Genomic DNA, 57,333 nt, shown 5'->3' on the forward strand with positions numbered 1-57,333 from the left:
TGACCTGCCCCCACGATTAGATACAACACTCAGTTAGTAACGTCGGAATCTTCATTCTCAGAATGACCCTTTCTCCAGCCCGCTGCAAATTCAGACGGTGTCTGATAATTCAGCGTGGAGTGCGGGCGGCATTCGTTATAATCCTGCCGCCAGTCATTAATAATTTTCCTGGCATGAACGATATCGCTGAACCAGTGCTCATTCAAACATTCATCGCGAAATCGTCCGTTAAAGCTCTCAATAAATCCGTTCTGCGTTGGCTTGCCCGGCTGGATTAAGCGCAACTCAACACCATGCTCAAAGGCCCATTGATCCAGTGCACGGCAAGTGAACTCCGGCCCCTGGTCAGTTCTTATCGTCGCCGGATAGCCTCGAAACAGTGCAATGCTGTCCAGAATACGCGTGACCTGAACGCCTGAAATCCCAAAGGCAACAGTGACCGTCAGGCATTCCTTTGTGAAATCATCGACGCAGGTAAGACACTTGATCCTGCGACCGGTGGAAAGTGCGTCCATGACGAAATCCATCGACCAGGTCAGATTGGGCGCCGCCGGACGGAGCAGCGGCAGACGTTCTGTTGCCAGCCCTTTACGACGTCTTCTGCGTTTTACGCCCAGGCCACTGAGGTGATAAAGCCGGTACACGCGCTTATGATTAACATGAAGCCCTTCACGGCGCAGCAACTGCCAAATACGACGGTAGCCAAAACGCCTGCGCTCCAGTGCCAGCTCAGTGATGCGCCCTGATAAATGCGCATCAGCAGCCGGACGGTGAGCCTCATAGCGGCAGGTCGACAGGGATAAACCTGTAAGCCTGCAGGCACGACGTTGCGACAGACCGGTCGCATCACACATCAACATCACGGCTTCCCGCTTCTGGTCTGTCGTCAGTACTTTCGCCCAAGAGCCACCTGAAGCGCCTCTTTATCCAGCATGGCTTCGGCAAGCAGCTTCTTGAGTCTGGTGTTCTCTTCCTCAAGCGACTTCAGGCGCTTAACTTCAGGCACCTCCATACCGCCATACTTCTTACGCCAGGTGTAAAACGTGGCATCGGAAATGGCATGCTTGCGGCAGAGTTCACGGGCGGGTACCCCAGCTTCGGCTTCGGCTTCGCGGAGAATACTGATGATCTGTTCGTCGGAAAAACGCTTCTTCATGGGGATGTCCTCATGTGGCTTATGAAGACATTACTAACATCGGGGTGTACTAATCAACGGGGAGCAGGTCAGAAGGTTACGCCGACTAAAGGCCTCCTAGGATTTTGATAACCCCTTGTAAGCTACAATGTAAACATTAAGTATCTCTTTGCAGAATTGAAGCATTGCCCGATCTTTTCCGAGTAATGCTTTTTATTAAGTCTTGCAACGTTGTGAGGACTGATTTTGACTCATTTTGTAAGTCCTAACGTTTCCCTGAAAACCATGCAGAAACGTTTTAATTACCTTCAATCCAGCTAAATCAATGTCTGCTCCTCGCTGTGAGTTCAACCGATGGATGCAACACATTGATTGAACCGTTCTGCGGGTGATTCATAGTCTAGCGTTTTTCTCGGCCTTTCGTTGAGCTGTCTGGCAACACTGTTAAGTCTTTGCTGGCTGTGAACCGATAAGTCAGTTCCTTTTGGAAAATATTGTCTGAGCAATCTGTTCGTATTTTCATTTGAGCCACGTTGCCAGGGAGATTGAGGATCACAAAAATAAATCTGAATGTCTGTCGCTATAGTAAATCGTGTGTGGCTGGTCATTTCAGCGCCACGATCCCAAGTTAATGTTTTATAAAGCTCAGCAGGTAATTCCCGGGCTTGTCTGATGAGTGCAGATATAACCGTTATGGTCTTGTTGTCTCTGATCTTCGCCAGCATAACAAAACGAGAATGACGTTCTACGAGGGTGATGATATAGGAGTTTTTCGAGCCCTGAATCAAGTCACCTTCCCAGTGACCTGGGATGGCTCTGTCAGCCGCCTCTGGTGGCCTTTCGCTGATAGGTATCGTGTTCGGGATTGACCCTAATCCTTTCCCTTTAAGCGATGACGTTCTGGATCTACGCACTGCTCTTCCGCTTCTGAGGCATTGCTGCAGCTCTTTTTTTAATGCTCCCCGGGTTTGTATAAAAAGCGTTTTATAAATCGTTTCGTGTGACACATGCATTTCCTGATTATCCGGATAACAGCGTTTCAGCCAACCGGCGATCTGTTCCGGCGACCAGTCCTGATGCATCTTCTCTGCAATGATTTTACACAATGCGGGGCTTCCAATTAGCTTGCAAGGTTTTGGTCTCAGTGCATTTTCCCACGCAGTAGCATCGGCTTTTGCTGCACGGTATTGTTTTGCACCACCGTGCCTCCTGACCTCGCGGCTAATCGTTGAGGGCGCTCTTGATAATTTGGCGGCGATATCCCTGATACTGAGTTTTGCTACCAGCCCTCTGGATATCTCCTCTCTTTCATCAAGCGAAAGCGCTAATCGGTGCCGTTTTCGCACGGGAGGACGATAGCCGCCTGTCTGGTGGATAGTGGGCATAATGGAAGAATGATATCTGTCGAACATTCTGGCGATATCATGTAGAGAATCACCTTGCTTATATCTGTCCCAGATAATTGCCTTCTGCTCTGGCGTGTAGTTAATCCGAGTTCTTCGTTTCATGACAACGTCCCCCTTGATTAAGGATAGCGTTGCATCGACCCGTTGAACTCACAGCTCAAAGCAGACGTTTTCCCCTGTCGCATCGTACATTAACGCATAGTTTGGATTAACTCTGGTCCTTGATTCTTAACATTCCCGACGGCACGCGTCACGGCGTGCCACAAAAATTTATCAGCGGACACGGAACCGTCAGCTACAATCTCCTCCGCTTCTTTCCCTCCAACATTCTGCCTCATCCATTCGCGAGCAGCATCTGGTGACAGTACCAGTGGCCGCCTGTCGTGAATATCTACCAGTCCTTTATCGGCAGCAACTGTTACTATCAGGAATCCTTCAGCTTCATCTCCACGTTCGAATGGTGTGCTGCCGATCGCCGCCATGAAAATCGGCTGGCCATCGGCTCGATGAATAAAGTAGGGCTGCTTTATGTCACCTTCTTTTTTCCATTCGTACCAGCCATCAGCAAAGCAAATTGCGCGACCATGTTGCCAGAGTGGTTTAAACATTCTGCTGGTGGCCGCAGTTTCAGAGCGTGCGTTAATTAGCGGGGGTTTATCCCACCATCCGGGGGCGTATCCCCAGATAACTGGATCAAGATGGAGTTTCTCGTCACGTTCGCTTAGAAGCAGAACTTTGGTGCCTGGCGCGACGTTAAAACGTCCTATTGGTTCGGGATCATATGGAATGTCTCGTTCGACTTCGCCAGCGAGAAGGGCGAGATAGTCTTCACGCGTCATCGACTGTGAAAAACGTCCACACATAGAAACCTCCAGCCATATGTCAGACTGAAAGTATAGGGCAGGAAGAAAAAGTGGTGCGCACCGGTAATGATTTAAAAAGAAGCTTGTAAGGTAAGTCGGAATGATGGTTTTGTGAATTGATGAATTCTTAAAAATGGGTAGATGCTGGAACAATGCGATCCCGAACCTTTCCCGACGACGCCACGAAACCAATAGCAACTGATTGATCTTGAATGGGTGCAATAGTAAGTATCAGGAGGTGTTTTTTAGTGGCTTTTTGGTGTTAAGTTATTGAGGTTTATAGATTATTACGTTTTGATTTGTAAACAGGAATCGTATTCGGTCTCTTTTTATGTGGCGAATGCGATGCCATCCAGGGCAAAACACGACTTATCGCATGCTGCATTCTCCATAAACCATACCATACTCCTGCCCACGATCGTCCAGGCTTTTTTACCATCATTGCTAAAATTATAACCAGGTACCCTTGTACTCTGGAGGCGACATGGGACGACCTGACAATATCTATCAACGAATCGACGGTACGCAGTGGCGTCACGTCTGGGTGGTTGGGGATATCCACGGCTGCTTCTCGATACTGATGGCTAAACTGCGGCAGTACCGTTTTGATCCCTGGCAGGATCTGCTGGTTTCAGTGGGGGATGTTATTGACCGTGGACCAGACAGTTTGCGTTGCCTGAAATTATTGCGTAAACGCTGGATTGTCGCGGTCAGGGGGAATCATGAACAGATGGCGCTGGACGCGCTGGCGACGGGGGATAAATTCATGTGGTTAATGAATGGTGGCTCGTGGTATGCGCAGGCGGAGCAACCGGCAGCGAAATTCGCTCTTGAAGAGTGTTGGCAATTACCCTGGATTCTGGAGCTGCACTGTCAAAACGGCATACACGTTATTGCTCATGCCGATTACCCGGATGATGATTATCAGTGGCTAAAAAAGATCGATTTACAGCGTGTGCTGTGGGATCGTTCGAGGCTAATGAACAACGGTTGTGGGATTCGCGGCGCGGATCACTTTTGGTTTGGCCACACGCCGTTGCGCCATCGGCTGGATCGCGAGAATCTGCATTATATTGATACCGGTGCTGTATTTGGCGGCGAGTTAACGCTGGTACAACTGCAATAATCAAAAATCGCTGTATTCCTGGGCCGGGTGCCAGAAACTATCAATGTAGTCATCCGCGGGTAAACACCCTCCGTTACGAATACGTTGATCGTCCATCGATATCAGGCACTGCTGCTCAGTTTTGTAGACATCAACCACGATATCTTCACAACCGCCATCCAGGTAGCACACAAAAAGAACCAGCGTGAACATTCCATCCTCAAATGGTAAAGCCATAGCTGTAGTGTAGAAGATGTTGATAGATGAGGGAAATTAACCAAGAAATAACCCGTCTGGCGACGGGTTCTTTTTGAATCAGGCAAGGCGCATGATCCAGGCATCTGACTTACGATCGTAGTGTTCGCGAAATAGTACTGAATGTTCTCCGTTCAACAGGGCCGGGACGCTGGTATCGGCATCCCAGGCATCCAGTTGCATACATAAATCCGGGTCGGATTTACACGGAATGGTTAACGTTCGGTCCCCCGGCGATTCGCCATGTAACTCGGCGTCGTCGATTTCAAAAGCGCCAATGCGCACACTGGTTTTCATCATCGTGCTCTCCGTTAATTTGCTAATTGTGGTACGACCAGTTAGATCGTCCATTTTTCAGCGTAGTCAACGTTAGCAAAAGCGCCAGTAAAAACGTGCGTTATCCCGTAAAGAGTTTGCCATCCCGGACAAGATCGCGTGGGTAGCTATTCTTCAGTCGCGATCCAATACGTTTTGCCAGACCGATAGGCTGATGCTGGAATGTAACCAGTACGTCGTCACTCGTCGGTGTGGCTTGTGGGTAGACATCCCGGCCGCGGTACCACTCTTCAGCTTCGGCAAGCGTCAGTTCAAACGCATGGCTGTGATTTGGGTTGGCGAGCGCGATGACGGCTTCATGCTGCCAGCGGTAGCCTTTATTGTGCGTTTCCGCTAATTTGACGCCGAGTCGGGAAAAGCGGACTTTGCCGATCAGTGGCTCAATTTCTGTTGGGAATAGCCAAATCTCTTTATCGCGCTGCCACAGGCGTAAATTATCTTCCCACTGCAGTCCACAAGCGCTCGCGGCTTGCGCGACAAGCGCAGACTCGCGTCCTTTCAGCGGGCTAAACGGGAAGTTACCGACTTTATATGTCGGCGCAGGTAGTGGAGGGATGGCGGCTGTTTTGCGCAAACGCGCAACGAAGAAACCTTCGCAATCGTAAATTTGCGGAAACACATGCAGGAATCCTTCCGGCGTCAGGGCGCGTTCGGCCTGTGGAAATAAATCGCCGAGTGGTAAAAACTCGACGGCGTCCGGGTAGGTTTCAATCAACCACTGCATGACGTTTTCATTTTCGTCACGGTTAAGTGTACAGGTGGAGTAAACCAACGTGCCGCCGGGGCGCAGAGCGTGAAAGGCGCTGTCGAGCAGTTCGCGCTGAGTTGCGGCAATTTCCAGATTACTTTCTGGCGACCAGTTTTTTAGCGCATCGGGGTCTTTACGCACTACGCCTTCCCCGGAACACGGGGCGTCCAGCAATATGGCATCAAATGATTCCGGCAACGCAGCGCCAAATACTCGTCCGTCAAAATGGGTCAGGGCGACGTTGGCTATCCCGCAACGGCTGATATTGGCATGCAGGACTTTGACGCGACTGGCAGAAAATTCATTCGCCAGAATGGCGCCTCGATTATTCATCTTTGCGGCAATTTGCGTGGTTTTGGAACCGGGGGCTGCCGCGACATCCATTACGCGTTCAGGGGTATTACCTTCGGCAAACAGCGCAGCGACTGGCAGCATTGAGCTGGCTTCCTGAATATAAAACAGGCCGCTTAAATGTTCTGCTGTGCTACCGAGCGGCACTGACTCTTCTTCATCGCGTTCGATCCAGAAACCTTCAGCACACCAGGGAACCGGAGTGAGAGACCAGTTGTAAGATGCTGTCAGTGTGAGGAAATCGGCAACGGAGATTTTCAGCGTATTGACGCGAATGCTGCGGCGCAACGGGCGCTGACAGGCAGCGAGAAAATCATCTAATGAGAGCGTGGAAGGCATTGCTTCACGCATTTTAGTCAGAAAGGCGTCGGGAAAATAAGCCACTTGGTACCACCGGCAAAAAAACAGGTGCGTAGTGTAGCATAAGTGCTCCGGCGCGAGTACGCCGGAGCAAGTGGAGAGATTATCGTGGCAGGGCGGTTCCCCATTCACGCCACTCTTTCGGTTCGCTTTCGAGCAACAGGAAGTGTTTACCTGCCTGCGCTTTAGGAGCCAGCGGTGTACCTGGTGGAGTCGCGAAGGCGATGCCGCCGCGGATGAACTGATTGAAGGTACCGGTCTTCACGACACCGCCAGTCAGGCCGAAGTCAAGATTGTAGCCGGATGCCAGCCAGAACACGGAGTTGTTGCGCACCAGATGCTGATAGCGCTGGCTAATGCGCATGGCAACCATCACACGATCGGAAAGCGAGCCCAGCGTCAGCCCGGTGACGGTCCCCACTTCAATACCTCTGAACAAAACTGGGGTTCCGATATTCAGTGAACCTGCTTCCGGTGCTTCCACCACAATACTCAGACCATCGAGGTAACGAGAGTCGGTAATGGTGGCTTCCTGCAGCTCAAAATCACGGCGCGGATTACCGCGTCCGGGTTCAACGTTGATGTACGGCTGCAGGATTGTATCCAGATGCTCCACGCCAGCTGCCGAAATTTGCGGGGTGATCACGGAGAAACGGGTACCGCTTCGCGCGAAGGTCTGCACGTATTCCGGGTACAGAACCGCTTTTGCCTGCACTTCGTTACGGGCGGTGATCAGCTCAAGCGTCTGAATCTGGCCGATATCGATTCCCAGGTAGCGAATCGGCATGCCAGCAGCGAGTTTACCGGCATCGAACGCATGCAGCGTTATCTGGCCGCCTACCGCACGCGCGGCGGTTTCCGAAGCATACAGAATGCGCTTGTCGCCTTTGCGTTGGCTGGCGCTGGCACCGCTTAAATTATCGAAGCTAATTGCCCCTTTGAGCGCGCGTGAAAGGGGAGATGCCTGTACGGTTAATCCGCTGCCGTTAAGCTGAACTTTTGCTCCGCCTTCGGCCCAGAACACGCTGTTGCTGGTCAACAGGTTGCGATATTCCGGTTTAATATGCAGATCGATATCAAACGCATCGGCGCGAGGACGAACGCTGATCACTTCACCGACCTCGAATTTGCGGTATAGAACCACCGAGCCGGCCTGCACATCAGGCAGCGTTTCGGCGCTCAGGCTGACCGTGGTGGTTGGCAGATCGCTCAGGCTGTTTTCAATCGCTTTTTCCAGGTTGGCATACAGCGGGTAGCTTTTTTTCATTTCCCCCTTGGTACCGGGCAAAATACGAATGCCGCCGCTGAGCCACTCGCTGGCGCTGGCGCCAAGGAACTCCACGCCATCAAGTCCGACTTTGACGTCCACGCGGCTGTTGACCACGAACTTACTGTCACCTTGCACCAGGTCACGATGCTGCGGTTCGATGGCAACGGTAAATGAAACGCCTTTGCTGGAAAGCGTGCGCTCAATCACCTGACCGACCTGAACGCCGTGGAGAATCAGCGGCTGGCCAGCATCAATACCGTAACTCTCCGGTGCGGTGAGCGTAAATGTCATGACCCCTGGATCGTGTAACAACGACTTCTCTGCGGGGATAACAACAAACTGGCTACGCGGCTCGCCTTCGCCGGGGACCAGTTCAAACGTTTTACCCGTCAGCAGTGAGCTGAGATCGGCATCGTTTAACGATAATTTAGGGCTGTGTAATTCAATCCGCGTGTTGTCGCGCAGCAGCGTTACGACGCTGGGGTCGACCGTCATTTCTCCAGTCACTTTACCGCCTGGATTTAAATCCAGTTTGGTGAGTTGGCCGACTTGTAATCCTTGATACATCAGCGATGTTGAGCCAGCTTTGAGTCCGTCCCCGCTGGGTAAGTCAAGCTTGACGATCACCCCGCGCTGGCTGTGCGCGAGATCCTGATATAAACCAAACGTGTCGTCGGCTGCGGCGGGTTTTGAGTCTTCAGGCGAATCAAAAGCAATGGCGCCATTGACCAGCGCGGCCAGACTCTCCAGTTTGATCTTCGCGCCGCTGAGGCTGACATCCGCATTCACACCGGAGACGTTCCAGAAGCGGCTGCCTTTTTTCACCAGATTGGTAAACCGACGTTCAATCAGCACGTCGATAGTTACGCCCTGATTGTTGGGGTTGATAGTGTAGTCATACACCCGGCCCACCGGAATCTTACGGAAATAAACCAGCGAACCGCTATTGAGCGAACCGAGGTCAGGCGCCCGCAGATGCAGCATCAAATCGCCATTATCCAGACGGTATTTGGGCTGCGTGTCGAGGGCAACAAAATGATCTTCTTCCTCGCCGGTTCCGGGCATCATGCCGATATAGTTACCACCAACCAACGCATCCAGACCTGAAACTCCGGCCAGCGACGCTTTCGGCGTGACCAGCCAGAACTGGGTATCTTTGCGCAGTGCATCTTTCATGCTCGATTTGATGCTGACGCGGACTTCAATTTTACGCAGATCTTTGCTGAGGTTGATATCCTGCACCGTGCCCACTTCAACGCCCTGATAACGAACGGGCGTGCGTCCTGGTACAATGCCGTCCGCGGACATGAAGTCAATGGTTACGGTATTGCCGCGATCTTCATAGCTTCCCCAGATAAGCCATCCTGCGATCATCAGCGCAATGAACGGCAGCAGCCAGAACGGAGAGATACGGCGTTTTGTTTTAATCTGCGCTTCAGTCTGCGAAGCGGGCGTTTCCTGACTCATGTGCATCCCAAAGTAAGCGGCTGTCCAGCCATTCCACAGCAAGAATAGTCAATATTACCGCCGCGCCGAAATAAAACGCAGCCGGTCCCATAGTAAAAGCAAGTATCTGATCGCGATTAATCAGCGACATGGTTAAAGCGATAACAAAGAGATCCAGCATCGACCAGCGGCCAATCCAGGTCACCATACGCAGCAGTTTTATGCGGGTACGCAATCCTTGCTCGCAGTTAAAATGGATGCTGATGAGCAACGTAAACATCACAATCACTTTGGTGAATGGCACCAAAATACTGGCGATAAAAACGATCGCCGCCACGCCGACGTTGCTGTTTGCCAAAGACATTATGCCTGACAGGATAGTGTCTTCCTGCCTATCACCGTTGACATAAATTACCGAGATGGGCAGCAGATTAGCAGGCAAAAGCAGGACAATCGAGGCCAGTAGCGCCGCCCAACACTTTTGGATACTTTGATTCCTGCGCCAGCGCAGCGGGATATGGCAACGAGGGCAGCGACCCCGAGCGTCCGGATAACCTGTAAAGTGACAGCCGAGGCAGACGCGGAGCTTTTCATCAGGGCGACGGGCTGGTCTTTGCGGGTAAAATCGGTCCCAAAGCTGCTCTACGTTGAGGTGCGACAGCGTCAAAATACTGAGGATCACCAGCGCAATAAAAGCAAACAGCCCCACACCGGGTTGCAAAAAAGCATAGTCCTGAACTTTGATCGACGCGACGCCAATGCCCACAAGATAGATATCGAGCATCACCCACTCTTTGAGCCTTTCCAGCATCAGCAGCACCGGGCGCAGGTTCATCCCAAGAATATTGCCAAACCACAGATAAGCAATTGAGGTCACGAGAATTAGCGGCGCGCCAGCGACGCAAAAAAGCACGAAAGAAGCAGTGAGGGGGTCACCTTGTCGGGTCATTTGCCAGATGCCTTGCATAACATTGGCATCAATGCGCACGCCTAATAAATATATGTGCAGGAGTGGCTCTCCCCAGGCAAAGGGCATCAGCAGCAACATGGTGAAAGCCATTGCCGCAAGTCGCGTTAATGACCAGTCGCGTCCGTCACGAATTTTTGCCTGGCAGCGTGGGCAAAAGGCACTTTGGTGCGAACGCATTTTAGGCAAGCTAAATATCAGGTCACATTCAGGGCAGCGATGATAATGTGCACGAGGTAGTGCCTCACCGATGGACCTGATGGCTATTTTTTTAGTTGGCGTGATGCGTGGTGTCGTTAAGGCCATGTATCGCGAATCAAATTGTTGAAGTAATGTTATCTTAACTCATGACGGGAATGATCTTGAGCATTAACGCATTTAATGTTTATTTTAGTAGGCTGCAGTTTTAAGTAAGACAACTAAGTGATTACATAATGAACAAAATAGAGCTATACACGGATCTGAACCGTGATTTTCAGGCATTGATGGCAGGTGAAACCAGTTTTCTGGCAACGCTGGCGAATACCAGCGCATTGTTGTACGAGCGTCTTGCAGAAGTGAACTGGGCCGGTTTTTACCTGCTTGAGGACGATACGCTGGTGCTTGGTCCCTTCCAGGGCAAAATTGCCTGCGTGCGGATCCCGGTAGGGCGTGGTGTGTGCGGTACAGCAGTGGCGCAGAACCAGGTTCAGCGTATTGAGGACGTACATGCTTTTGATGGGCACATTGCTTGTGATGCCGCCAGCAACGCTGAAATCGTCCTGCCTATCACCGTCGAAAATCAGATAATCGGCGTGCTGGATATCGATAGCACGGCGTTTGGCCGCTTTACTGAGGAAGATGAACAAGGTCTGCGTACACTGGTGGCACAGCTTGAAACCGTGCTTGCAACGACGGATTACAAAAAATTCTTTGCGCACGTCGCAGGATAATCAACGGATAACGTAGCAATTACTGATGACGTCATTATAATGTCGCCTGTTCATGCCTGCGCTTGTTGGCTACGTCCGTTGTAATCAGGAAATTTCATGGAAAATCAACCTAAGTTGAATAGCAGTAAAGAAGTCATCGCGTTTCTGGCCGAACGCTTCCCGCAGTGTTTTAGTGCGGAAGGCGAAGCGCGCCCACTGAAAATTGGCATTTTTCAGGATCTGGTAGAGCGTGTTGAGGGCGAAATGAACCTCAGCAAGACTCAGCTCCGTTCTGCCTTACGTCTCTATACTTCAAGCTGGCGCTATCTGTACGGCGTTAAATTGGGCGCAACGCGTGTTGATCTCGACGGCAACCCTTGTGGTGAGCTGGATGAACAACATGTTGAACATGCGCGCAAACAGCTGGAAGAAGCTAAAGCCCGTGTTCAGGCGCAACGCGCAGAGCAACAGGCGAAAAAACGCGAAGCGGCTGCTGCTGCCGGTGAAAAAGAAGGCGCACCGCGTCGTGAGCGTAAGCCGCGTCCTGCACCGCGTCGTAAAGAAGGTGCAGAGCGTAAACCTCGCGCTGAAAAACCAGCAGCAAAAGCACCGCGTGCTCCTCGCGAAGAACAGCATACCCCGGTATCTGATATTTCAGTACTGACGGTAGGGCAGTCTCTGAAGGTGAAAGCAGGAAATAATGCGATGGATGCCACCGTATTAGAAATCACCAAAGATGGCGTCCGTGTACAGCTGAATTCGGGTATGTCTTTGATTGTACGCGCAGAACACCTGGTGTTCTGAAACGGAGGCCAGGCCTGGCATGAACACTTTTTTTAGGCTTACTGCGTTAGCTGGTCTGCTTGCATTAGCAGGCCAGGCACTTGCTGTGGAAGACATCACGCGTGCCGATCAAATCCCCGTTTTAAAGGAAGAAACCCAGCATGCGACGGTAAGCGAACGTGTGACGTCGCGTTTTACGCGATCACACTATCGCCAGTTCGATCTGGATCAGGCGTTTTCGGCAAAAATTTTTGACCGCTATTTGAATTTGCTCGACTACAGCCACAATGTGCTGTTGGCGAGCGATATCGAACAGTATGCAAAAAAGAAAACGGTCCTCGGCGATGAACTGCGCACTGGCAAGCTGGATGTCTTTTACGATCTCTATAATCTGGCGCAAAAACGCCGATTTGAACGTTATCAGTACGCATTAAGCGTACTGGCACGTCCAATGGATTTTACCGGTAACGACACGTTTAACCTCGACCGAAGCAAAGCGCCGTGGCCGAAGAGCGAAGCAGAGCTTAATGCGCTGTGGGACGGTAAGGTTAAATTTGACGAACTCAGCCTGAAGCTGACCGGTAAAACCGATGCGGAAATTCGCGAAACGCTGACGCGCCGCTACAAATTTGCGATTCGCCGTCTGGCGCAGACCAACAGCGAAGATGTGTTCTCACTGGCGATGACAGCGTTCGCCCGTGAAATCGACCCGCATACTAACTATCTCTCTCCGCGCAATACCGAGCAGTTCAATACTGAAATGAGCTTGTCTTTGGAAGGTATTGGCGCGGTTCTGCAAATGGATGATGACTACACCGTCATTAACTCCATGGTGGCAGGTGGTCCGGCAGCCAAGAGCAAGTCGATCAGCGTTGGCGATCGTATTGTCGGCGTCGGGCAGACGGGCAAGGGCATGGTCGATGTGATTGGCTGGCGTCTGGATGACGTCGTGGCACTGATCAAAGGACCTAAAGGCAGCAAGGTACGCCTTGAAATTCTGCCTGCCGGTAAAGGTACCAAGACGCGCACCGTGACGCTAACGCGTGAACGTATTCGTCTCGAAGACCGCGCCGTAAAAATGTCCGTGAAAACCGTTGGCAAAGAAAAAGTTGGCGTACTGGATATTCCTGGCTTCTATGTAGGCCTGACTGATGATGTCAAAGTCCAACTGCAGAAACTGGAAAAACAAAATGTCAGCAGTATTATCATCGATCTGCGTACTAACGGTGGTGGAGCACTGACTGAAGCGGTTTCGCTTTCCGGTCTGTTCATTCCTTCCGGCCCGGTGGTTCAGGTTCGTGATAATAACGGTAAAGTGCGTGAAGACAGCGATACCGACGGCGTTGTGTACTACAAAGGCCCGCTGGTGGTATTGGTCGATCGCTTCAGCGCCTCAGCATCAGAGATTTTCGCTGCGGCAATGCAGGATTATGGCCGAGCGTTGATCGTTGGTGAACCAACCTTTGGGAAAGGCACCGTCCAGCAGTATCGCTCCCTGAACCGTATTTACGATCAGATGCTGCGTCCGGAATGGCCAGCGCTGGGTTCTGTTCAGTACACGATCCAGAAATTCTACCGTGTAAACGGTGGCAGCACGCAGCGTAAGGGCGTTACGCCGGATATCATCATGCCGACAGGTAATGAAGAAACTGAAACCGGCGAGAAGTTTGAAGATAACGCACTGCCGTGGGACAGCATTGATGCTGCGACCTACACTAAGTCAGATAATCTGACGCCGTTCGGACCTGAATTGCTGAAAGAGCACAATGCACGTATTGCGAACGATCCTGAGTTCCAGTACATCATGAAGGACATTGCGCGTTTCAATGCGATGAAGGATAAACGCAACATCGCTTCTCTGAATTACGCTCAGCGTGAAAAAGAGAATAACGAAGATGACGCAATGCGTCTGGCGCGTATCAACGATCGGTTTAAACGTGAAGGCAAACCGCCATTGAAGAAACTGGACGATCTGCCGAAGGATTACCAGGAGCCGGATCCGTACCTGGATGAAACGGTAAAAATCGCGCTCGACCTGGCGCATCTTGAGAAAGAGAAGCCAGCGGAACAGCCCGCAACCAGTCAATAACCTCGAACAGGCACAAGAAATTGTGCCTGTTTTTTTAACAAGTGCATGAAGACGTCAGCCTGATACGATAAAATGTAAAGTTGTGTCTTTCTGGTGACTTAGCACCTATGGATGCTTGAAAATAGTCATAAGACCCATACGATATGGGTAATCGCATAGTGCGCTTTGTTAAATTGAGGTTAAAAGAAAATTATGATGCGAATCGCGCTCTTCCTGCTGACGAACCTGGCTGTGATGGTCGTTTTCGGGCTGGTATTGAGCCTGACAGGGATCCAGTCAAGCAGCGTTCAAGGCTTGTTGATCATGGCACTGCTGTTTGGTTTTGGTGGTTCCTTCATTTCGCTGCTGATGTCCAAATGGATGGCGTTAAAGTCCGTTGGCGGGGAAGTGATCGAACAGCCTCGCAATGAAAGAGAACGCTGGCTGATGAATACAGTTGCGAATCAGGCCCGCCAGGCCGGGATCGCTATGCCACAGGTTGCAATCTACCACGCGCCAGATATTAACGCGTTTGCGACCGGTGCCCGCCGGGATGCCTCGCTGGTGGCTGTAAGTACTGGCCTGTTGCAAAACATGAGCCCGGATGAAGCCGAAGCGGTTATCGCGCATGAGATCAGCCACATTGCCAATGGCGATATGGTGACCATGACGCTCATTCAGGGGGTAGTAAACACCTTCGTTATCTTTATCTCACGTATTCTGGCGCAAATTGCCGCTGGCTTTATGGGCGGAAACCGTGATGAGGGTGAGGGTAGCAACGGTAACCCGTTGATCTACTTCGCGGTGGCGACGGTGCTGGAACTGGTGTTTGGTATTCTGGCGAGCATCATTACCATGTGGTTCTCACGTCATCGTGAATTCCATGCGGATGCCGGTTCTGCAAAACTGGTGGGGCGTGAAAAAATGATCGCCGCGCTGCAGCGCCTGAAAACCAGCTATGAGCCGCAGGAAGCGACCAGTATGATGGCGTTCTGCATCAACGGTAAATCCAAATCGCTGAGTGAGCTGTTTATGACTCACCCCCCGTTGGACAAACGTATTGAAGCGCTGCGCAGCGGTGAGTACCTGAAATAATCTGCAGCAGACAACAACAAAAAGCGCGTCGACAGACGCGCTTTTTTTATGACTGAACTCGCGGTTGTGTAATACGTAAGCCACTTACGATTGCGGCCAGCGAAGCCAGAATACCCGCTGTTATCAGCGAGACGTGCGTTCCACTGTCACCAAACTGATTTAGCATCAGCGCAACCAGTGCGGCCCCGGTACTCTGACCCAGTAAGCGCGCCGTTCCGAGCATACCGCTCGCGCCTCCGCTACGATCGCGCGGCGCGGAGGTGATGATGGTGTGATTATTCGGTGACTGGAACAAGCCAAAACCCGCACCACACAAAATCATTGGCCAGATGATATTAAAATCGGAAGGTGATGCGGGCAGTAACACCAGAGAAAACAGCCCACACGCCATTACTGCCATTCCCAGCGCGCCAAGCAGACCTGCATGAACACGTTCAATCAAATATCCCGCCAGTGGGGCCATCACCATGGTTGCCAGCGGCCACGGCGTCAGCAGCAGGCCCGTTTCAACTTCGCTGCGTCCGAGAACCGTTTGCATAAAAAAGGGCAGGGAAACCATCGCCAGCATTTGTGCGCTGAATGAACAGATTGAGGTGCAAATAGAGAGTGAAAACAGCGGAATACGTAGCAGATCAACCGGTAATAACGGTACTGGCAATGCGAGTTGGCGGCGGATAAAGAAAAACCCTACTACGAGAAGCCCCACAAGTTCAGCACCAATCAGTTTTAGCGACTGTCCCTGTGCAAATCCGCTGAGTGCCGTGATCAACAAACCGAATGTTAAGGCGTTCATTATTGCGCTGGGCAGATCAAAGCGCGGTTTATTGCTACGTGATGAATTGGGTGGCAAAAAACGCATAGCCAGCAGCAGGGCGATGATCCCCAATGGAACGTTAATTAGAAATAGCCATTTCCACGAGGCAATAGAAAGAATTGCCGCCGCAATAGTCGGACCCGCTGCCGAGGATACAGCCACGATAAAGGAGTTAATACCCATCCCGCGGCCAAGCTGGCGCTGAGGATAAATGAGTCGGATCAATGCCGTATTAACGCTCATCAGCGCCGCGCCGCCAAACCCCTGAGCCACGCGCGCTAACGTCAGCATATGCAGCGAATCTGACAAGGCACAAAACAGCGATGCCAACAGAAATACGGCCAGACCACACTTATAAATGCGTCGGTAGCCAAACATATCACCTAAAAAAGAGAGCGATAACAGCGAAACAACGATCGCAATTTGGTAGGCGTTCACAATCCAGATTGAGCTGGCGGGTGAGGCCTGAAGATCGGTGGCGATAGTGGGGAGGGCAACATTCGCTATTGCGCCGTCGAGTACTGCCATAGAGATGCCAATAACAATGGTTAAAATTGCGCCATATCGCTGGGGCAACGGCAGACCATCGGTCTGAGTTTTTTCCATAGGAAGTCAATACTGTTGGAATTTATGATGAGAATAATAATTTTAGCATTGATATTCAGGCGTTAGGTCGCAGATTTGTAACTAAGTAAGCAAAGAGCGATTGCGAGGGCTGATACGTGAAATTATAATAAAAACCGGTTCTGATTTTTATAAAACACTCGAAAGGGGTGATAAATGGCAATCGCAGATCTGGATAAACAACCCGATTCTGTATCTTCCGTGCTGAAGGTTTTTGGCATTCTGCAGGCGCTGGGTGAAGAGCGCGAAATTGGTATTACCGAGTTGTCGCAACGCGTCATGATGTCAAAAAGCACCGTTTATCGCTTTTTGCAGACCATGAAAACGCTGGGTTATGTGGCACAAGAAGGGGAGTCTGAGAAATACTCACTGACCCTGAAACTATTCGAGCTGGGTGCTCGCGCGTTACAAAACGTCGATCTTATCCGTAGCGCTGATATTCAGATGCGCGAACTTTCGCGCCTGACCAAAGAGACAGTGCACCTTGGTGCACTGGATGAAGACAGCATCGTCTACATCCATAAAATCGACTCTATGTACAATCTGCGCATGTATTCTCGCGTAGGTCGCCGTAATCCGCTGTACAGCACGGCTATCGGTAAAGTTCTGCTGGCATGGCGTGACCGCGATGAAGTGAAGCAGATTCTGGATGGTATTGAGTACAAGCGCAGCACCGACCGTACTATTACCAATACTGATGAGCTGCTGGTATTGCTGGATAAAGTACGCGAGCAGGGCTACGGTGAAGATAACGAAGAACAGGAAGAAGGTCTGCGCTGCATCGGTGTACCGGTGTTTGACCGTTTCGGTGTAGTGATTGCAGGCTTGAGTATTTCATTCCCGACGCTACGTTTCTCAGAAGAACGTTTGCACGAGTATGTGGCGATGCTGCATACGGCTGCGCGTAAAATTTCAGAACAAATGGGTTATAACGACTATCCGTTCTAATCTGATGTAATAGCGTCAAGGTAAAAACCCCAGGTATTTTTGTATCTGGGGTTTTTTATGAACAGTCATAACGTTAGTTGGTGCAAATAACGTAGCGGATGTATTGCTGCTATATTAACCGTTATCAATAATGACTGTGCTTTTTCTTAACAAGGGACAATCCGACAGGCCAATGATACCGCTGTTTGTGTGGACGTATTGCGCGGTGCTGGTTCCGCGGGCGGTCAGATACTGGCATTGCAAGCCCAGGCCTGCTGCATTCTCCTTACTTCCAATCAAAATTCCGTAGCCGCTCAGTAATAAACCGATCCAAACCAGAGCTAACAACACAATAGCGCGGATTATCAGACGCATTACAACCTCTTATCTTTTCTCGTTATTATTAGATTAGCCTGTACATGGGATGAAACAAGTGAATCATTCCTAAAAAGATTGAATGCCGATACAGTTAACGCTGGGTTTAGGTAACGCATGATAATTTATAGGCATAAGATGTTGATTCGAAGAGTGGAGCTGGAGTGAAAAAAATTCGCTGGGTAGTGCTGATAGTTGTCGTGCTGGTATGCATACTGATGTGGGCGCAAGTGTTCAACATCATGTGCGATCAGGATGTACAATTTTTCAGCGGTATTTGTGCCATTAATAAATTTATTCCCTGGTAAGCGCATTTTTGCCACAGTTGATTACCTTCTTGTGCGGCAGTGGTAAACTACGCTGTCTACATTGAGGTGGTGAAATGAACGAAGTTTTGAATTCTGGCGCGTTGAGTTTGGCGTCTTTGGCTGTATCGGTGGTGATTCTGGTTGTCGGGCTTGTACTGTGGTTTTTCGTCAATAGGGCAAGTTCGCGTACTAATGAGCAGATTGAGTTGCTTGAAGCATTGTTAGATCAGCAAAAAAGACAGAACGCATTGCTCCGTCGCCTTTGCGAAGCTAACGAACCTGAAAAATCGGCAGAGCCTGCTGTGGTCACAGCGAAGGACGAAGATGATGACATCATCCGCCTGGTAGCTGAGCGGTAAAAACGGTATGACAGGGTGAGGATCTGTTGCTTACGTTCTCAGATGTTTCATCCTGTCGCCAACATGCCAGATTATTTTCTTCTGCATATGTCGTGTAATTAGCACTCTGATTCTCGTGTTAACTCAGTATTTTCAGATGCTCCAGCCAATTAATATCTTATCCCCGGTCTGATATAAATATAATTTCCCATACGATAAAAATATGATTATGTCATTTTTGTGATAGCGATCGTCTTATTAACAGCGAAACGTTTCTCTTACTTTTTTTGTGCATTGTCATCATTCTTTCATTATTTTGGTGCAAAAGCAGAAGGCAGATCTCGTTTTTACGCTTGTGACATTTTATGCATTACTAAGCATAAAAAATGATATTCGGCACACCCTGTAACAGCTAATCTGGAACAACCGAAGCTATTGAGCTATGGTAGAAATGTCCCGGCTATGGTGCAAGCCTGGCGGGGGATGGGGCGAGCGGCGGGAATATAACACTACTCAGTGTGGCGCATAACTGTGCAGTTGCTGTTTGATGAACGACAGGATTTGTGCGACCGATCGAGACACGTTTAAAAATGGCTTGCCATTATTAACGTTGTATGTGATAACACGTTTTGGGTTAAACGAGGTACAGTTCTGTTTATGTGTGGCATTTTCAGTAAAGAAGTCCTGAGTAAACACGTTGACGTTGAATACCGCTTCTCTGCCGAACCTTATATTAGTGCCTCAAGCAGTAATGTCTCAGTTTTATCTATGTTATGCCTGCGGGCGAAGAAAATACTCTAAGGAATTTTGCAAATGGCAAAGATTAAAGGTCAAGTTAAGTGGTTCAACGAGTCTAAAGGTTTTGGTTTCATTACTCCGGCTGATGGCAGCAAAGACGTGTTCGTACACTTCTCCGCTATCCAGGGTAACGGCTTCAAAACTCTGGCTGAAGGCCAGAACGTTGAGTTCGAAATTCAGGACGGCCAGAAAGGTCCGGCTGCTGTTAACGTAACAGCTATCTGATCGACACCACTGATTTGAAGCGCATATGCGCAACCATCTCAGATATAAAGCCTCGCCTATGCGGGGCTTTTTAATTCAAAATACGTCTAAATATTTCTAAATGCCCTCCCATTAGCGCTTTGTTGCAAAGGCGTGATGTTCGTAGCATAGTTTTCCCCGCTTTCTTACGACATTTCTCGTTAAATCAGACACCTGAAAAACTATCTTGCTGGAGTTCAGGTGAAAAAGAAAAACGACGGCGACGCGCGCAATTTTACTCCCGTACGTTTTGCCCTGCTTTGTGTGGCAATATTATTGAGTCTGGGATTGCTGCTGGGTCGGGTTGCATGGCTGCAAATTGTCACGCCGACAAGTCTGGTGAAACAGGAAGACATGCGTTCATTACGTGAGGTAACTATTGCCTCGCCGCGCGGGATGATTACCGACAGAGAAGGGCGACCGCTGGCGGTAAGTGTTCCGGTTAACGCCGTATGGGCCGATCCTAAGACCATCATTAGCAAGGGAGGCGTGGGTTATAACGAACGGTGGCAGGCTCTGGCAAGGGCTCTGCATCTGTCACTGAGTACGCTGGCGGAACGCGTTAACAGTAATCCTGGCGGACGTTTTATTTACCTGGCACGACAAATTTCCCCTCAGCAGGCTGAGTGGGTCGATGATCTTAATCTCCCGGGCATTAACCTGCGCGAGGAATCCCGCCGGTTCTATCCTGCAGGCCACGTAGCGGCGAATCTCATAGGTTTTACCAACATTGATGGACAAGGCATTGAAGGGCTGGAAAAAAGCTTTAATAACCAGTTGATGGGTAAACCTGGCTCCCGTCTGGTACGTAAAGACAAATTTGGCCATGTAATCGAGAATATCACCGAAGTCACGCCTGTTCCTGCACACCAATTACAGCTCAGCATCGATGAGCGCCTGCAGACGGTCACCGAAGATGCGTTGGACAATGCCGTTACGTGGAATAAAGCGGAATCAGGAGCCGCAGTGCTGGTCAACATTGCTACCGGTGAAATACTGTCCATGGCGAGCTTTCCTGACTTCAACCCCAATAACCGTGAGGGCGCGGTACTGGATGATTTTCGTAACCGTGCAATAAGCGATACGTTTGAACCCGGTTCAACCGTTAAACCGCTGGTGATCATGACTGCACTCCAGCAGGGGATAGTACAACCGGACAGCGTGATTGATACCCATCCTTTTTACCTTGATGGACATCGCATTCGCGACGTCGGATTTTACCCGGAGCTGTCGTTGACCGGCATTTTGCAGAAATCGAGCGATACCGGCGTGTCGCACCTTTCACTGGCTATGCCTGTTCAAAAGTTGCTGAATACCTATAAGAGCTTTGGTTTTGGCGATCCAACCGGACTGGGATTAACCGGTGAAAGTAGCGGTTTAATGCCTCAACGCCGTTACTGGAGCGATTTGGATCGCGCGACCTTTGCATTCGGCTATGGATTAATGGTAACGCCGCTGCAGTTGGCGCACGTATATGCAACCATTGGTAGTTTTGGTATCTATCGACCCCTTTCGATTACCCGGATTGACCCGCCGGTAATCGGTACCAGAGTGATGCCGGAGGAGCTGGTTCACCAGGTTGAACATATGATGGAAAGCGTCGCGTTACCCGGTGGTGGGGGAACTAAAGCCGCGGTCAGAGATTATCGCGTGGCGGTTAAAACAGGAACGGCAAAGAAAATTGGTGATGACGGTAAGTATGTCGATAAATACGTGGCCTACACGGCAGGCGTTGCGCCAGCGAGCGACCCGAAATTTGCACTGGTGGTCGTCATCAATAATCCGCAAAACGGTGCTTATTATGGCGGGGCTGTCTCTGCGCCTGTCTTCAGCCAGATAATGGGAGATGTCCTGCGTCTGGAGAACGTTAAACCGGATGGCATGCCTGCCGACTCTGATCATCTGCTGGTGATGCACGGCAGCAACGTATCCTCGCCGTCGCTGTAAGTTATTTTCCCAGGGCGCAATTCGCGTTACACTTGCGCCCTTAAGTCACCTGCCGGAGTTGTCATGTCGTTTTCCTGTCCTCTTTGCCACCAGCCTCTTACTCAAGCGAATAACAGTTTTGTCTGCCCCGGGCGGCACCAGTTTGACGTGGCGAAAGAAGGGTATGTCAACTTACTGCCGGTTCAGCATAAGCGGTCGCGCGATCCGGGTGATAGCGCTGAAATGATGCAAGCCAGACGGGCATTTCTTGATGCTGGGCACTATCAACCGTTGCGTGATGCGATTGTGAATGTGCTTAAAGAAAAGTCGAATTCAGAAGATGCAGCGATCCTGGATATTGGCTGTGGGGAAGGGTATTACACCCATGCGTTTGCCGACGTGCTGGCGGGCTGTACAACCTTTGGTCTTGACGTCTCCAAAGTGGCAATTAAAGCCGCAGCCAGACGCTATCCGCAGGTGATCTTTTGCGTTGCCTCCAGCCATCGTCTGCCGTTCGCAGACGAGTCAATGGATGCAATCATCCGGATCTATGCGCCCTGTAAAGCGCAAGAGCTGGCTCGCGTGGTTAAATCGGGTGGATGGGTGATCACCGCCACGCCGGGACCGCGTCATTTAATGGAACTGAAAGGGCTGATTTATGATGAGGTGCGTTTGCATGCGCCCCATACTGAGCAACTGGACGGTTTTGTTCTGCAACAGAGCATTGCGCTGGGATATCAGATGCAGCTTCAGGGCAGCGAGGCCGTTGCATTACTGCAAATGACGCCGTTCGCCTGGCGGGCAAAGCCGGAAGTGTGGGAAACGTTAGCGGGGAAAACGACGTTTGAATGCCAGACCGACTTTAGTATTCATGTCTGGCAGCGTCTGAATTAACCGTGGAAGTGTGCCCAGAGGATCTGGGCACCGATACCAATCAGCACCACCCCACCCAAAATTTCAGCTCGTTTGCCCAGCATTGGGCCAATGAAACGACCAATCATCATGCCGAGCGTGGACATAATCAATGTGGCGCAGCCGATGGCCAGCGCTGTGGCAATAATGTTGACCTGCAGGAAAGCCAGACCCACCCCGACGGCCATTGCGTCGAGACTGGTGGCAATGGCGGTGGTAACCAGCAGCCAGAAACCGTGGCGGCGCTGCGGTTCTTCCTCTTCATCGCCGTTGTCGCGAAAACCTTCGATTATCATTCGCCCACCTAAAAAGATCAGCAGAATGAAGGCGATCCAATGGTTCCACTCCAGCACGAATTTGCTGGCCAGCATCCCCATGCCCCAGCCAATCAGTGGCGTAAGCGTTTCAACTGCGCCGAATATCAGTCCGGTGCGCAATGCTTCAGAAAATTTGGGTTTATGCAGGGTGGCGCCTTTGCCAATTGATGCGGCGAAAGCATCCATCGACATGCCGAAAGCGAGAAGAACGGTAGCGGTGAGATTCATAACAGCGTCCTGACCGGGGTATCCATAAAACACATCACTGCCCCCAGTAACCATGCATACAGGCTGGAATCACTGTAAATACAGCGCCATTCAAATATGCATTGCAGTTGATGTGCCTATGGTCTCGCCTGACTAAACCTGTAAGTTCAGTCCGTACGCGCCACGTTTTTCAACGAGTATGTTGACACGTACATTTCCGGAGTCTGGAAATCGGCTACTCCCCAACGACGGGCGCAACCTTAACATATTTTGAGAATATAAAACAAGAAATGCAGAAATAATATTTGACTTCTAGTTGAAAACGATTTTCATTTAGATTTATTTATAAATAAAACGTTAAAATAAATAACATTGTGGACAGTGAAATATAGCCTTGGCTATGATTGTTTTTTTACTGATATATAAAAACATAGTTCAGGCTATATTTATAAACTATTGATTTGAAATTAAAAGTTTATATATCCTCTCAAGATCGTCGATATTTCGTACGCGAATCAACAATCTTCGATGTTCTAATTGCATCACCAATACACCGTCTTCAGATAAATTCATCTCTTTAATGCGGTTATATTCAATCCAGACGTTGGCGAAGAAAAAGCCTTTCTGTTTGAAGATGATTTTTGGCGTACGGATCCAGAACAGATACAAACCCATCAATACCAGTGCACATAATAACCATGTGGTAAATTGCGCGCCGTGGCTGGTGATGTTGTTGTAGATAAGAATAGCTACCAGGCCAAGGAAGATAACGCTGTCGACTCTGCTGCGGGGAAGCAGGGCGACAGTAAGCAGAGTAGGGCCATTACGGCGGGGCATGATGAACTGATCGTAAATGGCATACGCCAGCAGCGAAAAGATAAATAGAACCAGCACCAGGTCCGTGATAGTCATGAATCCTCAACCCTCTAAATAGAAAAACCGGGGGCAAGCCCCCGGTGATGTACAACAGTTTTACAGGCCGAGCAGTCCGACAGCGTAGCCCGCGATACCGATGACGAAGAAGCCAACGATGATCCACAGCGGGTTCACTTTCTTACGCAGCAGCCACATACAGGCGAATGTCAGCAGCAGAGGAACCAGACCCGGCATCAGCTGGTCAAGGATAGTCTGCACAGTGGTAACACGAGTCTGACCATCCTGACCGGTGATAGTAGAAACCACCAGTGGAATGTTTACGTGCGTCCACTTGTTAACCAATGCCCCCATGACAAACAGACCGAGGATTGACGCCCCCTCAGTCAGTTTCTGCAGGAAGCCGCCGCCCATATCTTTAACGATATCGACACCTTTACGGTAGCCATATGCCACACCGTAATAACGGGTTGCCAGACGAACCAGGTTAAACAGAACGAAGAACAGCAATGGCCCCAGCAGGCTGCCGCTCATCGCGATACCTGCGCCGAGCGCGGCGAATACTGGGCGAACGGTACCCCAGAAGATCGGGTCGCCGACGCCTGCCAGCGGACCCATCAGACCAACTTTGATACCGTTGATGGCTCCATCGTCAATCTCTGCGCCGTTTGCACGCTGTTCTTCCATCGCCAGCGTAACGCCCAGTACTGGAGCCGCTACGTACGGATGAGTGTTAAAGAATTCCAGGTGACGCTTAATCGCTTGCTTACGTGCGTCGTTGTTTTCCGGGTACAAGCGACGGATAGCCGGCACCATGGAGAAACAGAAACCCAGCGCCTGCATACGTTCGAAGTTCCATGAACCCTGAAACAGGTTAGAACGAATGAACACGCCACGAATGTCACTCGGAGTGAGTTTTTTCTCGGTGGTAGTTTTAGTCATATCAACCATTTCGCTCACCTGCTAGTCCAGTTCGTTATCGAGATCGTTATTGCCAGCCGCCGCAGCAGGTGCACCGGCTACGCGGTTATATTTCGGGCTCAGCTGAATGTAGAGGATCGCCATTACTGCGCCAATCACACCCAGAGCAACCAGGTTGAAGTTAGTAAATGCCGCGGTGACGAAGCCGAGGTAGAAGAATGGCATCAGGTAGCCTGCGCGCATCATGTTGATGACCATCGCATAACCAACCACCACGATCATACCGCCTGCGATGTTCAGACCGCCGGTCACGACTTCCGGAATGGCGTTAAGCATGCTCTGAACTTCACTGGTACCAACAGAAATCGCTACGATTACCGCTGGGATAGCGATACGCATAGCCTGCAGGAACAGAGAGGATACATGCAGCCAGGAGAGCGCCGTCAGGTTACCGTTTTCGGCCGCCTTATCCGCTGCGTGCTGGAATGCTACGGTGATAGTACGAACGATAATGGTCAGTACTTGGCCTGCAGCTGCCAGTGGGATAGCCAGCGCGATACCGGCACCAATGCTTTGGTGACCTGCGATAACCAGAACGGTAGAGATAATTGAGGCCAGTGCCGCATCTGGTGCAACCGCAGCACCGATGTTCATCCAGCCCAGGGCGATCATTTCCAGGGTACCACCGATGATAATACCGGTTTTCATGTCCCCGAGAACGGCACCAATCAGCGTACAGGCCACCAACGGACGGTGGAACTGAAATTCATCGAGTACCGACTCCATACCCGCGATACATGCGACGATGAACACCAGCACAATCTGAAGAGTGGTAATCTCCATTGTACTTCTCCTATTGCTATACAGACTTAAGTGTGAAAACTAAGTAAATGCCAGGAAATTATTTCACCTTGGCAATCAAATCCATCATTTTCAGTTTCTGATCGGTAGAAACCTTACGTGCCTCAAGCTCAATACCGCGTTCGTTGAGTTTCTTGAAGGCTTCGATGTCTTTGTCATCGACAGAAATTGCGTTGTTTACCTGCGTTTTACCCTGACGGAAAGCCATACCGCCAATGTTTACGGAGGTAATTTTCACACCACCTTCAACGATACGTTCTACGTCGGTTGGGTTGGTGAACAACAGCATCACACGCTCACCTGCATATTTAGGGTTGTTGTAGACGCGGATCATTTTTGCGACATCAACCACATGCGCCGTCACACCCGGAGGTGCTACCTGAGTCAGCAGCGTTTTACGCACGGTATCGGCGGCAACTTCATCACTGACGACGATAATGCGTGTTACGTTGGTTTCTTTGGTCCAGCGAGTTGCCACCTGACCATGGATTAAACGGTCATCAATACGCGCCAGGCCGATCTGCATATAATCGTTCGGACCCATCGGTTTGGCGGGAGCTGCTGCTTTTGGCGCTGCTACTGGGGCAGGAGCGGCTTTCTCAACCGGTTTGGCTTTCAGCGCTTTCACGCCTTCGCTACCGGTTTCAACGGCCAGTGCCACTAATTCATCAAAGCTCGGGTTGTCATCACGCGCCATGAAGGTTTCAACCAGCATGGGAATGTTCACACCGGCGATAACTTCGTAATGCTCTTTATCGACGACAATGCGGCTTGCAGCGTTAAACGGGCTGCCTCCCCATGTGTCAACGAGAAACAGCACGCCTTTACTGGTATCGAGTTTTGCCAACTGAGCGTTGTACTTTTCGATCAGCGTTTCGGCATTTTCGCCTGGAACGAAATCTATCCAGCCGACATTTTCCTGCTCGCCTAACAGCATTTCTGCCGTCTTAAGTAACTGCTCTGCAGCCCAACCATGTGTGCCTATTACAATAGCAATGGTCACTTGCTACCTCCTTTATTATCGTTAACACATCAACGTGAAGATGTATTTGAATCGTCGTCCGCAATCGAATCGATTCAGATAAGGGTTACAAAGAAAAACCTATGATTTTCGTGAATTATTTTAGATATCGAAAAAAATATTTTATGTGATGAAGATCCGTAATTTAACTTCCGATTTAAAGAAATTTCGAAGGGTAAAATATCTCCGAAACAACTTATTGCAAAGGAAGGTAAATCTTTGCTAAAAACCGCTTCTCTCTGTTATGTTTAGCATCTGTTTAATTACTCAGGAGTATAGGGCAGTAGCCCACCATATGGATCGTCACCGACGTCATTTCACCTTCAGGCCGTATCAAGCCTGTCAGATTGGCACTTTTTGCCACAAATTTTCTCTGCATATCGCTTTAACGCCTGAGATCCTCAGCGCGCAGTTTGGTCATTCCTTAAGCAGGAGCTTGTCATGGAATTATTAATGGACCCGCAGATTTGGGTGGGTTTGCTCACGCTTGTCGTTCTTGAAATTGTTCTGGGTATTGATAACCTAGTCTTCATTGCGATCCTGGCTGATAAGCTGCCGCCGAAACAGCGAGATAAAGCGCGTTTAATCGGTTTGTCGCTGGCACTGATTATGCGTCTGGGCCTGTTGTCCGTGATTTCGTGGATGGTGACGCTGACAAAGCCGCTGTTCACGGTAATGGACTATGCGTTCTCGGGGCGCGATCTGATTATGCTGCTAGGGGGTATATTCCTCTTGTTCAAGGCTACGACAGAGCTGCATGAGCGGCTGGAAAACCGTGAACATGATACCGGGCAGACGAAAGGGTATGCGAGCTTTTGGGTTGTCGTAACGCAGATTGTCATCCTCGATGCAGTGTTCTCGCTGGATGCCGTGATTACGGCGGTCGGTATGGTCAACCATCTGCCAGTGATGATGGCGGCAGTAGTGATTGCCATGGCCGTGATGCTGTTGGCTTCTAAGCCGCTGACACGTTTTGTGAACCAACACCCGACGGTGGTAGTGCTGTGTTTGAGCTTCCTGTTGATGATTGGTCTGAGCCTGGTTGCCGAAGGGTTTGGCTTTCATATTCCGAAAGGCTATCTGTATGCGGCGATTGGCTTCTCAATCATCATTGAGCTGTTTAACCAGATTGCCCGTCGTAACTTTATTCGCCACCAGTCGACGCTGCCATTGCGTGCGCGTACTGCCGATGCGATTCTCCGTCTGATGGGCGGTAAACGTCAGGCCAGCGCGCAGATGGAATCCGACAATCCGGTACCGGTTCCCGTCCCGGAAGGCGCATTTGTAGAAGAAGAACGCTATATGATCAACGGCGTCCTCTCTTTGGCGTCGCGTTCATTACGCGGCATTATGACGCCTCGTGGGGAGATCAGTTGGGTTGATGCAGACCTGAGCGTGGAGGAAATTCGCGAGCAGTTGCTTTCGTCACCTCATAGCCTGTTCCCGGTATGTCGTGGCGAACTGGATGAAATCATCGGTATCGTGCGTGCTAAAGAGCTGCTGGTGGCGCTGGAAGACGGTGTGGATGTGGCGGCGATTGCCTCTGCTTCTCCGGCTATTGTTGTTCCGGAAACGCTGGACCCGATCAATCTGTTAGGCGTTCTGCGTCGTGCCCGCGGTAGCTTCGTTATCGTCACAAACGAGTTTGGCGTAGTACAGGGTCTGGTCACGCCGCTGGATGTATTAGAAGCCATCGCCGGTGAATTCCCTGATGCCGATGAAACGCCTGAAATTATAGCTGATGCAGGCGGTTGGTTGGTCAAAGGCGGTACCGATCTGCATGCGTTGCAACAGGCGCTGGACGTGGATACGTTAGTGAATGAAGACGAAGACATCGCTACGGTGGCAGGTTTAGTCATTGCGGCTAACGGCCATATTCCTCGTGTAGGTGATGTTATCGAGGTCGCACCGCTGAGCATTACGATTGTCGAAGCGAATGACTATCGTGTGGATTTAGTTCGCATTGTTAAAGAACAACCCGCTCACGACGAAGACGAGTAACCGGGTTTAGCGAAACGGCATGACGGGCATACTGTGTCTCCCGTTATGCCGGGTGGGTGGCGGCGTGCTGCCCGCCAGCCATTTTGGAAAATCGCGCAGCGGCATTGGCTTGGCATACAGAAAACCTTGCAATAAATGTACGCCGTGTCGGCGCAAATGCTGAGCTTGCGCCTGTGTCTCAACGCCTTCCGCCACCAGTTCGATATTCAATTTTTTCCCCAAAGCGATAATGATGTCTGTGACGGTTGAGTTCACGGCGTCTGTTCCTATTGCCGAAGTAAATGATTTATCGATCTTCAGCACATCCGGGCGGAGCTTTTCCAGCCAGGAGAGCGAGCTATTGCCGGTGCCGAAATCATCAATCGCCAGTTTTACGCCAAGCCGATTTAATTCGCGTACGACCCGATAATCCACATCCAGTAACGCATCGCGTTCGGTCAGTTCGATAACCAATTGCTGGATTGGGTGCTGGCTGAACCAGTATTGATTAAGATCTTTTAGCAACGTGCCATTACGAAAATGGCTGGCGGCGACATTAATCCCAATATGAAACTGGCTGCTCATCGGGAAAACGTGTCGTTGCTGAATGGTTTCTGCGATGACATGACGGGTAAGCGGCACAATCAGGTTGTGCTCCTCTGCAATGGGAATAAACACTTCCGGAGAGATCCAACCCTGGCGTGGGTTATTCCAGCGTAAAAGGATTTCCACGCCCATGCATTGCTGGGTTTGCGCATTAAGCAGCGGCTGGCAAAATAGTTCGAATTCCCGAGCAGCAAGGGCCAGATTAATCTCCCATGAGAAACTCATTCTGCTGGCGGTAGCCAGCCATGCCAGATAACCCACTAATAAACTTAGGATCACCGCCAGCGGCAGCTGTGTTGGCAGGTGTTTTACCGCCAACTCACTGGGACCGGGGCCGGTGACGCTAATGGTAAACGGGAAATGTTGAGATGAAAGCTGGTAGCGTTTTTCATCATTTAGCTTAGGCAGCGTATCGACAACACCTTGATCATACAGTAGATGCCGATTACCAACGGTTAAGCTGGCATCGGTGATCTGCGGCGGCTGGGGTTCAAGCAACATAGACGACAATAAGTCAATATTGACGATTTCCAGCACGCCATCTTCACCATCGGCAGAGGACGGATACCACTGAGTCAGAATCGGACTGCCTTTAATCAACGAATGGTCGGTAGACAGCAGCAGTTGCGGTTCCCTGCTGGGTAATTCGGGCTGCAGTTGACTAATGGGAACATTACGATAACCAAAAATGCTGGAGCAATAGAGGATCCCGCTTTGAATCAGATTAATAGAACGCACCGTTTGCAACCTTGCGGCATGTTTGCTTAAGGGTAAACGCGCCACTGAGCAGGGGAGGCCAATCAACGGCAGCAATACATCCCGTCCGGTCTGCAAGGGTAAAAGCACGTCATCCAGTTCTTCTACAGCATGGTTGGCAAAGGTGACGATATTTCGGTGATTTAAATTACGCTCCGAAATAAATCTGACAGTTAATGTGAGGATGAGCGTCAGTAGTGCACATACTGTGCAGACGATTAAGCGATTCCGGCGATAATTTTTAATGATCCGTTGTGCTGTTTGCATGCGGGCCGCCCGATAAGCCGTTGGTCACAGAAGCCAACAGCAACAGAGCAAGTGTAGTGGGGAAAATTACAGTAGACGAGGGAGAGGGGGCAAATTCGCCCATCCGTCGCAGATGGGCGAAAATTAAGTATTAGTCACATTGAACTTTGATCGCCAGGCCACCGCGTGACGTTTCGCGGTATTTGGCGTTCATATCCTTACCCGTTTCGTACATAGTCTCAATGACTTTATCCAGCGAGACGCGCGGCGCGCTGGTACGGCGCATTGCCATACGCGCAGCGTTGATCGCCTTCACTGAAGCAATTGCGTTACGCTCAATGCACGGAACCTGTACCTGACCGGCAACCGGATCGCAGGTTAAACCGAGGTTATGTTCCATGCCGATTTCAGCAGCAACACACACCTGCTCCGGGCTTGCGCCTAACAGTTCAGCCAGACCCGCGGCAGCCATGGAGCAGGCTACGCCCACTTCACCCTGACAACCTACTTCTGCACCAGAGATAGAGGCGTTCATTTTGTACAACGCGCCAATCGCACCGGCCGCCAGGAAATAGCGGGTATAGATATCCGGGCTAACGGACTCAATGAAATGATCGTAATAGGCCAGTACCGCAGGCACGATACCGCAGGCACCGTTGGTTGGCGCTGTCACTACGCGACCGCCCGCGGCGTTTTCTTCGTTAACGGCCAACGCAAACATGTTCACCCAGTCGATCACGTTCATTGGATCGTTGGACAGCTTATCGCTGGAAACCAGCATACGACGCAGGGCTGAAGCACGGCGAGGAACGCGCAGCGGACCCGGCAGCACACCTTCGGTGTTCATGCCACGATCGATACATGCCTGCATGGTTTGCCAGACGTGGCCAAAGTACTCTTCAATCTCTTTCTTACTGTGCAGCGCAAGTTCGTTCTGCATTGCCATGCCAGAAAGAGACAGGCCGGTGCTGTTACAATATTCCAGCATTTCAGTAGCGGATTTGAACGGATAAGGCACGCTGACCTCGCCCGAGGCATCCTGACCAAAATGTTCTTCATCAACGATGAATCCACCGCCGATTGAGTAGTAGGTTTTGCTATAAATGACGGTTTCGCCATTGTACGCATGGATCTGCATTCCGTTTTCATGCAGCGGCAGGTTGCCGTTGTGAAAACGCATCCCGTCATTCTGCGGGAAATCCACTTCGTGCTGACCCTGCGCAAGCAGCAGGCGTCCACGCGTTTCTACGTCGCGGATAAATCCGGGGATGCTATCAATATCCACGGTAGCAGGCTCATTGCCCGCCAGACCCATAATAATGGCGATATCGGTGTGGTGACCTTTACCCGTGAGCGACAGTGAACCATACACGTCGACGGCGACACGAGTAACGCTGTCCAGTAATCCTTTTTCGACCAGGTCATCGACGAACTGTTTACCCGCCTTCATAGGCCCTACGGTATGGGAAGATGAGGGACCAATCCCCACCTTAAACATGTCGAATAGACTAATCACGATAATACTCCTACAGGGCGACTGGGCTTTCCAGTAACGATGTTATAACTGCGCATAGTGTAAGAGGGAACGCGGCGATCGGCTTAACTATTCACATGAATTAAACTAATAGATAACCGCGGTTTTACTAATGTTGTGACCTGAGTTTCAAGTTGTCTATTGTGTGCGTAAAGATAAGTATAGTCAGGGCTTGACGCCAATTTGCAGCGCCAGCTCACGAATTATTCCGGCAGTCATTCCCCAGACGAAATATTGCTCATACCAGGAAAGCCATACGCGATGTGAATCGCCACGACGGTAAATATCCAACGGGTGGTAACGACCTAAATGCAGGGCCTGGGCCAGCGGCATTTCGAACACTGCGGAAACTTCATCTTCACTGGCGCGATACGGCAGATTAGGCGGGATAATGCCTACCACAGGGGTGACCTGGAAACCGGTCACGCTGTCGACAGGCGGCAGAACGCCAATCACTTCTACGCATGAAGGTGGGATCGCCACCTCCTCCTGCGCTTCGCGAAGGGCGGCGGCAATTAACGAGGCATCACTGCTATCCACCGCCCCACCGGGGAATGCGACCTGTCCGGCGTGCTTGCGCAGGTGAACGGAACGCTGGGTTAACAGCAACCCCGGCTGTGGGCGACGCACGACGGGGATCAGTACGGCGGCCTGGCGCTGGTTTAACGCGGCATGATTGACCTGCGGGCGCAGGAGTTGAAAGCGCGATAAAAAATCATCAAGCGTCAGGCTGCTGTATTCCACGTGTCAATTCTCCAGTTGGTGCAAAATGCGATTCACTTTATCAAATGTTTCCTGATATTCAGCGTCTTCCTGACTGTCTGCAACAATACCACCGCCTGCGGAGCAATAAATTTGTCCGTTTGTGGCTGTCAGCGTGCGAATGGTAATGCTGGTATCCATATTGCCGCAAAAGCTCAGATAACCAATGCTGCCGCACCAGGCGTTGCGTCTTTGCGGCTCCAGTTCGTCGATAATTTCCATCGCCCGCACTTTCGGCGCGCCGGTAATAGAGCCGCCGGGGAAGGCGGCGCGTAGCAGATCGGTGGCGTATAATGACTCAGGCAGACGTGCGGTAATGGTGCTGACCAAATGATGAACGGCAGGGAACGGTTCGACGATAAACAGCTCCGGAACCTGTACCGAACCCGGTACGGCAACGCGGCCAATATCATTACGCATCAAATCGACGATCATCAGGTTTTCCGCACGATCCTTCGGCGAATTCGCCAGTCGCCGGGCCTGCTCACGATCGGCATCGGTATCTCCAAGCCTCGGTAGCGTGCCTTTAATCGGACGCGTCTGTATGTGCTGGTTTTCCAGCAGAATAAATCGTTCCGGCGAAAGGCTGAGGATTGCACCTTCCTCAAGACGAATAAATGCACTAAACGGGGCGCGGTTGGCGTGATTGAGAGTGACAAATGCCTGCCACTCATCGCCCTGGTAATGCGCCTGAAAACGCTGGGCAAGATTGACCTGGTAACAGTCACCGCTGTGCAGATAATCCTGCACCTGGCGGAATTTTTCGCCGTACTGAGCACGGCTCATATTAGACTGCCACGCCGAAGTTAATGTAAACGGCTCACGCGTTGGTGGTTGTTGCGCGTCGAGCCATTTCAGGCGAGCCTCGACATCGGTATGGCTGAGCAGCGATACGGTCTGCAACTGGTGATCGACAATCAGTGCCCAGTCGTAAATGCCAACGGCCATATCCGGTAGCGTAATATCGCGCTCTGCAATAGTGGGTAGAGATTCGAAGCGTCGGCCAAGATCGTAGCCAAACAGACCTAACGCACCGCCCTGAAACGGCAGGTCGGGGTGATATTCAGGGTGAATCTTGTGTGCGGTTAGTGCGGAATGTAATACCGTCATGGGATCATCAAGCGAGCGAGAGGTTGCGTGCCCGTCCTGCACTACGGTCTCTGTAGCTCGCGTAACAAGCGTGGTGACGGGATCCGCCACCAGAATATCAAAGCGGTTATGCGGATGGTCGGCTTGACCCGAATGCAGCAGCATCGCCCAGGGCAGATGGCTTAATGTCGAAAAATAGCGTTCAGCGGCGTCCTGACGCCAGGGTAATGTGATTACTGCGGGAGATAACGTCTTCATCAGTCCTGACTCGTTGCTACTCTACTGGCTAACTGCCCGGTAGCATGAAATAATTAGCGCAGACAATTTAGCAGGAGTTAACAATGTTTGCAGGTTTACCTTCACTCAGTCATGAGCAGCAGCAAAAAGCGGTAGAGCGTATTCAGGAGCTGATGTCGCAGGGGATGAGCAGCGGACAAGCCATTGCTCTTGTTGCTGAAGAGTTACGCGCCAGTCATACCGGCGAGCGGATCGTGGCGCGCTTTGAAGATGAAGACGAATAACGCCGCTTAAACTGCAGCGATAATCTTAATCTCAACTTTGTATTTCGGGTTCATCAACCCGGCCTGAACGGTACAACGTACCGGCGCGTGACCAGCAACAACCCACGCGTCCCAGGCTTTGTTCATGGCGGCAAAATCATTTTTGTCTGCCAAAAACAGGGTGGCATCAAGAATACGTGACTTGTTGCTGCCTTGTTTTTCCAGCACCGCATCAATTTGCGCCAGCGTATTTGCCGTTTGCTCAAAAGCGTCTGCATCCAGATTTTCCGGCACGCCGGTGTAATACAGCGTGTTGTTGTGGATAACCACGTCGGACCAACGCGCTTCGGCATCAATGCGCACAATCGTCATAAATCATTCCTCATTTACGTGTTTTCAAATGGCTTTGGGTTGCGCCAAGACTGCCATAATGTTGTGCCCACGTCACCTCTTCAACTGGCGAAAGAGCTGCTGGCCTGACATAATCCCTGTTCAAATGAACAGGGGGCAGTGTGACGGACGATTTTGCAGCAGACGGTCAGTTGGCTAAAGCGATACCGGGTTTTAAACCGCGAGAACCACAGCGGCAGATGGCCATCGCCGTCAGTCATGCCATCGAAAAATCACAACCGTTGGTGGTAGAAGCCGGAACCGGGACGGGTAAAACCTATGCTTATCTTGCCCCAGCGCTGCGTGCCGGAAAGAAGGTCATTGTCTCCACGGGCTCGAAGGCGTTGCAGGATCAGCTATACAGCCGCGATCTCCCGACCGTCGCTAAGGCACTAAAGTTCACCGGTAAACTGGCGCTGCTGAAAGGGCGTTCAAACTATCTGTGCCTTGAACGTCTCGAACAGCAGGCACTCGCGGGTGGTGACTTGCCGGTACAAACGTTAAGCGACGTCATCCTGCTGCGCTCCTGGTCAAATCAAACCCTTGATGGGGACATCAGCACCTGCGTCAGCGTGGCGGAAGACTCTCAGGCCTGGCCGTTGGTCACCAGCACTAATGACAACTGTCTGGGCAGCGACTGCCCGCTGTATAAAGAGTGTTTTGTCGTGAAAGCGCGTAAAAAAGCGATGGATGCCGATGTCGTCGTGGTTAACCATCATCTGTTTCTCGCTGATATGGTGGTAAAAGAGAGCGGGTTTGGCGAACTGATCCCGGAAGCTGATGTAATGATCTTCGATGAAGCGCATCAGCTACCGGATATCGCCAGCCAGTACTTTGGTCAATCGCTCTCCAGTCGCCAGCTGTTAGACCTGGCGAAAGACATCACCATTGCCTATCGCACCGAGCTGAAAGACACTCAGCAGTTGCAAAAGTGCGCCGATCGCCTTGCACAAAGCGCTCAGGACTTCCGCTTGCAACTTGGTGAGCCGGGCTATCGCGGAAACCTGCGGGAACTGCTGGCCGACCAGCGCGTACAGCGCGCGTTTTTGCTGCTCGATGACACGCTGGAGCTATGTTATGACGTGGCGAAGCTGTCTCTTGGGCGTTCGGCGTTGCTGGATGCCGCGTTTGAACGCGCCACACTTTACCGTGCGCGCCTGAAGCGTCTGAAAGAGATCAACCAGCTAGGCTTCAGCTACTGGTATGAATGCACCTCCCGCCATTTCACTCTCGCGCTGACGCCGCTCACTGTGGCGGATAAATTCAAAGAAGTGATGGAACAAAAGCCGGGCTGCTGGATTTTTACTTCTGCGACGCTGTCGGTAAACGATGACCTTCATCATTTCACCGCGAGGTTGGGGATTGAAGATGCCGAGTCGATGTTATTGCCGAGTCCATTTGATTACACGCGCCAGGCGCTGCTGTGCGTGCCGCGTAATCTCCCGCAAACCAACCAGCCGGGGGCTGCGCGCCAGTTAGCATCCATGCTGCGACCTATTATTGAAGCGAACAACGGTCGCTGCTTTATGCTGTGCACTTCGCACGCGATGATGCGCGATCTGGCGGAACAATTCCGCGCCACCATGACGCTTCCCGTTCTGCTGCAGGGCGAAACCAGTAAAGGGCAACTGTTACAGCAGTTTGTCAGCGCAGGTAATGCGCTACTGGTTGCCACCAGCAGCTTCTGGGAAGGCGTGGACGTGCGCGGTGATACGCTGTCGCTGGTGATAATCGACAAACTGCCGTTTACCTCGCCGGACGACCCGCTGTTAAAAGCCCGAATGGAAGATTGTCGACTGCGCGGCGGCGATCCGTTTGAAGACGTCCAGTTGCCGGATGCGGTCATCACCCTGAAGCAGGGGGTAGGGCGTCTGATACGTGATGCCGACGATCGCGGCGTGCTGGTGATTTGCGACAATCGTCTGGTTATGCGGCCATACGGCGCCACCTTCCTGGCGAGTCTTCCTCCTGCGCCGCGGACGCGTGACATAGCTCGCGCGGTTCGCTTTCTTGCCATACCAACGACTGAGTAATTTGTTACGGAGTGTGGTAAGATGCGCGCCAAATTTATTGATCTGATCACAAACACCCATGCGAATTCTGGCTATCGATACCGCCACAGAGGCGTGCTCTGTTGCCCTGTGGAATGACGGTACTATCAAGGCTCACTTTGAGCTTTGCCCACGAGAACACACCCAACGAATTTTACCGATGGTTCAGGAAATCCTGGCCGCTGGCGATCTCACGTTAACCGATATCGACGCCCTGGCGTTTGGTCGCGGTCCCGGCAGTTTCACCGGCGTGCGTATCGGTATTGGCATTGCTCAGGGGCTGGCGTTAGGCGCAAACTTACCGATGATCGGCGTCTCCACCCTGGCGACCATGGCGCAGGGCGCCTGGCGTAAGTCGGGCGCGACTCGTGTACTGGCGGCGATTGATGCGCGAATGGGCGAAGTCTACTGGGCCGAATACCAGCGTGATGACAACGGCAACTGGCACGGTGAAGAAACCGAAGCGGTGTTAACCCCCGAGCAGGTACATGAGCGTTTACTGCAGCTTTCTGGCGAGTGGGTAACTGTTGGGACGGGCTGGCCAGCCTGGCCTGAGCTTGGTAAAGACAGCGGTCTGACGCTCAGCGATGGTGACGTGCTGCTTCCTGCTGCTGAAGATATGCTGCCTGTCGCCGCGCAAATGCTGGCTGCGGGTAAGACCGTAGCGGTCGAACACGCGGAACCGGTTTATTTACGTAACACCGTGGCGTGGAAGAAACTTCCCGGTAAAGAATGAATCTTAGTAGTACATCCCCGGTTTATTTTCATAGACGTCGGTGCACAGCATTGTGAACAGGCCGGGGCAGAAGCTAAGAAAAGGGAGTCGCAATATGGCGGTGCAAAAGCAGTTATTGAAAGGTGTGTTGGCGGGGGCCTTGGCGTTAATGCTTAGCGGCTGCGTCACCATCCCGGATGCGATTAAAGGTTCGAGCCCGGTGCCGCAGCAGGATCTGGTGCGGGTGATGAATGCGCCGCAGCTGTATGTCGGACAGGAAGCGCGTTTTGGTGGCAAAGTGGTGGATATTCAGAACCAGCAGGGAAAATCCCGTCTGGAAATTGCCACCGTTCCGCTCGATAGTGGTGCGCGTCCTGTGCTGGGTGAAGCCTCTCGCGGGCGGATTTATGCTGATGTAAATGGCTTCCTCGACCCGGTGGACTTTCGCGGGCAACTGGTCACCGTCGTCGGCCCGATTAGCGGTACGGTGGACGGAAAAATAGGTAATACGCCGTATAAATTCATGCTGATGCAGGTAACCGGTTATAAACGCTGGCATATTACTCAGCAGATTGTCATGCCGCCTCAGCCTATCGACCCCTGGTTCTACGGTGCGCGTGGCTGGCCTTACGGTGGCTATGGCGGATGGGGCTGGTACAATCCCGGCCCGGCACAGGTTCAGACCATAGTAACAGAGTAACTCTTTGTTTTATTGGTAAAAGAAACAGCGGCCTGTCCGCTGTTTCTGCATTAACGTGGATATAAGAAAAATAAATAGTGACGTGCTTCGCAACCTTGTCGTTGTGTAATAAACAAACTGGTACGCTGAGTTAATATTATGTTAACAGTTTGTTTATTGTCTGGGGTTGTGATGACGACGAATACGCATTTTAGAGGTGATGTATTGAAAAAGGTTTGGCTTAACCGTTATCCCGCTGGTGTTCCTGCGGAGATCAATCCTGACCGTTATCAATCCCTGGTGGAACTCTTTGAACACTCAGTAAGACGGTATGCCGATCAGCCCGCGTTTGTAAACATGGGGGAGGTGATGACCTTCCGCAAGCTTGAAGAGCGTAGCCGTGCGTTTGCCGCTTATTTGCAACAGGGGCTCGGGCTGAAAAAGGGCGATCGCGTCGCGCTGATGATGCCGAATCTGCTGCAATATCCGGTCGCGCTGTTTGGGATTTTACGTGCCGGCATGATTGTCGTGAACGTGAACCCGCTGTACACGCCTCGCGAGTTGGAACATCAGCTCAACGATAGCGGCGCGTCGGCGATTGTCATCGTATCTAACTTTGCCCACACGCTGGAAAAAGTAGTCGACAAAACGTCTGTGCAACACGTGATCCTGACGCGTATGGGCGATCAGCTGTCCACAGCCAAAGGGACGCTGGTTAACTTCGTCGTCAAGTATATCAAGCGTCTGGTGCCGAAATATCACCTGCCGGATGCCATCTCGTTTCGCAGTGCGCTGCAAAACGGTTATCGCATGCAGTATGTGAAGCCCGAAGTCGTGTCGGAAGATTTGGCGTTCCTGCAATATACTGGCGGGACAACCGGCGTGGCGAAAGGCGCGATGCTTACACACCGCAACATGCTGGCTAACCTGGAGCAGGTTAATGCCACCTATGGCCCGTTGCTGCATCCGGGTAAAGAGCTGGTGGTAACGGCCCTACCGCTGTATCACATTTTTGCGCTAACGATGAACTGCCTGCTGTTTATTGAGCTAGGTGGTCAAAACCTGCTGATTACTAACCCGCGTGATATTCCGGGGCTGGTAAAAGAGCTGGCGAAGTATCCATTTACCGCGATGACTGGCGTCAATACGCTGTTTAACGCGCTGCTGAATAACAAAGAGTTCCAGCAACTGGATTTCTCTTCACTCCACCTCTCGGCAGGCGGCGGAATGCCGGTTCAACAGGCGGTAGCTGAACGTTGGGTGAAGCTGACAGGTCAGTATCTGCTGGAAGGCTACGGCCTGACGGAGTGCGCGCCGTTGGTAAGCGTCAACCCTCACGATATCGACTACCACAGCGGCAGTATCGGGTTACCGGTGCCTTCCACCGAGGTCAAGCTGGTGGACGACGACGACAACGAAGTGCCGCCGGGAGAACCGGGGGAGCTCTGCGTGAAAGGCCCGCAGGTGATGCTGGGCTACTGGCAGCGACCAGACGCCACTGACGAAATCGTCAAAGACGGCTGGCTGCACACCGGCGATATTGCAGTGATGGATGATGAAGGCTTCCTGCGTATTGTCGATCGTAAGAAGGACATGATCCTCGTGTCCGGCTTTAACGTCTATCCGAACGAAATTGAAGACGTGGTCATGCAACATCCTGGCGTGCAGGAAGTGGCTGCGGTTGGTGTTCCGTCCGGCAGCAGCGGTGAAGCGGTAAAAATTTTCGTGGTGAAGAAAGACGCCTCGTTAACCGATGAAGCGCTGGTCACTTTCTGTCGTCGTCACCTGACGGGCTATAAAGTACCGAAGCTGGTGGAGTTTCGCGATGAGTTGCCGAAATCTAACGTCGGTAAAATTTTGCGACGAGAATTACGTGACGAAGCGCGCGCCAAAGTGGACAATAAAGGCTGAGCGTTAAGTCAGCCAGCAGAAAACGCCGGGTAATCCGGCGTTTTTTTTGGCGCAAACCTAAGAGAGCACGATTTGAATTATCAAATGATCACCACGGACGACGCGTTGGCCACGCTGTGCGAAGCCGTCCGTGAATTTCCGGCGATAGCCCTGGATACAGAATTTGTTCGCACGCGTACCTATTATCCGCAGTTGGGGCTGATCCAGCTGTTTGATGGCAAACACGTTGCTCTGATTGATCCGCAGGGGATCACCGACTGGTCGCCGCTGCGCGATATTCTGCGTGATACTGCCATCACCAAATTCCTACATGCAGGCAGCGAAGATCTGGAAGTGTTTCTCAACACTTTTGGCGAACTGCCGCAGCCGTTGATTGATACACAAATTCTGGCTGCTTTTTGCGGTCGTCCGCTGTCGTGGGGCTTTGCCGCGATGGTGGAAGAGTTTACGGGCGTGGCGCTCGACAAAAGCGAGTCGCGTACCGACTGGCTGACCAGACCGCTGACCGAGCGTCAGTGTGAGTACGCGGCGGCTGATGTCTGGTATCTATTACCGATCACCACAAAACTGATGGTCGAAACTGAAGCCAGCGGCTGGCTGCCAGCCGCACTGGACGAATGTCGCTTAATGCAGCAGCGTCGCCAGGAGGTTCTGGCACCTGAAGACGCATGGCGCGACATCACCAACGCCTGGCAACTGCGTACCCGTCAGTTGGCCTGCCTGCAACTGCTTGCCGACTGGCGACTGCGTAAAGCTCGTGAGCGCGATCTGGCGGTGAATTTTGTGGTGCGTGAAGAACACCTGTGGTCGGTCGCTCGTTATATGCCGGGCAGTCTGGGTGAGCTGGATAGTCTGGGACTTTCCGGCAGTGAAATTCGCTTCCACGGCAAGACGCTGATCTCCCTGGTAGAAAAGGCACAGGCCTTACCGGAAGAGTCGCTGCCGCAGCCGCTGCTGAATTTGATGGATATGCCAGGCTACCGCAAGGCGTTCAAAGCCATTAAGACGCTGGTTGCTGAAGTGAGTGCGGAACATAATCTTAGCGTCGAGCTGCTTGCTTCGCGTCGTCAGATTAACCAGTTGCTCAACTGGCACTGGAAATTAAAGCCGCAGCAGACTCTGCCGGAGCTGATTTCCGGTTGGCGTGGCGAGTTGATGGCAGAACGACTCAACGCGCTGCTGCAAGAATACCCACAGTAGAAAACCTAAAAAAACGGGAGCTGGCGCTCCCGTTTTTAATCAGATTCGCGTTAGCGACACAGTGCCTGACGAATGGCTTCACCTACCTGTTGGGTGGTGGCGCAGCCTTTCATATCTGGCGTTTTCGGGCCGCTGGCAATGACCTGCTCAATTGCCGCCAGAATACCGTCGTGGGCGGCTTTATAGTTGGCATCACCGTTGCCAAGGAAGTCGAGCATCATGGCTCCAGCCCAGATAGTCGCTATAGGGTTGGCGATATTCTGACCGTAGATATCCGGGGCCGAACCGTGTACCGGCTCGAACAGGGACGGGAAGGTGCGTTCCGGATTTAAGTTGGCAGAAGGCGCAATGCCAATCGTTCCGGTACAGGCTGGACCGAGATCGGAGAGGATGTCACCAAACAGGTTGGAAGCAACCACGACGTCAAATCGCTCAGGCTGCATGACAAAGCGGGCGCACAGAATATCAATATGCTGTTTATCCCAGCGGATCTCAGGATAGTGTGACGCCATCGCTTCGACGCGTTCATCCCAGTAGGGCATGCTGATGGCCAGCCCATTGGATTTGGTCGCCGAAGTCAACGTTTTGCGTGGTCGACTTTGTGCCAGTTCAAAGGCATAACGCAAAATTCGGTCGACGCCACGGCGGGTGAAGACCGACTCCTGGATCACCATCTCGTGTTCAGTACCTTCGCTCACGCGTCCGCCGAGGGCAGAGTATTCTCCCTCGGTGTTTTCGCGTACGACGTAGAAATCAATGTCGCCAGGCTGCTTGCCAGCCAGTGGGCAAGGAACTCCTGGAAACAGGCGCACCGGGCGCAGGTTGACGTACTGGTCGAATTCGCGGCGAAACTTAAGCAGCGAACCCCATAATGAGATGTGGTCAGGCACGGTGTCCGGCCAGCCAACCGCGCCAAAATAGATAGCATCGAAGGATTGCAACTGCTCATGCCAGTCATCGGGCATCATCTTGCCGTGATGGGCGTAGTATTCGCAGCTGGCCCATTCCATTTGCTCAAAGCTGAGCGACAACCCCCAACGCTCGGCGGCTGCCTGCAACACATGAATGCCCTCAGGCAGGACTTCTTTACCAATGCCATCTCCGGGGATAGCGGCGATACGCCAGGTTTTCTTCATAGCAGCTCTCACTTGTGCGCCATCAAAATTGACTTTCCCCTTATCCTATAATTGACTGATTAATAGTTAATCCCCCTTACTGGTGAAACATAAAACACAGATCATGAATAATCTGCCGCTGCTAAATGATTTACGCGTCTTTATGCTGGTTGCCCGTCGTGCAGGATTTACCGCCGTTGCCGAGGAACTGGGCGTATCACCGGCTTTTATCAGTAAGCGCGTTGCCCTGCTGGAGCAAACGCTAAATGTAGTACTGCTGCATAGAACAACGCGGCGCGTAACCATCACGGAAGAGGGGGAGCGGATCTACGAATGGGCGCAGCGGATCCTACAGGATGTCGATCAAATGATGGACGAGCTTTCTGATGCCAGGCAGGTTCCGCGGGGGATGTTACGTATTATTAGTAGCTTTGGTTTTGGCCGCCGGGTAGTGGCTCCGGCGCTGTCGGCGCTGGCAAAAGAGTACCCGCAGTTAGAACTGAGGTTCGATGTTGAAGATCGTCTGGTGGATATGGTGAATGAGGGCATCGATCTTGATATTCGTATCGGGGATGATATCGCGCCGAACCTGATTGCCCGCAAGCTGGCGACTAACTACCGTATTTTGTGCGCCTCGCCGGAATTTTTGACGCAGCATGGGACGCCGAAGCAACTCAACGATCTTGCCACTCTTCCTTGTCTGGTCATCAAAGAGCGCGACCATCCGTTTGGTATCTGGCAAATGCGCAATAAAGAGGGCACGCATTCGATTAAAGTTACGGGGCCTCTGTCGTCTAATCATGGCGAAGTGGTACATCAGTGGTGCCTTGATGGGCAGGGAATAGCCCTGCGGTCATGGTGGGACGTTTGCGACAACATTGCCAGCGGAAACCTGATACACATATTGCCCGAGTATTATCAACCAGCAAATATTTGGGCGGTGTATGTTTCCCGGCTGGCGACGTCGGCAAAAATCCGTATTACGGTTGAGTATTTGCGTCGCTATTTTACCGAAAACTATCCAAAGTTTACTTTGGAATAAAAGTGCAACAGGTTGGCAAGAAACAGAAAATAAAAAAGGCAGAATAATCTGCCTTTTTTGTAACGATGACTCTCTGAGCAAAGCCGTTATTTAGATTCTTCGGCTTCAGGTAATGTCACGTTAAGTTCGAGGATAGAAATATCGCCGTCTTTTTGCTCAAGCTGTACGGTCACCATTTCAGGATCAATTTGTACATACTTGCAGATAACCTCGAGAATATCTTTCCTCAACTGCGGTAAATAATGTGGCTCGGCGTCACTACGACGGCGTTCCGCAACAATAATCTGCAGTCGCTCTTTAGCGATGTTCGCTGTGCTCTTTTTCCGCGAGAGAAAAAAATCCAGTAATGCCATAACTTATCCTCCGAACAGGCGTTTGAGGAAACCTTTCTTCTCTTCTTCAATGAAGCGGAAAGGACGTTCTTCTCCCAACAGACGGTCTACGGTATCAGCATAGGCTTTACCGGCATCAGCATTGATGTCGAGAATAACCGGCTCACCCTGGTTAGACGCGCGCAGGACTGACTGATCTTCAGGAATCACGCCAACCAGCTTGATTCGCAGAATTTCCAGTACGTCTTCCATGCTCAGCATGTCACCTTTATTTACGCGGCCAGGGTTGTAGCGCGTCAGCAACAAATGCTCTTTAATCGGATCTTCACCGTTTTCCGCACGACGAGATTTCGACGCCAGAATACCCAGAATACGGTCAGAGTCACGTACAGAGGAAACTTCCGGGTTAGTGGTGATTATCGCTTCATCGGCAAAATACAGGGCCATCAGCGCACCGGTTTCAATACCCGCCGGAGAGTCACAGACAATGAAGTCGAATTCCATCGTTTTCAGGTCGTCCAGAACTTTCGCGACGCCTTCACGCGTCAGCGCGTCTTTATCGCGAGTCTGTGAGGCCGGAAGAATAAAGAGATTTTCGGTACGCTTATCTTTGATTAACGCCTGATTTAACGACGCATCGCCCTGAATAACGTTGACGAAGTCATAAACGACGCGGCGTTCACAACCCATAATCAGATCGAGGTTACGCAGGCCGATATCAAAATCAATAACGACAGTTTTCTTTCCCTTCTGGGCCAAACCTGTAGCGATGGCCGCGCTGGAGGTGGTTTTGCCAACGCCCCCTTTACCCGAAGTAACAACAATAATGCGTGCCATAGAAATTCCTTGTTAAAAAGGGATCAATTCAACGGTTGAACTGTCAAAGCGTTCTCTGCTAATTGCAGACGTGCCGCTTTGCCATAAAATTCTGCTGGGATTTTATCACTCAGCCAATAAACACCTGCGATAGACACCAGTTCTGCCGTCAGATGGGTACAAAAAATTTGCGCTTCCCGATCACCGCTAGCGCCTGCCAACGCACGGCCTCTCATCATTCCATAAACATGAATATTGCCATCAGCGATAAGCTCTGCGCCTGCACTGACGTGGCTTGTAACAATCAGATCACATTGTGGTGCATAAATGCGCTGACCGGAACGAACCGGCACATTTATTAATCGTGTTTTTGTGATGGGAGTAACGTTTTGCGGCGGAGCGACGTGAGCCGGGGCCTCAACGGGCGCAGGACGAATAGCTTTTTCTTTACCTTCAGTCAGTAAAGGAAGACCCATTTCGTCGATTTCAGCCTTGAGTCTGGCGTCTTTGCATCCGCTAACGCCGATAATGCGCAATCCAGTAGACGCGACAACTTTCTGCAACGCTGACCAGTTTACCGGGCTTTCAAGACCACTCACGTTAACCACGACGGGAGCATGTTTTAAAAAAGCAGGTGCCTGCGCGATTTTGTCTTCCAACGCCTGACGAATAACCTCGGGTTCTGCTTCATGTAAGTGAACCACTGATAAGGTGAAGCTACTGCCTTTAAGCTCGATTGGCGTGTTTGACATCCTGGCCTTACTCAATTTGCTATTTATCATCCCCAGCGCGGGGTGATATTCCGAAGACTATAAGGCATGTTATAGTCAGTATTATATTGAGGCAAGCCACCATTCCGTGAATTCAGAGTAAAAGATATGTTTTGTGTGATCTACCGAAGCAGTAAACGTGACCAGACCTATTTATATGTCGAAAAAAAAGACGATTTCTCGCGAGTTCCTGAAGAACTGATGAAAGGATTTGGTCAGCCGACGCTGGCAATGATGTTGCCGCTTGATGGCCGTAAAAAGCTCGTTAATGCCGATCTGGAAAAAGTAAAACAGGCACTCACCGAGCAGGGCTATTATTTACAAATACCACCACCGCCAGAAGATTTACTTAAACAGCATCTGGCTGCGGCGAAACAAAATACACCAGACGCTAAACGTTAAACTGCATCCGGCAGCAGCACGCCCCATCGATGCAGTACCTGAAATCGATAACTACGTTAGGGGAAAATAATGTATCAACATCATAACTGGCATGGTGCTCTGCTGGATTATCCGGTGAGTAAGGTGGTTTGCGTAGGGAGTAACTATGCCAACCATATTAAAGAGATGGGTGGAACCCCTCCGGAAGAGCCGGTGTTGTTTATCAAACCGGAAACTGCGCTGTGCGATTTGCGCCAGCCGCTGGTGATCCCTTCTGATATGGGTTCAGTTCACCATGAAGTTGAGCTGGCGGTACTGATTGGCGCGACCCTACGTCAGGCGACGGAAGAACATGTGCGCAAAGCCATCGCGGGCTATGGCGTCGCGTTGGATCTGACCCTGCGTGATATTCAGGGCAAAATGAAGAAAGCGGGGCAGCCGTGGGAAAAAGCGAAGGGTTTTGATAACTCTTGTCCGCTGTCGGGGTTTATTCCGGTGGCCGAGTTTAACGGCGATCCGCAGGATACGATGCTGGGGTTAACGGTCAACGGTGAAACACGCCAGCACGGCTCCACGGCGGATATGATCCATCAAATCGTTCCTTTGATTGCCTATATGAGTCGTTTCTTTACCCTCAAAGCGGGCGATGTTGTGTTGACGGGGACGCCAGCAGGTGTTGGGCCGTTAAACAGCGGTGATGAGCTGGCCATCAGTTTTCATGGTCAAACGCTGACGACACGCGTGCTGTAATCTCTTCTTGCCGCCTTTTCGGGCGGCAAAACTTGCATCAGCGTGCCAGACTGGTTATAAGGTGCAGCTTTATTGCAATAGCGGATACCCTGATGAGCGACATACCTTTCTGGCAAAGTAAAACCCTGGATGAAATGACCGATGCCGAGTGGGAGTCATTATGTGACGGGTGTGGTCAATGCTGCCTGCATAAGCTGATGGATGAAGACACCGACGAAATTTATTTTACCAACGTCGCGTGTAAGCAGCTCAATATCAAAACCTGTCAATGCCGTAATTACGAACGCCGATTCGAGTACGAGCCTGACTGTATCAAACTGACGCGCGATAATCTGCCTACCTTTGAATGGCTGCCGATGACCTGTGCGTATCGTCTGTTAGCGGAAGGTAAAGGGCTGCCGGAGTGGCATCCACTGCTGACGGGGTCCAAAGCGGCAATGCACGGCGAGCGTATTTCAGTACGTCATATTGCGGTGAAAGAATCGGAAGTGCGTGACTGGCAGGACCATATTTTGAACAAACCTTCATGGGCGGACTAAGCCGCCCATCGATTAGCAGGCGTAAGGGCTTAAGACTTTTTCGCCTGATACATCTCATCTCCATGGTTGTCATCTTCAACCCAGAAATTGATGTTGAATTGGGCGTCGTCGCTTAATTCAACGCGATGCCAGTACTGCGGCGGGCTGGTCGCGAACTGACCGGCATTAATCACCACTTTTACTTCAGGCTCTTTTGCGTCTTCATTGGTAAAACCGTAATACGTTACCGTACCTTCCATCACACAAAGCTGGCCAAAAACGCCTGCTGCAGTGTTATGGTGAGAAAGAAGTGCTGCGGGGACATTGTCTTTGGTAAAGAAGGGAGTAGAGCGTTTAACTTTCCAGTTTGCCGGGATGCGTAAATGGGACATAAGACATCTCCTTGGTGTGGCATCTATAAGATGCATTTAATATACATCTTATAGATGCCAGCAGGCAATGAATTTAAGCCAAAAAAAACGCTCCCGAAGGAGCGTCTCTGTTAGCGACCGAAGAGGTCACGTTTTTTCGGTTTGAACGGCTGTGCTATCACCACCAGCACGGCGACTACCATGTAGGCGGCGAAGATCCCCAACAGCCACTGCGGCATTTCCAGGGTTAAAAAAGACCACTGACGCTCAGCACAGTCACCGGACGCTAAAAACACCTGCGGCAGCCATTTGTCCAGTGGCAGCCAGCTTGGGAAGCGAGCGGCAAAATCACAGGTCATAAACGGGGATGGGTGCAGCTGAATCATGGTGTGCTCATATGCTAACTGAAGTCCGCGCCAGGCACTGTAAATCCAGATTATCATCGCCACATAGCGCAGCGGTGTTTTTGGTGCAATAGCACCCACCAGCCCTGCACCCATCACGCCAAATAATGCGCTACGTTCGTAAATACACAACACGCAAGGTTTTAGCAGCATGACGTGCTGGAACCACAGCGCAACGAGCTCCAGCGCAAAGGCGGTTAACGCCAACAATAACCATGCCCCACGACCTCGGGAGCACTGGTTTAAAAATCGCAACATAATCATTTCCCTGCAACATGCGTAGAGACCGCAGTTTAAACCAATTCACTTTATGCGCCACTAGCGGGAATTGAAAATTTGCGTAATCGGATAATTATCATGCAAAAAGTCAAACCGGGCAGTGATTTGCCCGGTTAATTGTTATGAAAGTGTAGCTAACCAGCCCGTTTGGGTCATCCACTCGGTCACCGGGACAAGCGTGAACTCGACGCAAAGCAGACCGACGAGCGTCAGGACGAGAGTATAAGGCAGAGCCATCCACACCATGCGACCATACGAGAGGCGAATTAACGGCGCCAGTGCAGAGGTCAGCAGGAACAGGAATGCAGCCTGGCCGTTTGGCGTGGCCACCGAAGGCAGGTTGGTCCCGGTATTGATCGCCACCGCTAACAGCTCATACTGATTGAGGCTGATGGTCCCCTGTTCCAGCGCGGCTTTGGCCTCGTTAATGTAAATGGTACCGACAAATACGTTATCAGAAATAGAAGACAGCAGGCCATTGAAGAGATAGAACAGCGTCAGTTGGGCATGTTCTGAGGATTGCAATACGAACTGAATGATCGGCGAAAAGAGCTGTTGATCGATAATCACCGCAACAACAGAGAAGAACACGGTCAGCAGGGCGGTGAAGGGCAGCGACTCGGTAAAGGCTTTACCTATCGCATGTTCGTCGGTGACTCCCGTCAAGGAGGTTGCCAGAATGATGACCGACAAACCGATCAATCCTACTTCAGCCAGATGCAGGGCCAACGCAACTACCAGCCAGACGCCAATAATCGCCTGGACAATCAGTTTGATTTTGTCCTGGCGGGTACGTTGCTGGCGGCTCTGATCGTCAAACTGTTGCAGGACATCACGGACGGTCTCCGGCAGCGTTTCGCCATAGCCAAACCAGCGCAATTTCTCGACCAGTACACAGGTTAACAGGCCGCAAATCAGTACCGGGACGGTAACCGGCGACATGCGCAGGAAGAAGTCGCCAAAATGCCAGCCAGCCGCTTTGGCGATAATCAGGTTTTGTGGCTCGCCCACCATGGTCATCACGCCACCTAACGCCGTACCGACACCCGCGTGCATCATCAGGCTACGCAGAAAACCACGGAACTGCTCAAGAACGACCTTATTGTGTTGATCGATATGGCTGTCATCGAGCATGTTGTTGTCTTCCGCGCGGGAAGAGGCAACGCGATGGTAGATGCCATAAAAACCGACCGCAACGCTGATTACCACGGCCACGACGGTCAGCGCATCAAGGAACGCCGAGAGGAAAGCGGCCGCAACACAAAATGCCAGCGACAGCAGCGTTTTGGAGCGAATAGTGAGTAGCAGACGCGTGAAAATAAACAGTAGCAACTGCTTCATAAAGTAGATGCCTGCCACCATAAACATCAGCAGCAATAACACCTCAAGGTTTGCGGCAACCTCTTCACGAACATGCGTTGCGCTGGTCATACCAATAATGACAGCTTCGATAGCCAACAGCCCGCCAGGCAGCAGTGGGTAGCATTTTAACGCCATCGCCAGCGTGAAAATGAACTCGGCCACCAGCAACCAGCCGGCGATAAAAGGGTTGATGAAAAAAATAATCGGGTTAACGACTAAGAAGACAAGCAGTGCAAGTTTGTACCAGTCTGGTGATTGACCTAAAAAATTGCGCCACATCGCGCGGCCCCATGATAGCTCCATGGTGATTTCCCTACCTTTAAAAATGAAATCATATTTTTATGTTTGACCGCAAAGCTTAGCGGGAGGAGGGAGTACAGGCAAGCTATTCACAAGACTGGCAAGGTTGGCTGTACTGTAGCGTTATTTGGAAAATGAAGCCTTGATCCACTTTTTCTTCATTGCGTCAGCTATCAGCTAAGATACCCATCTGGTATGATGTGTGTAACTATGTTTTGCTGTGTAATGGAATTTTTACTATGGTCATTAAGGCGCAAAGCCCGGCTGGGTTCGCGGAAGAGTACATCATTGAAAGTATCTGGAATAACCGCTTCCCACCTGGCACTATTTTGCCCGCTGAACGTGAACTCTCCGAACTTATTGGGGTGACACGTACCACGCTACGCGAAGTATTGCAGCGTCTGGCGCGAGATGGCTGGTTGACCATTCAACACGGCAAACCGACGAAGGTAAATAACTTCTGGGAAACCTCCGGGCTGAATATTCTTGAAACGCTGGCGCGCCTCGATCACGAGAGTGTTCCGCAGCTGATTGATAATCTGCTGTCTGTGCGTACCAATATTTCGACGATCTTTGTTCGTACTGCGTTTCGCCAGCATCCTGATAAAGCACAGGAGGTTCTGGCGACGGCAAATCAGGTGGCTGACCACGCTGACGCATTTGCCGATCTGGACTATAACATTTTCCGCGGTCTGGCATTTGCCTCCGGCAATCCGATTTACGGTTTGATCCTCAACGGTATGAAAGGATTATATACCCGCATTGGCCGCCATTATTTTGCCAACCCGGAAGCGCGCGCGCTGGCGCTGAGCTTCTACCACAAGCTGTCAGAACTCTGCGAGCAGGGTGCTCATGAGCAGGTGTATGAAACGGTGCGCCGCTACGGTCACGACAGTGGCGAGATTTGGCATCGTATGCAGAAGAATCTGCCGGGCGATTTGGCGATTCAGGGCCGTTAATCGCTCAAAGCCGGATGGCGACGCCAAAGCGTCTTATCCGGCCTGGAATGCATGCACTTCGTAGGCCGGATAAGGTGTTTACACCGCCTCCGGCAATAAGATTTACAGACCGTTCATCCTTGGCGGACAACGCTCCAACAGCTCCACGCTGCCATCTTCATTCTGCTGCTCCAGCATCACATCAAAACCCCAAAGCCGGTGTACATGCTTGAGCACTTCTTTGCGTCCTTTATCCAACGGTGCGCGGTTATGCGGAATATAGCGCAAGGTGAGCGAACGGTCGCCACGCAAATCGACATTCCAGATTTGAATATTCGGCTCCAGGTTGCTCAGGTTGTATTGCGACGACAACCTGTTGCGGATCTCACGATATCCTTCCTCGTTATGAATTGCAGAAATCTCCAGATAGTTGTGACGATCGTCATCCAGCACGGTGAACAGGCGGAAATCGCGCATTACCTTCGGTGACAGGAACTGGCTGATAAAACTCTCATCTTTGAAATCGCGCATCGCGAAATGCAGGGTTTCCAGCCAGTCGGAACCCGCTATATCCGGGAACCAGTATTTGTCCTCCTCGGTCGGCGACTGACAAATACGTTTGATATCCTGGAACATGGCAAACCCCAGGGCATAAGGGTTTATCCCGCTATACCACGGGCTGTTGTAGGGTGGCTGAAATACCACATTGGTATGGCTATGCAGAAACTCCAGCATAAACCGTTCGGTGACTTTACCTTCATCATAAAGGTGGTTCAGGATGGTGTAATGCCAGAAAGTGGCCCAGCCCTCGTTCATCACCTGCGTCTGTTTCTGCGGATAAAAATACTGGCTGACCTTGCGTACAATGCGTAGCACTTCACGTTGCCAGGACTCCAGCAGCGGGGCGTTCTTCTCCATGAAGTACAGCAGGTTTTCCTGTGGCTCAGAGGGATAACGCCGGGCTTCCGCCACGCTTTTCTCTTCCTCTTTCTTCGGCAGCGTGCGCCACAACATATTGACCTGACTTTGCAGATACTCTTCACGACTTTTCTGCCGGGCTTTCTCTTCCTGTAGGGAGATTTTTTGCGGGCGTTTGTAACGGTCAACGCCGTAGTTCATCAGCGCATGACAGGAGTCGAGGAGCTTTTCGACTTCATCCACCCCGTAGCGTTCTTCACACTGGGTTATATAGTTTCGTGCGAAGATTAGGTAATCGACGATGGAACTGGCATCCGTCCAGCTACGAAACAGGTAGTTGTTTTTGAAGAAGGAGTTGTGTCCGTAGCAGGCATGCGCCATCACCAGCGCCTGCATGGTGATGGTGTTCTCCTCCATCAGATACGCGATACACGGATTGGAGTTGATAACAATCTCATAGGCCAGTCCCTGCTGACCATGCTTATACAAGCGCTCGGTTTCAATAAACTTTTTACCAAACGACCAGTGAGGATAGTTGATCGGCATCCCGACGCTGGAGTAAGCGTCCATCATCTGTTCGGAGGTGATCACCTCGATTTGGTGCGGGTAGGTATCCAGTCTGTAGAGTTTCGCCACGCGGTCTATCTCTGCCAGATAGACATCCAGCAGATCAAACGTCCAGTCGGGTCCATCGCTTAACCGTGTGCTGTCCTTGTTCATGGAATCAATCGTAGCCATTCGCGCACCCTCATTGTTGGCGGCACTCTCTGTCTGGAGTACCTCATTTCAAGCATAGATCATGGTGTTAAAAAACGTGCTGCGGCAGAAATTTTTTCTTTGCGATTTCTCGTTAGCGAGGCGTTGAAAAACGGCATGGCCGCAAAATTTTATGCTGGATAAAAATAACGCACAGCAGGAGATGCCAAAGCAGAGAGTTCCCCGCCATCAGCGCTATATGTGAGATAAGTCACCATAAAAAAGTCATATGTTGAATAATATTTTCAACTGAGTTATCAAGATGTAATTAGATGATTGTTCTTTTACTGTTAACGGAGTGGCTATGCGAGTTGTCATACTGGGAAGTGGTGTCGTTGGCGTGACCAGCGCCTGGTACTTAAGTCAGGCTGGACACGATGTCACCGTCATTGATCGTGAGCCCGGTCCGGCACTGGAAACCAGTGCGGCGAACGCGGGGCAAATATCTCCAGGTTATGCGGCACCATGGGCGGCACCAGGCGTACCGCTTAAAGCAATCAAATGGATGTTTCAGCGCCACGCTCCGCTGGCCGTTCGTCTTGACGGAACCCAGTTCCAGTTGAAATGGATGTGGCAGATGCTGCGCAACTGCGACACCAGCCACTACATGGAAAATAAAGGACGCATGGTGCGACTGGCGGAATACAGCCGTGATTGTCTGAAAGCGCTGCGCGCCTCTACCGGTATTGAGTATGAAGGACGTCAGGGCGGAACCCTGCAACTGTTCCGTACCGCTCAACAGTATGAGAACGCCACTCGCGACATCGCCGTGCTCGAAGACGCTGGCGTGCCATATCAGCTCCTGGAAGCAAATCGTCTGGCGGAAGTCGAACCGGCACTGGCAGAAGTAGCGCACAAACTGACCGGCGGTCTGCGTTTACCGAATGATGAAACCGGCGACTGCCAGTTGTTTACCCAGCGTCTGGCGCAGATGGCGGAGCAGGCGGGCGTTAAGTTTCGCTTTAACACCCCGGTCGATAAGCTGCTGAGCGATGGTGAGCAGATTTATGGCGTCCAGTGCGGCGAAGAGATTATCAAAGCCGATGCCTATGTGATGGCGTTTGGTTCGTATTCCACGGCGATGCTGAAAGGGATCGTTGATATCCCGGTCTATCCGCTCAAAGGCTATTCGTTGACTATTCCGGTAGCGCAAGACGACGGTGCGCCGGTTTCTACTATCCTTGATGAAACTTACAAAATCGCTATTACCCGCTTTGACAATCGTATTCGGGTTGGCGGCATGGCGGAGATTGTCGGTTTTAATACAGAGCTGCTACAACCTCGTCGTGAAACGCTGGAAATGGTCGTACGCGATCTCTTCCCGCGCGGCGGTCATGTGGAGCAGGCAACCTTCTGGACCGGACTTCGTCCGATGACGCCGGACGGTACGCCAGTGGTGGGGCGCACCCGCTTTAAGAATCTGCTGCTCAATACCGGCCACGGCACGCTGGGCTGGACCATGGCCTGCGGTTCCGGTCAGTTGCTGAGCGATATCCTTTCTGGCCGTACGCCAGCCATACCTTATGACGATCTGAGTGTGGCGCGTTACAGTCCGGGGTTTACCCCCTCTCGTCCACGGCATTTACATGGCGCACATAACTGATAAGGACGTGAGATGACCCGCCCGATACTGGCCAGCATTGACCTGCAGGCGTTGAAACAAAATCTGACCATTACCCGCCAGGCAGCGCCGGACGCTCGCGTCTGGTCGGTGGTAAAAGCCAATGCATATGGACACGGCATTGAACGCGTCTGGAATGCGCTGGGCACAACCGATGGTTTTGCCATGCTCAATCTTGAAGAGGCGATAACCCTGCGCGAGCGCGGATGGAAAGGCCCGATACTCATGCTGGAGGGTTTTTTCCACGCTGAAGACCTGACGGTATATGACAATTATCGACTGACCACCTGTGTACACAGTAACTGGCAGCTAAAAGCATTGCAGAATGCGCGCCTTAAGGCTCCGCTCGACGTTTACCTGAAGGTGAACAGCGGTATGAACCGGCTTGGGTTTTTACCGGAAAGAGTTCCAACGGTCTGGCAACAGCTGCGGGCGATGCCCAACGTCGGCGAAATGACGCTGATGTCGCATTTTGCAGATGCAGAGCACCCCGAAGGTATCCAGGAAGCAATGGCGCGTATTGCGCTGGCAACAGAAGGACTGGAGTGCAGACGGTCACTGTCGAATTCGGCCGCCACGCTGTGGCACCCTGAAGCGCATTATGACTGGGTTCGTCCGGGTATTATTTTGTATGGTGCGTCGCCTTCGGGACAATGGCGGGACATCGCCAACACCGGCCTGAAGCCAGTGATGACTCTGAGCAGCGAGATAATCGGCATACAAACGCTGAAAGCTGGCGATCGGGTGGGTTACGGTGGCCGTTACACCGCCAGCGGCGAGCAGCGCATTGGAATAGTGGCGACCGGCTATGCAGACGGTTATCCGCGCCATGCGCCAAGCGGAACGCCTGTGCTGGTGGATGGTGTACGTACCGGGACGGTAGGGACAGTCTCAATGGATATGCTGGCGGTAGATCTGACACCGTGCCCTCAGGCAGGGATCGGGACGCCGGTAGAGCTGTGGGGCAAAGAGATTAAAATTGACGATGTAGCTACCTCAGCAGGAACGGTGGGCTACGAGTTAATGTGTTCTTTGGCGCTGCGCGTACCGGTTGTGACGGTGTAACATTTACGGGGTTGCCTGATGGCGCTGCGCTGATCTGCCCTGTAGATTCAGTGCATTTTACAGGCCGGGTAAGGCGCTGCCGCCACCCGGCAAACAACATCCGCTTTACTCATCCTCGTCTTCAGCAACGCGAACACCGACCTTCAGCACTGCATTATCTTCCTTCTCGGCCACCGTCCAGATCATGCCAGCGAATTCCACCTGGTCACTGACGACCGGCGCGGCACCAAGCAGATGCTGGACAATTTCGCCCAGCGTTTGCTGCTTATCACGATACTCTGTGCCATCATCCAGGCCATAAATCAGCGCCACATCGGCATATTTCGCGCTGGCTTCAAGAATAAAATCACCGAAGAAGCGCTGGTCTAACGACACCGGTGGCGACTGGCTGAATAGCTTGCCGAGAGCCGGGAGATCGCGCTCGCGACCAATAACACACAATACGTCGCCTTCGCGCAGACGCGTGCTGCCGGAGGGGTGAAACAGCACGTTGTCACGAAACAGGGCGGCTATTCGCGTTTCTTCCGGCATATGCAGGTCGCGCAGCGCGGCACCCACACACCACTTATCTGCGCTGAGCTGATAAACAAACTGCTCCCACGGGTTATCTGGGTGAATATCGAGACCAATGCGCGAAACGGGCCAGCCGACGGGAGGGACCACCACCTTGGCTTTTTTCGCGGCCCATGAAAGTGACGTTCCCTGAAACAGCAACGAGATCAGTACCACGAAGAAGGCGACGTTAAAGAACAGGCGCGCGTTCTCCAGGCCCGCCATCATTGGGAAGACGGCGAGGATGATCGGCACCGCGCCGCGCAAACCCACCCAACTGATGAAAATACGCTCGCGCAGATTAAAGCCACGAAATGGCAGCAGTCCGGCGAAGACCGAAAGCGGGCGGGCAATGAATATCATCCACGCAGACAAAATCAGCGCAGGGATTGCGATAGGCAGCAGGTCGGACGGCGTAACCAGCAGTCCAAGCACCAGGAACATGGCGATTTGCGCCAGCCAGGCCAGACCGTCGAAGTTTTGCAGAATACCAAATCGGTTGCGGATGGGGCGATTCCCCAGCAGGAAACCACACAGATAAACCGCCAGAATACCGCTGCCTTCCAGCGCAGTGGTCAGGGCAAAAATCAGGATCCCACCGCTTAACGCCAAGAGTGGATACAGTCCGGCAGGCAGAGAAATGCGGTTAATCATCTGCTGGAGCATATATCCACCGCCAAGACCGATAACGATTCCTAAGCCAAACTGCTGGATAATGTGCACCGCGAACATCCAGCTTAATCCGGTCTCGTGATTTTGGATCATGGCGATGAGTGTGATGGTCAAAAACACGGCCATCGGGTCATTACTACCGGATTCAATTTCCAGCGTAGAGCCAACGCGTTCGTTAAGTCCCTTACCGCCAAGCAGGGAAAAGACCGCCGCGGCGTCAGTTGAACCAACAATCGCGCCAATCAGCAGCCCTTCGATAAGATCCAGATGAAACAGCCACGCGGCCATCATGCCAGTGAGTCCGGAAGTAATCAGCACACCGACCGTCGCCAACGATAGCGCCGGGCCTAACGCAACGCGAAAAGAGCTGGCCTGAGTGCGCATGCCGCCGTCGAGTAGGATAACCGCCAGTGCCAGGTTACTCACCATGTAGGCGAAAGGATAGTTATCGAAAGGTATGCCGCCAATACCATCCACACCCGCTAACATACCGATAGCGAGAAATATCACCAGAATTGGGATACCGAGACGTGATGAGAATGAACTGAGTAAGATACTGCAGGTGACGAGAACGGAACCCAAAATAAAAAGGCTAATAATTGCTGCGGCATCCAACGTTCGGTTACTCCTGAATTACGCTGTTTCGTATTAATAAACCCTACCATAATAACGACAGAAACAGCGTTTTACTTAGCCCCATTAGCTGCTTTTTTTACGATTTTAGTACCGGATGCCCACTTAAGGTGAGCTGAGTGCTGTTTTTATCGTTTTTCAGCACCGCTCTGGCTCCCAGCGGCAGGGTGACGGTGCGTTGTTCATGGCCAAAATCGAGGCCGCCGATCAACGGAACGGACAGCCTGGCGCGCAGAAAATCACAAACTGAATCATGATTGTAACCAGCGTCGTAATCATTCGGCGCGCTGCCGCTAAAACTGCCGAGGATAATGGCGTTTTGCTGGGCCAGTATTCCGGCGTGGTACAGTTGCAGCAGCATGCGCTCGACACGGAATGGATGCTCGTTGATGTCTTCCAGCACCAAAATGCCGTTTTTGATGGCCGGCATCCACGGTGTACCCATCAGCGAAATGATCATCGCCAGATTTCCGCCCCACAGTGTACCTTCAGTCGCGCACTGCGGACCGTCACCCTGCCATTCGAGGGTGAATTGGGCATTACGCAATGCTTGCCAGAAATGGTGCTCGGTGAATGCGTTTATCTCCTCGGCACCGAAGTTGGCCGCCAGCATCGGGCCGCTGAAGCTAATCACATTCCCTTGAGCCAGTAGACCACACTGGATCGCCGTAAAATCGCTGTGTCCGCACAGCAGCAGCGGATCTTGTTGCTGGCGGGCTGCCAGCCCTTGCCAGTCAATATCTTCCAGTAAACGG

The 57,333-nt window shown here is 51.6% G+C and carries 57 protein-coding genes (1 of these 57 only partly in view); 27 read left to right on the forward strand and 30 right to left on the reverse strand.

Going from position 1 to position 57,333, the window contains the following annotated elements; genetic code table 11:
* Window positions 1-29: 29 nt before the first annotated feature.
* The 3 genes from OGX67_RS09665 to OGX67_RS09675 form a co-directional block, all read right to left on the reverse strand.
* Window positions 30-1,156, reverse strand: a protein-coding gene (locus OGX67_RS09665) for an IS3-like element ISSen4 family transposase (RefSeq protein WP_286525769.1) whose coding sequence is annotated in 2 segments (ribosomal slippage) — window positions 30-892 and window positions 892-1,156 — 1,128 coding nt in all. Because the reading frame shifts where the segments join, the coding sequence is not laid out codon by codon here.
* Window positions 1,157-1,482: 326 nt separating this feature from the next.
* Window positions 1,483-2,643: an IS30-like element ISCfr4 family transposase gene (locus OGX67_RS09670; protein WP_063942054.1), complete on the reverse strand. Its 1,161-nt coding sequence runs from the start codon at window positions 2,641-2,643 to the stop codon at window positions 1,483-1,485.
* Window positions 2,644-2,732: 89 nt separating this feature from the next.
* On the reverse strand, window positions 2,733-3,404 hold the full coding sequence (locus OGX67_RS09675; RefSeq protein ID WP_286526393.1) for an SOS response-associated peptidase: 672 nt from the start codon (window positions 3,402-3,404) through the stop codon (window positions 2,733-2,735).
* A gap of 484 nt (window positions 3,405-3,888) precedes the next feature.
* Between OGX67_RS09675 and pphA the strand changes: the two genes are divergently transcribed.
* On the forward strand, window positions 3,889-4,530 hold the full coding sequence (gene pphA, locus OGX67_RS09680; protein ID WP_003034937.1) for a protein-serine/threonine phosphatase: 642 nt from the start codon (window positions 3,889-3,891) through the stop codon (window positions 4,528-4,530).
* On the opposite strand, the gene OGX67_RS09685 is transcribed toward pphA, so the two are convergent.
* The 5 genes from OGX67_RS09685 to yebS form a co-directional block, all read right to left on the reverse strand.
* Complete coding sequence (locus OGX67_RS09685) at window positions 4,531-4,722, reverse strand: YdfD/YebW family protein (protein WP_003034941.1); 192 nt, start codon at window positions 4,720-4,722, stop codon at window positions 4,531-4,533.
* 102 nt (window positions 4,723-4,824) lie between these two features.
* Window positions 4,825-5,061 carry a YebV family protein gene (locus OGX67_RS09690; RefSeq protein ID WP_029139506.1) on the reverse strand — a complete coding sequence of 79 codons (237 nt, stop codon included), beginning with the start codon at window positions 5,059-5,061 and terminating at the stop codon, window positions 4,825-4,827.
* A 100-nt stretch (window positions 5,062-5,161) separates the two neighbouring features.
* Complete coding sequence (gene rsmF, locus OGX67_RS09695) at window positions 5,162-6,583, reverse strand: 16S rRNA (cytosine(1407)-C(5))-methyltransferase RsmF (RefSeq protein ID WP_257651118.1); 1,422 nt, start codon at window positions 6,581-6,583, stop codon at window positions 5,162-5,164.
* A 79-nt stretch (window positions 6,584-6,662) separates the two neighbouring features.
* Window positions 6,663-9,296, reverse strand: a complete 2,634-nt coding sequence (locus OGX67_RS09700) for a PqiB family protein (protein WP_257651119.1) — start codon at window positions 9,294-9,296, stop codon at window positions 6,663-6,665.
* On the reverse strand, window positions 9,265-10,548 hold the full coding sequence (gene yebS, locus OGX67_RS09705; protein ID WP_286526397.1) for a membrane integrity lipid transport subunit YebS: 1,284 nt from the start codon (window positions 10,546-10,548) through the stop codon (window positions 9,265-9,267). Before yebS ends, OGX67_RS09700 begins: the two co-directional genes overlap by 32 nt.
* A gap of 128 nt (window positions 10,549-10,676) precedes the next feature.
* Here yebS and msrC point away from each other — a divergent pair, with 128 nt between their 5' ends.
* The 4 genes from msrC (at window position 10,677) to htpX (ending at window position 15,099) form a co-directional block, all read left to right on the forward strand.
* Window positions 10,677-11,174 (forward strand): free L-methionine (R)-S-oxide reductase MsrC, encoded by a 498-nt coding sequence (gene msrC / locus OGX67_RS09710; protein WP_003034953.1) that lies wholly within the window; start codon window positions 10,677-10,679, stop codon window positions 11,172-11,174.
* Window positions 11,175-11,270: 96 nt separating this feature from the next.
* Window positions 11,271-11,957 (forward strand): RNA chaperone ProQ, encoded by a 687-nt coding sequence (proQ, locus tag OGX67_RS09715; protein WP_003034957.1) that lies wholly within the window; start codon window positions 11,271-11,273, stop codon window positions 11,955-11,957.
* 19 nt (window positions 11,958-11,976) lie between these two features.
* The gene (prc, locus tag OGX67_RS09720) at window positions 11,977-14,025 is read left to right on the forward strand and encodes a carboxy terminal-processing peptidase (RefSeq protein ID WP_003034960.1); all 2,049 of its coding nucleotides are present in this window, start codon (window positions 11,977-11,979) and stop codon (window positions 14,023-14,025) included.
* Between the two features lie 192 nt (window positions 14,026-14,217).
* A complete protein-coding gene (htpX, locus tag OGX67_RS09725; RefSeq protein WP_003034964.1) occupies window positions 14,218-15,099 on the forward strand; it encodes a protease HtpX in 882 nt (293 codons plus the stop codon).
* Between the two features lie 46 nt (window positions 15,100-15,145).
* On the opposite strand, the gene OGX67_RS09730 is transcribed toward htpX, so the two are convergent.
* Complete coding sequence (locus OGX67_RS09730; RefSeq protein WP_257651120.1) at window positions 15,146-16,519, reverse strand: MFS transporter; 1,374 nt, start codon at window positions 16,517-16,519, stop codon at window positions 15,146-15,148.
* 174 nt (window positions 16,520-16,693) lie between these two features.
* Between OGX67_RS09730 and kdgR the strand changes: the two genes are divergently transcribed.
* Window positions 16,694-17,485, forward strand: coding sequence for a DNA-binding transcriptional regulator KdgR (gene kdgR / locus OGX67_RS09735; protein ID WP_003833778.1), 792 nt, complete (start codon window positions 16,694-16,696; stop codon window positions 17,483-17,485).
* A 114-nt stretch (window positions 17,486-17,599) separates the two neighbouring features.
* Here kdgR and OGX67_RS09740 read toward each other — a convergent pair whose 3' ends face one another.
* Window positions 17,600-17,839 carry a YobH family protein gene (locus OGX67_RS09740; RefSeq protein ID WP_003034975.1) on the reverse strand — a complete coding sequence of 80 codons (240 nt, stop codon included), beginning with the start codon at window positions 17,837-17,839 and terminating at the stop codon, window positions 17,600-17,602.
* A gap of 164 nt (window positions 17,840-18,003) precedes the next feature.
* Between OGX67_RS09740 and mgrB the strand changes: the two genes are divergently transcribed.
* The 6 genes from mgrB (at window position 18,004) to rlmA (ending at window position 22,346) form a co-directional block, all read left to right on the forward strand.
* Entirely contained in the window at window positions 18,004-18,147 is a 144-nt protein-coding gene (mgrB, locus tag OGX67_RS09745; RefSeq protein ID WP_003034977.1) for a PhoP/PhoQ regulatory lipoprotein MgrB, read from the forward strand.
* 74 nt (window positions 18,148-18,221) lie between these two features.
* Window positions 18,222-18,506, forward strand: coding sequence for a YebO family protein (locus OGX67_RS09750; protein ID WP_003034980.1), 285 nt, complete (start codon window positions 18,222-18,224; stop codon window positions 18,504-18,506).
* A 636-nt stretch (window positions 18,507-19,142) separates the two neighbouring features.
* Entirely contained in the window at window positions 19,143-19,286 is a 144-nt protein-coding gene (locus tag OGX67_RS09755) for a DUF2627 domain-containing protein (protein ID WP_003034983.1), read from the forward strand.
* 12 nt (window positions 19,287-19,298) lie between these two features.
* Window positions 19,299-19,508: a transcription antiterminator/RNA stability regulator CspE gene (gene cspE / locus OGX67_RS09760; protein WP_001062678.1), complete on the forward strand. Its 210-nt coding sequence runs from the start codon at window positions 19,299-19,301 to the stop codon at window positions 19,506-19,508.
* A gap of 219 nt (window positions 19,509-19,727) precedes the next feature.
* The gene (gene ftsI2, locus OGX67_RS09765) at window positions 19,728-21,473 is read left to right on the forward strand and encodes a peptidoglycan DD-transpeptidase FtsI2/PBP3(PARA) (protein WP_257651121.1); all 1,746 of its coding nucleotides are present in this window, start codon (window positions 19,728-19,730) and stop codon (window positions 21,471-21,473) included.
* Window positions 21,474-21,536: 63 nt separating this feature from the next.
* Window positions 21,537-22,346, forward strand: a complete 810-nt coding sequence (rlmA, locus tag OGX67_RS09770) for a 23S rRNA (guanine(745)-N(1))-methyltransferase (RefSeq protein ID WP_257651122.1) — start codon at window positions 21,537-21,539, stop codon at window positions 22,344-22,346.
* Here rlmA and mntP read toward each other — a convergent pair.
* From mntP to manX, 5 genes are all read right to left on the reverse strand, one after another.
* Complete coding sequence (gene mntP / locus OGX67_RS09775) at window positions 22,343-22,909, reverse strand: manganese efflux pump MntP (RefSeq protein WP_003021013.1); 567 nt, start codon at window positions 22,907-22,909, stop codon at window positions 22,343-22,345. The genes rlmA and mntP overlap by 4 nt on opposite strands.
* A gap of 432 nt (window positions 22,910-23,341) precedes the next feature.
* The gene (locus OGX67_RS09780) at window positions 23,342-23,800 is read right to left on the reverse strand and encodes a DUF986 family protein (RefSeq protein WP_003021010.1); all 459 of its coding nucleotides are present in this window, start codon (window positions 23,798-23,800) and stop codon (window positions 23,342-23,344) included.
* A gap of 60 nt (window positions 23,801-23,860) precedes the next feature.
* Entirely contained in the window at window positions 23,861-24,712 is an 852-nt protein-coding gene (locus OGX67_RS09785) for a PTS mannose transporter subunit IID (RefSeq protein WP_008322630.1), read from the reverse strand.
* 12 nt (window positions 24,713-24,724) lie between these two features.
* Entirely contained in the window at window positions 24,725-25,525 is an 801-nt protein-coding gene (locus OGX67_RS09790) for a PTS mannose/fructose/sorbose transporter subunit IIC (protein WP_003021004.1), read from the reverse strand.
* A 58-nt stretch (window positions 25,526-25,583) separates the two neighbouring features.
* The gene (manX, locus tag OGX67_RS09795; protein ID WP_003841624.1) at window positions 25,584-26,546 is read right to left on the reverse strand and encodes a PTS mannose transporter subunit IIAB; all 963 of its coding nucleotides are present in this window, start codon (window positions 26,544-26,546) and stop codon (window positions 25,584-25,586) included.
* Between the two features lie 313 nt (window positions 26,547-26,859).
* Here manX and OGX67_RS26955 point away from each other — a divergent pair, with 313 nt between their 5' ends.
* Together OGX67_RS26955 and yoaE are read left to right on the forward strand one after the other, a co-directional pair.
* Window positions 26,860-27,018, forward strand: a complete 159-nt coding sequence (locus tag OGX67_RS26955; RefSeq protein ID WP_370766360.1) for a protein YoaL — start codon at window positions 26,860-26,862, stop codon at window positions 27,016-27,018.
* Window positions 27,006-28,565: a CNNM family cation transport protein YoaE gene (yoaE, locus tag OGX67_RS09800; protein WP_003020999.1), complete on the forward strand. Its 1,560-nt coding sequence runs from the start codon at window positions 27,006-27,008 to the stop codon at window positions 28,563-28,565. Before OGX67_RS26955 ends, yoaE begins: the two co-directional genes overlap by 13 nt.
* Before the next feature lie 6 nt (window positions 28,566-28,571).
* Here the strand turns inward: yoaE and pdeD are convergent, their stop codons facing one another.
* From pdeD to pabB, 4 genes are all read right to left on the reverse strand, one after another.
* Entirely contained in the window at window positions 28,572-30,173 is a 1,602-nt protein-coding gene (gene pdeD / locus OGX67_RS09805; protein WP_003841621.1) for a cyclic di-3',5'-guanosine monophosphate phosphodiesterase PdeD, read from the reverse strand.
* A 130-nt stretch (window positions 30,174-30,303) separates the two neighbouring features.
* Window positions 30,304-31,668: an L-serine ammonia-lyase gene (gene sdaA, locus OGX67_RS09810; RefSeq protein ID WP_003020994.1), complete on the reverse strand. Its 1,365-nt coding sequence runs from the start codon at window positions 31,666-31,668 to the stop codon at window positions 30,304-30,306.
* Window positions 31,669-31,851: 183 nt separating this feature from the next.
* Complete coding sequence (locus OGX67_RS09815) at window positions 31,852-32,430, reverse strand: CoA pyrophosphatase (protein ID WP_003020991.1); 579 nt, start codon at window positions 32,428-32,430, stop codon at window positions 31,852-31,854.
* A 3-nt stretch (window positions 32,431-32,433) separates the two neighbouring features.
* Window positions 32,434-33,795, reverse strand: coding sequence for an aminodeoxychorismate synthase component 1 (gene pabB / locus OGX67_RS09820; protein WP_016150386.1), 1,362 nt, complete (start codon window positions 33,793-33,795; stop codon window positions 32,434-32,436).
* 83 nt (window positions 33,796-33,878) lie between these two features.
* Here pabB and OGX67_RS09825 point away from each other — a divergent pair, with 83 nt between their 5' ends.
* On the forward strand, window positions 33,879-34,058 hold the full coding sequence (locus OGX67_RS09825; protein WP_003020986.1) for a YoaH family protein: 180 nt from the start codon (window positions 33,879-33,881) through the stop codon (window positions 34,056-34,058).
* A 6-nt stretch (window positions 34,059-34,064) separates the two neighbouring features.
* Here the strand turns inward: OGX67_RS09825 and OGX67_RS09830 are convergent, their stop codons facing one another.
* Window positions 34,065-34,409 (reverse strand): RidA family protein, encoded by a 345-nt coding sequence (locus OGX67_RS09830; protein ID WP_003020984.1) that lies wholly within the window; start codon window positions 34,407-34,409, stop codon window positions 34,065-34,067.
* Window positions 34,410-34,549: 140 nt separating this feature from the next.
* Here OGX67_RS09830 and yoaA point away from each other — a divergent pair, with 140 nt between their 5' ends.
* From yoaA to rnd, 5 genes are all read left to right on the forward strand, one after another.
* Window positions 34,550-36,460, forward strand: a complete 1,911-nt coding sequence (yoaA, locus tag OGX67_RS09835) for a DNA repair helicase YoaA (protein ID WP_286526402.1) — start codon at window positions 34,550-34,552, stop codon at window positions 36,458-36,460.
* Window positions 36,461-36,518: 58 nt separating this feature from the next.
* Window positions 36,519-37,214, forward strand: a complete 696-nt coding sequence (gene tsaB, locus OGX67_RS09840) for a tRNA (adenosine(37)-N6)-threonylcarbamoyltransferase complex dimerization subunit type 1 TsaB (protein ID WP_049002324.1) — start codon at window positions 36,519-36,521, stop codon at window positions 37,212-37,214.
* A gap of 94 nt (window positions 37,215-37,308) precedes the next feature.
* On the forward strand, window positions 37,309-37,893 hold the full coding sequence (locus tag OGX67_RS09845) for a Slp family lipoprotein (protein WP_071697362.1): 585 nt from the start codon (window positions 37,309-37,311) through the stop codon (window positions 37,891-37,893).
* A gap of 204 nt (window positions 37,894-38,097) precedes the next feature.
* Complete coding sequence (gene fadD, locus OGX67_RS09850) at window positions 38,098-39,783, forward strand: long-chain-fatty-acid--CoA ligase FadD (RefSeq protein ID WP_003020970.1); 1,686 nt, start codon at window positions 38,098-38,100, stop codon at window positions 39,781-39,783.
* A gap of 84 nt (window positions 39,784-39,867) precedes the next feature.
* Window positions 39,868-40,983 carry a ribonuclease D gene (gene rnd / locus OGX67_RS09855; protein WP_286526458.1) on the forward strand — a complete coding sequence of 372 codons (1,116 nt, stop codon included), beginning with the start codon at window positions 39,868-39,870 and terminating at the stop codon, window positions 40,981-40,983.
* A gap of 50 nt (window positions 40,984-41,033) precedes the next feature.
* Here rnd and OGX67_RS09860 read toward each other — a convergent pair whose 3' ends face one another.
* Window positions 41,034-42,119, reverse strand: a complete 1,086-nt coding sequence (locus tag OGX67_RS09860; protein ID WP_213180616.1) for a tartrate dehydrogenase — start codon at window positions 42,117-42,119, stop codon at window positions 41,034-41,036.
* Between the two features lie 103 nt (window positions 42,120-42,222).
* Between OGX67_RS09860 and OGX67_RS09865 the strand changes: the two genes are divergently transcribed.
* On the forward strand, window positions 42,223-43,140 hold the full coding sequence (locus OGX67_RS09865; protein WP_257651124.1) for a LysR family transcriptional regulator: 918 nt from the start codon (window positions 42,223-42,225) through the stop codon (window positions 43,138-43,140).
* Between the two features lie 86 nt (window positions 43,141-43,226).
* Here the strand turns inward: OGX67_RS09865 and minE are convergent, their stop codons facing one another.
* The 3 genes from minE to minC are packed head-to-tail and all read right to left on the reverse strand — an operon-like array spanning window position 43,227 to window position 45,040.
* Window positions 43,227-43,493 (reverse strand): cell division topological specificity factor MinE, encoded by a 267-nt coding sequence (minE, locus tag OGX67_RS09870; RefSeq protein ID WP_001185666.1) that lies wholly within the window; start codon window positions 43,491-43,493, stop codon window positions 43,227-43,229.
* 3 nt (window positions 43,494-43,496) lie between these two features.
* Window positions 43,497-44,309, reverse strand: coding sequence for a septum site-determining protein MinD (gene minD / locus OGX67_RS09875; RefSeq protein ID WP_003020956.1), 813 nt, complete (start codon window positions 44,307-44,309; stop codon window positions 43,497-43,499).
* A 23-nt stretch (window positions 44,310-44,332) separates the two neighbouring features.
* On the reverse strand, window positions 44,333-45,040 hold the full coding sequence (minC, locus tag OGX67_RS09880; protein ID WP_003844062.1) for a septum site-determining protein MinC: 708 nt from the start codon (window positions 45,038-45,040) through the stop codon (window positions 44,333-44,335).
* A gap of 126 nt (window positions 45,041-45,166) precedes the next feature.
* Between minC and OGX67_RS09885 the strand changes: the two genes are divergently transcribed.
* The 3 genes from OGX67_RS09885 to ycgN all read left to right on the forward strand — a co-directional run bounded on the left by OGX67_RS09885 (window position 45,167) and on the right by ycgN (window position 46,728).
* Entirely contained in the window at window positions 45,167-45,460 is a 294-nt protein-coding gene (locus OGX67_RS09885; protein ID WP_003020949.1) for a YcgL domain-containing protein, read from the forward strand.
* Window positions 45,461-45,529: 69 nt separating this feature from the next.
* Window positions 45,530-46,189, forward strand: coding sequence for a fumarylacetoacetate hydrolase family protein (locus tag OGX67_RS09890; RefSeq protein WP_003020947.1), 660 nt, complete (start codon window positions 45,530-45,532; stop codon window positions 46,187-46,189).
* Between the two features lie 92 nt (window positions 46,190-46,281).
* Complete coding sequence (gene ycgN / locus OGX67_RS09895; protein WP_003020944.1) at window positions 46,282-46,728, forward strand: cysteine cluster protein YcgN; 447 nt, start codon at window positions 46,282-46,284, stop codon at window positions 46,726-46,728.
* 29 nt (window positions 46,729-46,757) lie between these two features.
* Here the strand turns inward: ycgN and OGX67_RS09900 are convergent, their stop codons facing one another.
* The 3 genes from OGX67_RS09900 to nhaB form a co-directional block, all read right to left on the reverse strand.
* On the reverse strand, window positions 46,758-47,099 hold the full coding sequence (locus OGX67_RS09900) for a TehB family protein (protein WP_257651125.1): 342 nt from the start codon (window positions 47,097-47,099) through the stop codon (window positions 46,758-46,760).
* 110 nt (window positions 47,100-47,209) lie between these two features.
* Window positions 47,210-47,740 (reverse strand): disulfide bond formation protein DsbB, encoded by a 531-nt coding sequence (gene dsbB / locus OGX67_RS09905; RefSeq protein ID WP_003020937.1) that lies wholly within the window; start codon window positions 47,738-47,740, stop codon window positions 47,210-47,212.
* A 141-nt stretch (window positions 47,741-47,881) separates the two neighbouring features.
* Complete coding sequence (gene nhaB / locus OGX67_RS09910) at window positions 47,882-49,426, reverse strand: Na(+)/H(+) antiporter NhaB (protein WP_003020934.1); 1,545 nt, start codon at window positions 49,424-49,426, stop codon at window positions 47,882-47,884.
* A 236-nt stretch (window positions 49,427-49,662) separates the two neighbouring features.
* Here nhaB and fadR point away from each other — a divergent pair, with 236 nt between their 5' ends.
* Window positions 49,663-50,382 carry a fatty acid metabolism transcriptional regulator FadR gene (gene fadR / locus OGX67_RS09915; protein ID WP_003020931.1) on the forward strand — a complete coding sequence of 240 codons (720 nt, stop codon included), beginning with the start codon at window positions 49,663-49,665 and terminating at the stop codon, window positions 50,380-50,382.
* A 102-nt stretch (window positions 50,383-50,484) separates the two neighbouring features.
* Here fadR and OGX67_RS09920 read toward each other — a convergent pair whose 3' ends face one another.
* Window positions 50,485-52,017 carry a SpoVR family protein gene (locus tag OGX67_RS09920; protein WP_003844058.1) on the reverse strand — a complete coding sequence of 511 codons (1,533 nt, stop codon included), beginning with the start codon at window positions 52,015-52,017 and terminating at the stop codon, window positions 50,485-50,487.
* A 322-nt stretch (window positions 52,018-52,339) separates the two neighbouring features.
* Between OGX67_RS09920 and OGX67_RS09925 the strand changes: the two genes are divergently transcribed.
* Entirely contained in the window at window positions 52,340-53,638 is a 1,299-nt protein-coding gene (locus OGX67_RS09925; RefSeq protein ID WP_003841565.1) for a D-amino acid dehydrogenase, read from the forward strand.
* A 12-nt stretch (window positions 53,639-53,650) separates the two neighbouring features.
* Window positions 53,651-54,721, forward strand: a complete 1,071-nt coding sequence (gene dadX, locus OGX67_RS09930) for a catabolic alanine racemase DadX (RefSeq protein WP_003020922.1) — start codon at window positions 53,651-53,653, stop codon at window positions 54,719-54,721.
* 105 nt (window positions 54,722-54,826) lie between these two features.
* Here dadX and OGX67_RS09935 read toward each other — a convergent pair whose 3' ends face one another.
* Window positions 54,827-56,560 (reverse strand): potassium/proton antiporter, encoded by a 1,734-nt coding sequence (locus OGX67_RS09935; protein ID WP_286526407.1) that lies wholly within the window; start codon window positions 56,558-56,560, stop codon window positions 54,827-54,829.
* A 97-nt stretch (window positions 56,561-56,657) separates the two neighbouring features.
* Window positions 56,658-57,333, reverse strand: the 3' portion of a protein-coding gene (gene ldcA, locus OGX67_RS09940; protein WP_257651126.1) for a muramoyltetrapeptide carboxypeptidase. It continues 239 nt past the right edge of the window; only the last 676 of its 915 coding nucleotides appear in the window; its start codon lies beyond the right edge, outside the window; its stop codon occupies window positions 56,658-56,660.

Origin of the sequence: Citrobacter sp. Cf118 (assembly GCF_030334095.1) — a bacterium.
Classification (GTDB): Bacteria; Pseudomonadota; Gammaproteobacteria; order Enterobacterales; family Enterobacteriaceae; genus Citrobacter; species Citrobacter freundii.

Excerpts from the sequence above, each read along its gene's own strand:
- OGX67_RS09670 (WP_063942054.1), bottom strand. The coding sequence starts at position 2,643 with ATGAAACGAAGAACTCGGATTAACTACACGCCAGAGCAGAAGGCAATT.
- OGX67_RS09675 (WP_286526393.1), bottom strand. The coding sequence starts at position 3,404 with ATGTGTGGACGTTTTTCACAGTCGATGACGCGTGAAGACTATCTCGCC.
- pphA (WP_003034937.1), top strand. The coding sequence starts at position 3,889 with ATGGGACGACCTGACAATATCTATCAACGAATCGACGGTACGCAGTGG.
- OGX67_RS09685 (WP_003034941.1), bottom strand. The coding sequence starts at position 4,722 with ATGTTCACGCTGGTTCTTTTTGTGTGCTACCTGGATGGCGGTTGTGAA.
- OGX67_RS09690 (WP_029139506.1), bottom strand. The coding sequence starts at position 5,061 with ATGAAAACCAGTGTGCGCATTGGCGCTTTTGAAATCGACGACGCCGAG.
- OGX67_RS09700 (WP_257651119.1), bottom strand. The coding sequence starts at position 9,296 with ATGAGTCAGGAAACGCCCGCTTCGCAGACTGAAGCGCAGATTAAAACA.
- yebS (WP_286526397.1), bottom strand. The coding sequence starts at position 10,548 with ATGGCCTTAACGACACCACGCATCACGCCAACTAAAAAAATAGCCATC.
- msrC (WP_003034953.1), top strand. The coding sequence starts at position 10,677 with ATGAACAAAATAGAGCTATACACGGATCTGAACCGTGATTTTCAGGCA.
- proQ (WP_003034957.1), top strand. The coding sequence starts at position 11,271 with ATGGAAAATCAACCTAAGTTGAATAGCAGTAAAGAAGTCATCGCGTTT.
- prc (WP_003034960.1), top strand. The coding sequence starts at position 11,977 with ATGAACACTTTTTTTAGGCTTACTGCGTTAGCTGGTCTGCTTGCATTA.
- htpX (WP_003034964.1), top strand. The coding sequence starts at position 14,218 with ATGATGCGAATCGCGCTCTTCCTGCTGACGAACCTGGCTGTGATGGTC.
- OGX67_RS09730 (WP_257651120.1), bottom strand. The coding sequence starts at position 16,519 with ATGGAAAAAACTCAGACCGATGGTCTGCCGTTGCCCCAGCGATATGGC.
- kdgR (WP_003833778.1), top strand. The coding sequence starts at position 16,694 with ATGGCAATCGCAGATCTGGATAAACAACCCGATTCTGTATCTTCCGTG.
- OGX67_RS09740 (WP_003034975.1), bottom strand. The coding sequence starts at position 17,839 with ATGCGTCTGATAATCCGCGCTATTGTGTTGTTAGCTCTGGTTTGGATC.
- OGX67_RS09750 (WP_003034980.1), top strand. The coding sequence starts at position 18,222 with ATGAACGAAGTTTTGAATTCTGGCGCGTTGAGTTTGGCGTCTTTGGCT.
- OGX67_RS09755 (WP_003034983.1), top strand. The coding sequence starts at position 19,143 with ATGTGTGGCATTTTCAGTAAAGAAGTCCTGAGTAAACACGTTGACGTT.
- cspE (WP_001062678.1), top strand. The coding sequence starts at position 19,299 with ATGGCAAAGATTAAAGGTCAAGTTAAGTGGTTCAACGAGTCTAAAGGT.
- rlmA (WP_257651122.1), top strand. The coding sequence starts at position 21,537 with ATGTCGTTTTCCTGTCCTCTTTGCCACCAGCCTCTTACTCAAGCGAAT.
- mntP (WP_003021013.1), bottom strand. The coding sequence starts at position 22,909 with ATGAATCTCACCGCTACCGTTCTTCTCGCTTTCGGCATGTCGATGGAT.
- OGX67_RS09780 (WP_003021010.1), bottom strand. The coding sequence starts at position 23,800 with ATGACTATCACGGACCTGGTGCTGGTTCTATTTATCTTTTCGCTGCTG.
- OGX67_RS09785 (WP_008322630.1), bottom strand. The coding sequence starts at position 24,712 with ATGGTTGATATGACTAAAACTACCACCGAGAAAAAACTCACTCCGAGT.
- OGX67_RS09790 (WP_003021004.1), bottom strand. The coding sequence starts at position 25,525 with ATGGAGATTACCACTCTTCAGATTGTGCTGGTGTTCATCGTCGCATGT.
- OGX67_RS26955 (WP_370766360.1), top strand. The coding sequence starts at position 26,860 with ATGGATCGTCACCGACGTCATTTCACCTTCAGGCCGTATCAAGCCTGT.
- yoaE (WP_003020999.1), top strand. The coding sequence starts at position 27,006 with ATGGAATTATTAATGGACCCGCAGATTTGGGTGGGTTTGCTCACGCTT.
- pdeD (WP_003841621.1), bottom strand. The coding sequence starts at position 30,173 with ATGCAAACAGCACAACGGATCATTAAAAATTATCGCCGGAATCGCTTA.
- pabB (WP_016150386.1), bottom strand. The coding sequence starts at position 33,795 with ATGAAGACGTTATCTCCCGCAGTAATCACATTACCCTGGCGTCAGGAC.
- OGX67_RS09825 (WP_003020986.1), top strand. The coding sequence starts at position 33,879 with ATGTTTGCAGGTTTACCTTCACTCAGTCATGAGCAGCAGCAAAAAGCG.
- OGX67_RS09830 (WP_003020984.1), bottom strand. The coding sequence starts at position 34,409 with ATGACGATTGTGCGCATTGATGCCGAAGCGCGTTGGTCCGACGTGGTT.
- tsaB (WP_049002324.1), top strand. The coding sequence starts at position 36,519 with ATGCGAATTCTGGCTATCGATACCGCCACAGAGGCGTGCTCTGTTGCC.
- OGX67_RS09845 (WP_071697362.1), top strand. The coding sequence starts at position 37,309 with ATGGCGGTGCAAAAGCAGTTATTGAAAGGTGTGTTGGCGGGGGCCTTG.
- rnd (WP_286526458.1), top strand. The coding sequence starts at position 39,868 with ATGATCACCACGGACGACGCGTTGGCCACGCTGTGCGAAGCCGTCCGT.
- OGX67_RS09860 (WP_213180616.1), bottom strand. The coding sequence starts at position 42,119 with ATGAAGAAAACCTGGCGTATCGCCGCTATCCCCGGAGATGGCATTGGT.
- OGX67_RS09865 (WP_257651124.1), top strand. The coding sequence starts at position 42,223 with ATGAATAATCTGCCGCTGCTAAATGATTTACGCGTCTTTATGCTGGTT.
- minE (WP_001185666.1), bottom strand. The coding sequence starts at position 43,493 with ATGGCATTACTGGATTTTTTTCTCTCGCGGAAAAAGAGCACAGCGAAC.
- minD (WP_003020956.1), bottom strand. The coding sequence starts at position 44,309 with ATGGCACGCATTATTGTTGTTACTTCGGGTAAAGGGGGCGTTGGCAAA.
- minC (WP_003844062.1), bottom strand. The coding sequence starts at position 45,040 with ATGTCAAACACGCCAATCGAGCTTAAAGGCAGTAGCTTCACCTTATCA.
- OGX67_RS09885 (WP_003020949.1), top strand. The coding sequence starts at position 45,167 with ATGTTTTGTGTGATCTACCGAAGCAGTAAACGTGACCAGACCTATTTA.
- OGX67_RS09890 (WP_003020947.1), top strand. The coding sequence starts at position 45,530 with ATGTATCAACATCATAACTGGCATGGTGCTCTGCTGGATTATCCGGTG.
- ycgN (WP_003020944.1), top strand. The coding sequence starts at position 46,282 with ATGAGCGACATACCTTTCTGGCAAAGTAAAACCCTGGATGAAATGACC.
- OGX67_RS09900 (WP_257651125.1), bottom strand. The coding sequence starts at position 47,099 with ATGTCCCATTTACGCATCCCGGCAAACTGGAAAGTTAAACGCTCTACT.
- dsbB (WP_003020937.1), bottom strand. The coding sequence starts at position 47,740 with ATGTTGCGATTTTTAAACCAGTGCTCCCGAGGTCGTGGGGCATGGTTA.
- nhaB (WP_003020934.1), bottom strand. The coding sequence starts at position 49,426 with ATGGAGCTATCATGGGGCCGCGCGATGTGGCGCAATTTTTTAGGTCAA.
- fadR (WP_003020931.1), top strand. The coding sequence starts at position 49,663 with ATGGTCATTAAGGCGCAAAGCCCGGCTGGGTTCGCGGAAGAGTACATC.
- OGX67_RS09920 (WP_003844058.1), bottom strand. The coding sequence starts at position 52,017 with ATGGCTACGATTGATTCCATGAACAAGGACAGCACACGGTTAAGCGAT.
- OGX67_RS09925 (WP_003841565.1), top strand. The coding sequence starts at position 52,340 with ATGCGAGTTGTCATACTGGGAAGTGGTGTCGTTGGCGTGACCAGCGCC.
- dadX (WP_003020922.1), top strand. The coding sequence starts at position 53,651 with ATGACCCGCCCGATACTGGCCAGCATTGACCTGCAGGCGTTGAAACAA.